Raw genomic sequence first — 56879 nt, forward strand, 5'->3', positions numbered from 1 at the left:
CAACCAAAGGGCCAAGAGCAAAGTCACTGGATCCCAGCTTTCGCTGGGATGACGGATCGGAAAGTCCAAAGGGGACCGGTTGCGCTTAGCGCCCCCACAGAGCAGCACGCATGGAGCAGGCCAAACCACCTCCCCAAAGAAAAACCCCCACCCCATGCCTTTCGGCACGGACCGACTTCAGGCACATTCGCCGGGCCCTCCCCCACAAGCGAAAATAGAAGCATGACGGCGCCTTACGCCTGCCTTGCAGGTGAACACAGGTGCCGGAGACTTGTCTGCCATGGGGGCGGGAGTGCAGCCCCTTACCGGTACGGAAACCTTCAGTGAATATCTTTGCCCCGCTGATCAAACGCCCTGTGGGCACCTCGTTGCTGGCGCTGGGCCTGTTGCTCGCCGGCCTGTTTGCCTATCGCCTGCTGGGCGTGGCCGCGTTGCCGTCGCTGGAATTCCCGGGCGTGTACATCGTGGCGCAGCTCCCGGGCGCCAGCGCGCAGACCATGGCGTCCACCGTGCTGGCCCCGCTGGAGCGCCACATCGGCCGCATCCCCGGCATCGATGACATGTACGGCAACGCCGCCGAGGGCACCGCGTCGATCCAGGTGCGCTTCACCTTCGACCGCACCGCCGACAAGGCGGCGCGCGACGTGCAGGCAGCCATCAATGCCGCGCAGGCGGACCTGCCGGTGATGCCGTCGCCGCCGCAGTACTTCAAGTTCGATACCTCGCAGATTCCGATTCTGCTGATCTCGCTGACCTCCACCGGCCTGCCGCAGGACAAGCTGTACGACCTCACCGACACCCTGTTGAAGCCCGCCGTGGCGCAGGTGCCGGGCGTGGCCCAGGTGCAGGTGTTCGGTGGCACGCCGCACGCGGTTCGCGTGGAACTGGACATCAATGCGCTGGCCGCCAAGGGCCTGACCGCCAACGACGTGCGCAACGCGCTGATCGCCGCCAACGTCACCTCGCCACAGGGCATCCTCACCGATGGCCAGACGCAGATGACGGTGACCGCCAACGACGGCCTGCGCGAGGCGCCCGACTTCGCCAACCTGCTGGTCTCCACCCACAACGGCGCCCCGGTGCGCCTGTCGGACGTGGCCAAGGTGGTCAGCGGGCAGCAGGACATTTACCAAGGCGCCTGGTTCAACGGCAAAACCACGGTGGCGATGCAGATCAGCAAGCGCCCCGAAGCCAACGCGGTGGAAACGGTGGAGGAGATCCGCCGCCGTCTGCCGGAATTCCGCGCCTGGATGCCCGCGGACGTGCAGATCACGCCGATCTTCGACCTGACGCAGACCACCAAGTCCGCGCTGCATGAGGTCGAAGTCGCGCTGCTGATCAGTATCGTGATGGTGGTGCTGGTGATGCTGGTGTTCCTGCGCCGGATGCGGCCCACCCTGATCGCCTCGCTCAGCGTGCCGCTGTCGCTGGCGGGCGCCTTCGTGGTGATGCTGGCGCTGGGCTACACGCTCAACACCCTGTCGCTGGTGGCGCTGGTGCTGTGCATCGGCTTCGTGGTGGACGACGCCATCGTGGTGATCGAGAACATCGTGCGCCACATGGAGAAGGGCGAATCACCGCTGCAGGCGGCGCTGATCGGCGTGCGCGAGATCGGCTTCACGGTGGTGTCGATCACCCTGTCGCTGGTGGCGGTGTTCGCTCCGCTGCTGTTCGGCAACAACATGCTGATCATGCTGTTGCGCGAGTTCTCGGTGACGCTGGCGGTGGCGGTGGTGATCTCGGCGATCGTCTCGCTCACCCTCACACCGGCGCTGTGCGGCAAGTTCCTCAAGCACGAGGAGCCAGGCGAACACGTGCCGGGACGGCTGGAAGCAGCCATGGAGCGCCTTGACCGCGGCTTCCATCGCATCTACGAGCGCGCGCTGGATTGGGCCATGCACCACCGCCGCCTGATGCGGTGGCAGCCTCTGCTCCTGCTCGCGGCAACCTTCGCGCTGGGCGCGGCGGTGGTGGCGACGGCCGGCGGCAACTTCATGCCGGAGGAAGACACCGGCATGCTCGAGGCCGACATGCGCGCCGACGCCAACATCTCGCCGGCCAAGATGGCGGAACTGGCCCAACAGGCCGCCGTCATCATGCAAAAGGATCGCGACGTGCAGGATGTGCTCACCACTCTCGGTGGCAACGACGGCAGCGGCGCGGTCGGCAACCAGGGCACCATGTTCGTCGACCTCAAGACCAAGGGTAGCGGCCCCAACGATCGCCACGACGGCGCAAAGGCGGTGATGGAGCGACTGTCCAAGCAGTTCGATCAGCTGCCGGGCATGCGCGTGTCTCTCGAGCCCGTGCAGTTCATCGGCGGCGGCGGCAGCGGCGACAAGGGCACGCAATACGAATTCCAGCTGATCGGCAGCAACGGCGAGGACCTGCAGCCGTGGACGCTGAAGATGGTGCAGCAGCTGCGCAAGACCAAGGGCATGCGCGACGTCGGCAGCAACTTCGACCTGGTCGGCAAGCAGCAGATGCTCAAGGTGGACCGCGAGCCCGCCAGCCGCCTGCTGGTGAGCATGGGCGACGTGGACACGGCATTGCTCAACTCCTTCGGCCAGCGCCAGGTGTCGGTGATCTACTCGGACATCAACCAGTACTGGGTGGTGCTGACCTCGAGCTCCGCGACCTCGCTGAGTCCCGAGTCGCTGCTCAACGTGCGCGTGCGCAATGCCAAGGGCGAGATGATCCCGTTGTCGGCGCTGGCGCATATCGAGCCGAACATGACCCCGATGCGCGTGCGCCACCACAACCAGCTGGCCGCATCCACCATCAGCTACAACCTGGACAAGGGCGTGACCCAGGACGTGGGCGTGAAGCTGGTGGAGAACGCCGCCATCGGCGTGGGCCTGCCGGAGGGCGTGCGGGTGGAGTGGACCGGCCAGAACCAGCGCCTGCAGCAGGCCAAGTCCAACGGCATGGTGCTGCTGATCGGCGCGATCGTGGCGATGTACATCGTGCTGGGCATCCTCTACGAGAGCCTGGGCCACCCGCTGACCATCCTTTCCACGCTGCCCGCCGCCGGCGCCGGCGCGTTCCTGGCCATGCTGGTGACGCAGACGCAGCTGACGCTGATGGCGATCATTGCGATCCTGATGCTGATCGGCATCGTGAAGAAGAACGCCATCCTGATGGTGGACTTCGCGCTCGTCGCGCAGCGTGAGCGAGGACTGTCACCGCCCGAGGCGATCCGTGAAGCCGCGCTGGTGCGCTTCCGCCCGATCACCATGACCACCCTGGTGGCGATGGGCGCAGCCCTGCCGCTGGCTATCGGCTTCGGCATCGGCTCGGAGATGCGCCAGCCGCTCGGCGTGGCCATCGTGGGTGGTCTGCTGGTGTCGCAGATGCTGACCCTGCTGAGCACGCCGGCGATCTACCTGTGGAATTTCGATCGCCTTGCTCGCCACGCCAAGGGCCTGATGCCGGGCCGGCTGCAGTGGACCTCGGGCCTGAGCATCTTCTTCGGCGTGGTGATGGTCGTCGTGTCTATCGTCTACGCGGTGAAGCCCGACGCGCTCGCCGAGAAGGGCATGAATGGCGTGGTTGCCGTGGCGCTGGCCGTGCTCGGCGCAGCCCTGGTCACATCGGCCGTGCTCACCCTGCGCAAGAAGCCGGTCGCACGCTACGTCATGGCGGGACTGGTCTTTGTCGCCTTCGGCCTGCCCGCGCTCGGTTTGCTGCTGGCCTCGCTTTCGCCGCAAGGCGGCAGCCCGGTCGCCGCGCTCTTGCCCGGGGCGATCGCCGCCTACGCGGGCTGGGCCGTGTTCAGCCGTCGCACACGGAATTATTTCGGGAGTAGCCAGCGGCCTGGTTTCGGTGTGGCGGCGCTGAAGGGAGCGTAAGCCGCGCGGCCATGGGGTCATGGCCCGAGTGCGCTGCTGCGATGGCATGGCGACCAGGCGCCTGCGTACAGGCGCCGCGATGGGCGCAGGCTAGTCCTTCGGACTCGTGCAGGCAGCGAATCGCTTGCCTTCCACCTGCACAACATCCTTGCCCTGCTGCTTCAGGCTGGCCGTGTAGTGTTCCGGTGAGTCGAAATCCACGCGGCCGGCGACGGACGCGTGGCCAGGGCAGGTGAGCGTCCACGCCAGCGCGGTGCTGGTGCGACGCTGGCCGCCGCGCTCGCACTGGACTTCGCCCGGTGGGGGCAGGTTGGCGAACTCGACCCACGGGTCCGGGCCTTCATCCACGCAATGCCATTGCACCTGCGCGGCGCCGGCATGGCCGTGGTCGATCTTGCGCGTGACGATCTTCCACAGGCCGGGCATAGCCTGAAAATCGTTGGGATCGGCGTGGCTGGGTTCGCCCACCAGTGCGGCCGCCAGCAGCACCAGCAGCGCGAGGATACGCGCCACGGTCTGGCCGCGCGTTGCTTCGGTGGATTGGCGGAATGCGTGCATCGGGACGGGGCTCCTGCCGTACAACGGAAAACCCCGCCTGCCTGCGCAGGCGGGGTCCGGACCGTATTGGATCAGTCCTGTGTTGCAGCCGATGCCATGTTGCCGTGACCGTTCTGGTCAAAATCGAACATGTTCATCAGATTGCCGATCGCCGGGGCGTTGAGCGGCACGTACGGGTTGTTCGCCCTGGACACGGGGTTGGGCAGGTTGTCGCGACTGCGGTTCGAGATGGTCTCGTGCAGGTTCCAGTTGGCTTCGACGAATTTGTCGAAGGACACGTGGTCGTAGTAGGTGTGCACCACGCGGCCGCCTTCGGAATACTTCGAGATCACCAGCAGTGGGATGCGCGTGCCGTCGCCGAAGAAGTCGATCGGCTGCACGTAGCCGGAGTCGTAGTAACCGCCGCCTTCATCGAAGGTCACCATGATCACGGTATCGGCCCACACCTTCGGGTTGGCCTTGGCCATGTCCACGATCTTCTTCACGTAGCCTTCGAACAGGTCCAGCTTGGACGAGGCCGGGTGGCCATCCAGGATGCCGTCGGGCTTGGCGATCGACACCGCGGGCAGCGTGTCGTTCTGGATGTCGTTGTACAGGTCGTTGATGTCCTGGTTGTTCGCGCGCAGGGTCGGGTTGGTCATGACCTGCGTGGAGTACAGGAACGGATCGCAGATGTTGCAGAAGGTGCCGGCTTCACCGTTCTCCTTGCCGCTGGCCCAGCCTTCGCCGTAGTACTTCCAGCTCACGTGATGGCGGTTGAGCAGCAGGGCGAGGTTGTTCTGGCGGGTCGGCGGGATGGTGAACTGGGTGGCGCCCAGCGGCGCAGGCGTGCCGTCGCCGAGGTAGCCCGGGTTGTAGTTGTTCACCAGGTAGTAGGCGCCCTTGCGGCAGTCGGTGCCGTGGAACGTGTGGTACGGCAGCGACTTCAGATAACCCTGCACGTCGGCGATGCCCGGCTGGGTGTCATCGGCGCAGGCGACGTAGGAACCGCCGCTGTAGCCGTCCTGCACGTACCAGTTGTTGGTGCCCTGCTGCGCGTCGGGGTTCTCGATCTGGTTGGACGGCGGCGTCGCCGGATCGCCGTTGGCGTCGGCGTAATAGATCAGGTCACCGTAGCCCAGCATGATGTGGTTGGCGCCCGTGCCACCCATCACCGACTGGTGGAAGTTGTCGCTCAGCGTGTACGTCTGCGCCAGCTCCTGGAAGTACGGCGCGTCACCCTTGGCCATGTTGAAAAACTGCATGGCGGTGGAGCCTTCATGGGTGCTCTGGTCGTTGAAGCCGCTGGCCTGCGCGTTGCCGTTGGTGCCGGCGCCGACGCTGGTTTCCACCCACGGGAACAGATCCGCGCGGCAGCCGCTGGGGTTCTTCGCGGTGGCGGCGCTGACGTTGCAGTCCAGCTGCTGCCACATCTGGAAGAAGCGGTGCACGGGACTGTTGGCGTAATCGTCGTAGCTGATCGAGCCGTGCATGTCGACCGGCGCATTGGCAAGCGCCGTCGGGAAGCGGGTGTCGAGCACGTCGTTGGGCAGGCCGGTGCCGCCGTTGGCCAGCTCGCTGTAATCGGCAGTTTCCAGACCCGGCTCCACCGCCTCTGCCTGGGCGGCCGAGGCGAACGGCGCCGCCGTCGGCGCGCCGCCGGTATTCATCGACGGCAACTGCGCATAGGCGCTGGTGTGCGCGGGCGCATGCGAGAACTTGCCGGTGTTGCTGGCCTGCCACTGCCGCGCGGCGGCGACATTCGGGCCGGGCGTGCCATCGGCATTGACGATGCCTTCGGACAGCAGGTTGTTGACGGTCTGGCCCTTCGGCGGCGTGTAGGTGGCGTAGACGTGATCGAAGGTGCGGTTTTCACCAATCAGCAGGATGACGTGCTTGATCGGCGTGGTGGTGTGGGCGCTCTGGTCATCGCCGTCGCCCGGCTTGTGCAACACGGTGATCCCTCCCGGAACACCGGCGCGGTTGCTGACGCCCGCCGCGGGAACCTTGCCGCGGAAGCCGGAATCAGGGTCGGGCGTGCTGTTCTGTGCACTGACCACGCCGGCAAGGCCGGCGGCCAACGTGCCGATGAGCAAGGGCAGAAACCGCTTGCGGACATACGTCATGGACATGACTCGATCTCCTGCAGTCACCCTCTACGGGCGGTGCGAGTGGTCCCCCTGATTGGCCAGCGCACGTGCGCAACGTCAGTGCCCCAGCCGGCGGCGAGTCTGGTCCGCGTGGATGACCATCCCTTGGCGCTTTTGCGACAACAGGGACGCCCAACATGACAGTGCGACGACGACGCAAACCCTTGCGCCGCGAGGACATCCCGAAAGGGCCGCGGTTGTGGAAGCGCATCGCGAATGCGACTGCCACGCGACGCACATCGGCAAGAAATTGCTCGATGTGGACTGTTCAGGTGCGTGGCGAAAAGCGTGCTTTGCGACACACGAAGCGCCGCGATCACGCACAGCGAGCGCCACTGGAGGCACTACCTCATGCGCGTGCGCGCAGCAGGAACGGCCGCATCATCTCGTTGTCTTCATGCTCGAGCAGATGGCAGTGCCACACATAGCGACCGGGCTCACCCTCGAAGCGCGTGATGATGCGCGTGACCATGCCCGGATCGGCGCGCACGGTGTCCTTCCAGCCCATTTCCTCCGGCGGCGGCGGTTGCGCGGGTCCGGTGTACTTGAGCGTGCGCGTGGCATTCCATGCGAACAGGTCGAAGGGCCGGCGCTCCAGCACCTGGAAGCGCACGAGGTGCAGGTGCACCGGATGCACGTCGCCGGTCAAGTTGACCAGGCTCCATATCTCCACGCTGTCCTGGCGAGGATCTTCGGTGATCGGGGCCGACCAGTGCTTGCCGCCGAGCATCATCATGGTCGGTCGACCGCCGGCATCGTCCATCTCGCCCAGCGTAAGCACGCGATCGCGCACCGCCGTCGCTGGCGGGGTGCGTTCAATCGTGTTGAGCGCCGTGGGCATCGCGGCGGTGTCGCGACGACCGCGATCACGCACGCGAAACTGCAGGATGGCGTCGCCTTGCTGGCGCAGCTCGATGTCCTTGCCGTCGAGGCCGGCGAAATCCACCACTACGTCCGCACGCTCGGCGGGATACAACGTCACCTGCTTGCGCGGCAGCGGCGCGGCGAGCAGGCCCTGATCGCTCGCCACCTGCACCAGCGGCTGGCCGTTGGAAAGCGTGAGATTGAAGAAGCGTGTGTTGGCGACATTCATCAGGCGCAGGCGATAACGCCGGGGCTCGACTTCCAGATACGGAAAGAGTTTGCCGTTGCACAGGATGGCATTGCCGTTGCACTCCGACACCCACGGCGCCTCGGGATCGTCGGACACCGGGTAATACAACTTTCCGTCCTTGCCGACCAGGCGATCGCACAGCGCCAAGGGCAGGTCGCAGTCACCGTCGGGCAGGCCCAGCGCCTGCTCGTGCGGGTCGCGCATCACGTACGCGCCGAACAGGCCTGCATAGAGATTGAGCCGGGTGATGCCCATCGCGTGGTCGTGGTACCACAGCGTCGCCGCATCCTGCCCATTGGGGTAGTGGTAGAGCGCGGAGTGTCCGGGCGTGAACCAGTCTTCGGGATAGCCGTCGCTGTCGGCCGGCACGCGCGCGCCGTGCACATGGGCGACGGTGCGCACGGCGGGCTTTTCCCGCTCGGCGCCATGGATGCTGTGGTCGATCGGCAGGAAGTGTTCCTGCGGCAATGCATTGATCCATTCGACCAGCAGCGGCTCGCCGCGCTGTGCCTGCAACGTCGGGCCGGGCGACATGCCCTGGTATCCCCATTGCGGCGTGGGCGGCAGGTCGCGATGCAGCGGCGTGCGGAACGCGCGCATCTCCATGCGGTAATAGGGCAGGCGGCGGCCCGGGTAGGCCGCATGCGTGCGTTCGCCGACGGGCTGCGCCAGCGGTGGAATGGGCAGTGGATCGACGAAGCGCGCCAGCGTCATCGGGTTGACCAGCGGCACGTTCGGCGCAGCTAGCTGGGGCATCGCCATGCGTTGCACGCCTGCGTCGTGGTGAATGGGCGCAGACCACGCCAGCAGCCCCATGTCGGCCGCTGCAGCCACTCCCACGACATCGATGAGTCCGCGCAGGAACTGGCGGCGCGACAGGTTCACTCGTGTCATCCGGAAACCCTAGGGAGACCGGATGACAGTCCTGTTGCACGGCGTCGCACAGCCGCCGCGCCGTTCAGTTAGCTCATTCGACCGACGCAGGCACGCCCTGGCCGGTGGTGGGCGCCTGCGGCGTTGCGGCTTTCTCTTCCTGCGGCTCGATGGGCGAGGACAGCATGTGCGCGCGGCGCCAGCCACCCCACTTGTAGTAGCCCATCGCCATCAGCATCGAGGCGAGCGAGCCGAGCGGGAAACTCCACCAGATCGAATCCGCGCCGATGTGCGGCGCCAGCAGCAGCGCGAACGGCGGACGGAACAGCCACATCGAGATGAACAGGATGACCAGCGGCGGCATCACCGCGCCGGTGGAGCGCACCACGCCGAACAGCACGAAGGTGACGCCGAAGAACATGAACGACCACACCGCGATGCTGTTGAGGTGCTGCGCCAGCGCCAGCGCCTCGCCGTCGTTGGGAAGGAACAGGTTGAGCGCGGCGTGGTTGAACAGGTAGATCAGACCGATCAGCGCGCCGCTGAGCAGGAAGTTGTACAGCACGCCCACCTTGGTGATGCGGCTGACGCGGTCCCACAACTTCGCGCCCACGTTCTGCGCCGCCATGGAAGACACCGCCGCGCCGATCGCCATCGCCGGCATCTGCACGTAGGTCCACAGCTGGGTGGCGGCGCCGTAGGCCGCGGTGGTCTTGGAACCGTAGCTGTTGACCATGTGGATCATGATCATCGCCGAGGTGGAGATGACGATCATCTGCAGGCCCATCGGCAGGCCCTTGAATACCAGCGCGCGCAGGATGGTGAAGTCCGGCTTGAGGAAGGCCAGCTCGCTGCGGGTGAGCCGCAGGAAGTGCTTGCGCGCATACAGCGTCGACAGCAAGGCCACCAGCGCCACGCTCTGGGCGATCAGCGTCGAGGTGGCCGAACCGGCGATGCCGAGCTTGGGGAACGGGCCGATGCCGAAAATCAGGAGGGGGTTGAGCACGATGTCCAGCACCACCGACATCGCCATGAACACGAACGGCGTGCGTGAGTCGCCCGCGCCGCGCAGCGTCATCATCAGGAAGTTGTAGAAGTACATCGACGGCACGGCGATGAAGATGATGCGCATGTACGCCACCGCGAACACCTGCGCGTCCGCCGGCGTGCCCAGCGCGCGCAGCAAGAGCGGCGTGCCGCAGTAGCCGGCGATCGCCACCAGCACCGACACAGACACGAAGAACGTCACGCCGGTGCCGACCACGCGCTTGGCTTCGAGCATGTTGCGCGCGCCCAGGCTCTGGCCGATCAGGATGGTGCAGGCCATGCTCAGGCCGAACACCGCGCCGAGCAGCAGGAACAGGATCAGGTTGGCGTTGCTCACCGCGGTGAGCGCGGCCTCGCCGAGGAACTTGCCGATCCACATGGCGTTGACCGAGCCATTGAGCGACTGCAGCACGGTGCTGCCGAGAATCGGCAGCGCGAAAACCAGCAGGGTGCGGGCAATGGGGCCTTCGGTGAGCAGGGGCTGCCTGGCGGCAATGGAAGACATCGACAAGGGTTCCGTGGGGTCGCTGTGGTGGGGCGCGGGTCAGTGGCTGGCGTGTCCATGCCAGGCCTGGTCGGCCAGACGTCGCACATGCTCGCGCAGATCGTCCGGCCATGCACTGGTCAGGGCGTCGAAGCGGTCGCGATCCTGGCGCCAGAACGCGCGCGAGGCCTCTTCGTAACCCGGAAGGTCGCCGGTCATGGCGAGCATGAATCGATCGAGCGCCTCGCCAGCCTGGCGCAGGCGATCGCGTCCGTGATGACTGCGGCGGGCTTCCTCGACCAGCCGACGCAGCGTCGCCGAGGCGCCACCCGGCTGCGCGGCCAGCCAGTCCCAGTGGCGCGGCAGCAACGTGACTTCGCGCGGCACGACGCCCAGCTTGGGACGGCCTGGACCTCGCGTTGCCGCCGGCTGGTCCGCCGGAGCGGCGACTAGTCGGGCGAGCATTTGCTCCGGTGTACCGCGGTAATCGATATCCACCGCCCGGCCGGTGTGGTCTTCGAACACCAATACGGGCCCCGGCGCGCCGGCATCGATCACCCGCTTGGCCTCGAGAGCCACGCTGGCGAGGCTGCCGCTGGCCAGCAGGCGCTGGCCGTCGAAGGCGGTGCAGGTGGGGGTGTCATGGGCAGACATGGTGTTTTATCCGGGTACTAATGCAGTGTGCGGATTTTGCCCGGGTGAAAAATCCGCGTCAATCCCTTTCAGCGATCCCGCTACCGGCCGGGCAAAGCAGCATGATCACCGCACGTTCGGGCAATTTTTCCCGATGTTCGTCGCCGACTTCGCGCTGGGCTGGCAGGGCGAGCGGTGGAGCCTGCAGGTCCGCCATGTCTCCAACGCGGGTCTCAAGGACCCGAACCTCGGCGAAACCATGCTGCTGCTCGGCCTGGCCTTCAATGTATAAGGTCGCCGCACGAGGCCCGGAAACGACAACGGCCCCGAAAGGGGCCGTTGTCGTTTGGACGTCTATCCGGTGATCGCGCGCCGGCTCAGTGGTCGGCGCTCGCTCCCGCCTTGGCCGTGAACGGCGGCCGCGCCATCCACACCACCACGATCAGGCACAGGAACACCCAGCCGAGCATGCGGAACACCTCGTTGAACGAGATCTGGTAGCCCTGCTGGATGATCAGCTGGTCGAGCAGTGCGTTGCCGGCCTGCCCGGTCACGCCGGCCTGCTGCAGCGTGGTCTGCGCCGTGCTGTCGTACGGGGAGAACTTTTCCGCGAGATGGGCGTGGTGCACGATCGCGCGGTGGTCCCACAGGAACGTGGTGAGCGAGGCGGAGAAGCTCGCGCCCAGCGTGCGCAGGAAGGTGGCCAGGCCGCCGCCGGAGGCGATCTCGTTGGGCCGCAGGTCCGACAGCAGGATGGTGGTCACCGGCATGAAGAACAGCGCCACGCCCAGGCCCTGGAACAGCTGCACGCCGGCGATATGCCAGAAGTCCACCTGCACGAAGAAGTTCGAGCGCATGAAGCAGGTCGCGCCCATCACCAGGAAGGCGCAGGAGGCCAGCAGGCGCATGTCGGTGCGCGAGGCGTACTTGCCCACGATGAAGGTGAGCATCACCGGCAGGATGCCCAGAGGCGCCGCCGCGAAACCAGCCCAGGTGGACGTGTAGCCCAGGTTGCGCTGCAGCCACTGCGGCACCAGCAGGCCGATGGCGAAGAACGCGGCGTACGCCAGCACCAGCGCGATGGTGCCCACGCGGAAGTTGTGGTGGCGCAGCAGGCGCAGGTTGACGATGGGTTCGTCGTCGGTCAGCTCCCAGATCAGGAAGATCGCCAGCGCAATCACCGAGACGATGGTGGTGATCACGATGAACGGCGAACTGAACCAGTCCTCGTCGTTGCCCTTGTCCAGCACGATCTGCAACGCGCCCACGCCGATGATCAGCGTGATCAGGCCCACGTAGTCGACCTTCGGTTTCGAGATCTGGTCCACGCGCAGCTTCATCTGGTTGCCCACGACCATGCTGGCGAAGATGCCGATCGGCACGTTGATGAAGAAGATCCACGGCCAGGAATAGTTGTCCGTGATCCAGCCGCCGAGGATGGGGCCGGCGATCGGCGCGACCACCGTCACCATCGCCAGCAGCGCAAGCGCCATGCCGCGTTTGGCGGGTGGATAGATCGAGATCAGCAGGGCCTGCGTGATCGGATACATCGGGCCGGCCACCGCGCCTTGCAGGGCGCGGAACAGGATCAGCATCGGCATGCTCTGCGCGGTGCCGCACAGGAACGACGCAACCGAGAACAGCAGCGTCGACCAGATGAACAGCCGCACCTCGCCGACGCGACGGGTGAGGAAGCCGGTGAGCGGCAGCGCGATCGCCGTGCTCACCGCGAAGGAGGTGATGACCCAGGTGCTCTGGTTGACGCTCACGCCCAGGTTGCCGGCGATCGTCGGCAGCGACACGTTGGCGATGGTCGTGTCGAGCACCTGCATGAAGGTCGCCAACGAGAGGCCGATGGTGGTCAGCGCCAGGTTGGGTGGACGAAATTCGCTGCTCATCGCGCGGGTTACCTGCGGAATGGGGTTCTGGCTGCTTCAGGAACTGGCGAAGCGCCTTCGGCTCTAGCCCGTCATTCCGGCGCAGGCCGGAATCCAGTAGCGATCAGGCATGAAGTTGCCCGCACGCGTCGCCACTGAAGTCACTGGATTCCGGCCTGCGCCGGAATGACGCCATGGATCAATGTCGCGGTGGCGTGGAGGCGACTCGGCCTCCACGCGTTCCGCGAAACGCTTACTGCTTGCTCTGGGCTTCGCCGGCCATGTTCGCGTGGATGATCTCCGCGATCAGGCCGTCAGCCTTGGCCAGCTGCTGCTTGTAGACATCGGTGTTGAAGGCCGGCTGCGAAGGCGCCTGCTTGGCCAGCAGCGGACCGCTCTGGTCGCGCAGGTTCACTTCCACCTTGGTCGACAGGCCGATGCGCAGCGGATGTTCCTCAAGCTGCTTGGGATCGGTGAAGAACACGCGCACCGGCACGCGCTGCACGATCTTGATCCAGTTGCCGGTGGCGTTCTGCGCCGGCAGCAGCGAGAACGCGCTGCCCGTGCCCACGCCCAGGCTCTCGACCTTGCCCTGGTAGGTGACCTTGCCGCCGTACACGTCGGCGTGGATCTCCACCGGCTGACCGATGCGCATGCTGTTGAGCTGCGTTTCCTTGAAGTTGGCGTCGACCCACACCTCATGCAGCGGCACCACCGCCATCAGCGGCGTGCCCGGGGCCACGCGCTGGCCCAACTGCACCGAGCGCTTGGCGATGTAGCCGTCCACCGGCGCCACGATCGAGGTGCGCACGTCGTCGAGGAAGGCGGCGCGCAGCTTCGCGGCGGCGGCCTGCACGTCCGGATGCGAGGTGACCACCGTGTCGTCCACCAGCACCTTGTTGGTCTGGAAGCTCTGCTGCGCGGCGAGCAGGGCGTTCTGCGCGGAGGTCAGCGCCTCCTGCACATGCGACAGCTCTTCCGCGGAGATCGCGCCGGACTTGGCGAGGTCACGGCGACGGTCGTAGTCGGCCTGGGCCTTCTCCACCGCCACCTTGCGCGCGGCCACGTCGGCCTGAGCGCCGCTCACGTTGCTGTACAGGCCGCGCACCTTGCGCACGGTGCTGGCGAGGTTGGCCTTGGCCTGGGCCAGCGCGACGTCGGCGTCGGCCGGATCGAGCTTCACCAGCACGTCGCCGGCATGCACCAGGTCGCCGTCGTCGGCGCCGATGGTGATCACCGAGCCCGGCACCTGCGGGGTGATCTGCACCACGTTGCCGCTGACGTAGGCGTCATCGGTCTCCTCGTACCAGCGGCCTTCGAGGAAGTACCACAGGCCCCAGCCGATGGCGCCGAGCACCACCACGGCGCCCAGCGCGCGCAGCAGGAAGCCGCGGCGGTTCTTCGGGGGTTGGACGGGCACGTTGTCGGCCGCGAGCGGGGTTTGGCTAGACATGGGGGATAGCCCTTAGAGCGAATGTTCGGGAGAAGATTGGACGGCCACGTCGGCCGCGCCCGCCTGCGGACGGAAGCCGCCGCCGAGGGCCTGGATGAGCTGCACCGACAGGTCCACCTGCTGCGCCTTGAGGGCAGCCATGCGTTCCTGCGCAGCGAGCAGCTGCTGGCGCACGATCAGCGCTTCCAGGTAGCTGCCCACGCCGGACTTGTAGCGCTGCTCGGCCAGCTGCCACGCCTGGGTGGCGGCATCGAGTGCGCGCTGCTGCGCGGCGACCTGCTCCTGCGCGGACTGCACAGCGTCGTAGCCGTCGGCCACTTCGTTGACCGCGCGCACCAGGGTCTGGTTGTACTGCGCCACGAGCTGGTCATACGCGGCGTCGGTGCCCGCGAGGTTCGAACGCAGACGACCACCGTCGAAGATCGGCAGGCTGATCGACGGGCCAAAGGTGTAGAAGCGCGCCGGCAGCTGGAACACGTTGGCGCCGCCGGCCGCGGCGAAGCCGGCCATCGCGCTGATGCTGATGTTGGGCAGGAATTCCGTCTTGGCGACCTTGATCTGCTTGCCGGCGGCCTCGACCTGCCAGCGCGCGGCGACCAGGTCGGCGCGATGGCCCAGCAGCTCGACCGGCAGGTCGGCCGGCGCCGCCAGCACGGCCGGCTCCAGCGTCTGCGGGCGCGCAATGTCCTTGCCACGGTCCGGACCCTTGCCCAGCAGGATGGACAGGGAAGAACGGGCCGCATCGATGTCGCGGTTGGCGGCCGCCAGACGCTGATCGGCGTTGGCCACCTCGGTGTCGCTCTGCTTGAGCTGCAGCTGGCTGTCGACACCGGCGGCGACACGCTGCTCGGTCAGCTGGCGCGCGGTGCTGGCACGCTCACGCTCGGCCTTGGACACGTCGAGCTGGTCATACGCATAGGCCAGCTGCACATAGGCGCGGGCCACGTTGGTCGACAGCTCGATGCGGGCCGCCTGTGCTTCCACTTCGGCGGCGCGCTGCTGGCCCAGTGCGGCTTCCCACGCGGCGCGCTTGCCGCCCCACAGGTCCAGGCCGTAGCTGAAGCTGGCGCGGGCGTCCTTGAACCAGGTGAAGTGACCACCACCGAGTTCCGGCGGCGCGGCGGTCAGCGGCAGGCGCTGGCCGATCATGTTGGCGCCGGCGTTGACGCTCGGTCCGCGCTCGGCGTCGGCCGCGCCGGCCTGGGCCTGCGCCTGACGGGCGCGGGCGTCAGCCAATTCGAGGCTCGGGTTGTCCTTCAACGCCTCGGCAATGAGCGCGCTGAGCTGGGGATCGCCCAAGCCGGTCCACCAGTCCTCGGTCGGCCACGCGGCCGGGGAGACCGTCACTTTGGACAGGCTGCGATCGCTCTTGAGCGTGAGGGCATCGATCAGCGAACCGGAGGGATGCAGGCCCCCGCTGCTGACGCAACCCGCCAAAGCGAGGCTGAGGCCGGTGGCTGCCGCAAGGATTTGCAGACGCATGGGCTTGGTTTCCAGAAAAGGTGAAACGTCAGTGCTTGGTGCGAAGTGCTTGCAGCACACGCTCCAGGTAGTCACGCAATTGCTCGCGCTCGGTGGCGTCGAGCGCCTTTTGCGCGGCTTGCAATACGCGGTCGTTGCATGGGGTCATCTGCTGCCAGGTCGTGCGGCCGGCATCGGTCAACTCGATGCGCAACGCGCGCCGGTCCTGTTCGTGCGGATGCCGACACAGCAGGCCGCGACCTTCCAGCTGATCCAGCTGGCGAGTCATGGCGCCGCCATCGAGCTCCACCGACCGCGCCAGCTCACTGGCCGACATCGGTCCCGCCACGGCAAGGCGCTTGAGGATGAGGAACTGGGTGAAACGCAGATCCACGCCCGAGGCCTGCAACTCGGCTTCCATCGCCCGCACCAGTTCGCTACGGACAAGCCCGATCAGGACGCCGATGCTGTCCTGTTGGGTCGCGAGAGAGGGCTTGGCGGGGCTCATACGACCGATATTCTATTGCCGCAAGGATATTTGTCAAGGCAAATATATTCAAAGACGCTTTTGTTGCGGCAAAATTTCAAACGAGCCCCGTCGACGTGGCCATTTCGTCCGCCGGCCAGGCTCGCAGCGCGGGGTCGCGCAGCTCGAACGGCTCGAACACGCCCAACGCCCGCACCGCCGGCAGCAACGCCAGAAACCTCGGCTCGATGGCCCGGCGCTCGCTCTCCGGCGTGGCCGGATCGAGGATCCGGTGGGCCCATGCCACGAAAGCCTCCAGCGGCGGGAGCCGGATATCGGCGCTGTGCGCCCTCGCAAAATTCGTCGCCATGCTCAGACTCTCCATGGCGGCTCCCAAGGCGCCACCGCTTCTGAAGCTAGGACGTATCTTGGCGTGCGGGCGTGACTGGGGCAGATCAAGGCCGAGTGGGAGATGGAAGGCAGGGATGGGGCGGCTGGGCGGTGGCGGCGATGGCGGCGCTGGGCGCTTCCTAAAGCCACCTCAACCCAGATAGGTAGGCTTGTCACAAGACTGGCCCCTCACCACCGTGAAGGTGGCAATGCCCCAACCCTCTCCCCGAAGGGGAGAGGGAGCCAAGAGCGGCGCAGCGTGGTGTTGCGTGGCAGGAACACTGCCTTAAGTCCTCAGTACGACGACGCCCCGCGGTGTAGCCGCTGTCCGTGAGGTAGCACGCGACGAATTCGGCTGGCAGTAGTCATTGGGGCTTGTATGCCAGGCAGCGCCGCGCGCCCTCTTCGCCATGGCGCGTCGCGGGGTAGCGGCGGTCCCTGAGGTAGCACGAAGCCGATCCGGCTGGCCTCGGTCGGCCAGGCTTGTATCCGGCATATCGCTGCGAGCCTTTGAGGCCATTTTCTTTGGGTTACTTTTCTTTTGGGCCAGCAAAAGAAAAGTGACTCGAGCGTCGGCAGACGATCGAAACGCCCGCCGCGTAGGCGGCACGCTGACGGCAACGCCAAACATAGAGCCAAGAGCCAAGTCACTGGATCCCAGCCTTCGCTGGGATGACGGGTGTGGGAGCGTGAGGCAAGAATGCTCTTGGGGGCCGCCTTATCGGCGTTGTCCGCGCTTTGCGCTCCGTCCGGCTCGATCAGCCCCCAGCTGTTGAAATGCGCCTCTCAGGGATGACGAGTAGAAAGATCTGAGGCGACGCAACTCCGGTCGCGCACAAGGTGCGCTCCGACACGGGCAGGCCGAGGCTCTGCCAATGCTCGCCTCTCACCCTCTCCCCAAAAGGAGAGGGCGAAAGCAGCCGTGTTACTGCCGCACCGGCTTCACATACGTATTGAACAACTCATCAATACGCCGGTACTCGTCATACCACGAGTCCGGATGCACGAAGCCGTGGCGCTCCATCGGATACAGCGACATCCAGAAGTTGTTCTTGTGCAGCTCGATGAAGCGCTGGTACAGGCGGATCGTGTCACTGGTCAGCACGTTGTCGTCGATCAGACCATGCTGCATCAGCAGCGGATCCTGCAGCTTGTCCGCGTAGTTGATCGGCGAGCTCACCTCATACGATTCCGGATCGAGCTGAGGATCATTGAGGATGTTGGAGGTGTACTCGTGGTTGTAGCTGGTCCAGTCGGTGACCGGACGCAGCGCCGCGCCAGCGGCGAATTCACCCGGCGCGCGCAACAGCGACATCAGCGTCATGAAGCCGCCGTAGCTGCCGCCGTACATGCCCACGCGACGTGCATCCACGCCGTGGTTCTTCACCAGCCACGCCTTGCCGTCGAGCAGGTCTTCCAGTTCCGGATGGCCCATCTGGCGATAAATCGCCGTGCGCCAGTCGCGGCCGTAGCCGTCGGAGGCGCGATAGTCCATGTCCAGCACCACGTAGCCCTGCTGCACCAGCAGGTTGTGGAACATCTGCTCGCGGAAGTAGTTGGAGTAGGACAGCGTGACGTTCTGCAGGTAGCCGGCGCCGTGCACGAAGATCACCGCCGGGCGCGAGGCCGCGGCGCTCGCGTCGGCCGGGCCGTAGTACTTGGCCCAGATGACGCCCGCCCCATGCGAGGACGGCACGCTCACGATCTGCGGCTGGATCCACTGATGCGCGGTGAACGCCGGCTTCATGGTGTTGGTGAGTTCGCGCGCCGCGCCGCCAGCCGCATCCTGCACGGCGAGCTGGGCGAGCTGGTAGGGCGCCGAATGGAGCACCGCCAGCTGGCGGCCACCGGGCGACAGGACGAACTCATCCATGCCCTGGTACTGGGTGAGGCGGGTCAGCTCGCCGCCGCCCGCGGGCACGCGGTACACGTCGTAGCTGTAGGGCGCGACCTGGTTGGTGCGCACGTAGAACCACTGGCCATCCTCGCTCAGCTGCGGATGGCTCACTTCGAACCTGCCGCTGGTGAGCGCGCGGGCCTTGCCGCCCAGGCTCTTGCTGTAGAGCTGGGAATAACCGGTTTCCTCGCTCAGGTACCAGAGCGTGCGGCCATCCTTGAGCCAGCCGAAATCGTTGAAGTTCCAGTTGATCCACGCCTTGTCGGTCAGGCGATGCTGGTTGACCAGGGCATGCCGGCCGAAGTCCACGCTGGCGATCCAGCGGTCCTTGTTGTCGATCGCGCGCAGCTGGATGGCCACGTTCTGGCCGTCCTCGCTCCACACGATGCCGCCGCCACCGCCGTCGTCGGCGCCGGAGATGATGCGCACGGGGCGCTGGTCCGGCGCCTTCAGCGCCCTGGCCTCGTCGTCCTTGCCGTCCTTCTGCAGCGCGGCGATGGCCTTGGCGCGCAGGTCCTTCAGCGGGTCATCCTTGATGCCCGGCAGGTCGTCGGTCTTCAGCGGGTAGAACTTGGCGGCGGTCAGGTCCACCAGCACCAGCGACTGCGGCGGCGGATCGTTGCGGCCCACGTAGACGCGGGTGTCCTGCTGCTCGGCGTAGCCGGACTCGGTGACGTAGTGGGTGAGCTCCGGACGCCGTCCTTCCTTGGCGCCCTTGGGCTTGGTCACCACCAGCATCCAGCGGCCGTCGGGCGAGAGCTCGGTGTCCAGCGGCTCGCCGCCCTCGCCCAGGTAGATCGGCTTGGGCGCGCGGCCGGCGTCGGCGGCGGCGAGGGTGTCGTCGTTGGCGCGCTGGGTGTCCTTGTCTGACTTGTTCTCGCGCAGCGCCTTGAACAGCTCCAGCTGCTGGCGACCCAGCGCATCGGGCTGCTTGGCCTGCGGGTCGTCGACGAAGCGCAGCACGGCGGCCGGCGCGCTGACGCCGCTGGCGATGTCGTAGACGAACCAGTTGTTGCCCTGGCGGTACTGCAGCGAGCGGTTGTCGCTGGAGAAGCGCGGGGCCGATTCGGGCTCGCTGCTGCGCGTGACCTGCACGCGGCGGCCGCTGGCCAGGTCGACCAGGAACACGTCGCCGTGGCGGATGAAGGCGGCGCGGCGATGGCTGCGGTCGTACACGGCCGGGCCGTCGGCCTGCGCCACGGCGGCCGGATCCAGCCTGGTGTTCTGCCCGCTGGCCAGGTCGACCCGGTAAAGGTCGCGCACCTTGCTGCCGTCACGCTTGAGCGAGTAGTACAGGCTCTGGCCGTCCACGCTCCAGTAGGGCGATTCCACCGCCGCGCCGATCCAGTCCGGATTGGCCATGATGGTTTCCAGGTCCAGCTGCCCGCCGGGGGAGGGTGGCGACAAGGCCGCCGCTGGCAGGGCGGCAAAAGCGGCAAGACCGGCGAACAGCATTCGGCGCATGGAGGGCTCCACGATCAAAACGTTGCAGGATAGCCAAGGCCCGGTGGTCCGCAACCGCCGTTGGTACCGGTTCAAAATGGTCGCCTAGGCAGTTAATCTCGGGGATCAGTCGCGGCAGCCCCTGTCGGCTGTTCCCCGCGCCATGCGTTCCGTGAGTTTGCCGGGCATGCCTTCAAGCCGTGCCTCCCCGATCGACACCCCAGCGAATTTCCCCATGCCCCTGCCGACCGTCGAGACCGAAACCGCCGCCTCCCCGACCCACAGCGTGATCTGGCTGCATGGCCTGGGCGCGGACGGCAACGACTTCGCGCCCATCGTCCCCGAGCTGGTGGACCCGGCCTGGCCGGCCCTGCGCTTCGTGTTCCCCCACGCGCCGGTACGGCCGGTGACGGTCAACGGCGGCATGCCGATGCGCGCCTGGTACGACATCGCCGGGGTGGACCTGGTCTCGCGCCAGGATGAAAGCGGCATGCGCGCCTCGATCGCGAGCGTGGATGCGCTGATCGCCCGCGAGAACGAACGCGGCGTGCCCACCTCGCACATCCTGCTCGCGGGATTCTCGCAGGGCGGCGCCATCGCACTGTCGGCCGGCCTTCGCCATGCCCACCGGCTGGCCGGCATCATCGCGCTGTCCACCTACCTGCCGATGCAGGAGTCCGTGGTCGCCGAAAGCAGCCCCGCCAACTCGGCCCTGCCGATCTTCTGGGGCCACGGCACCGCCGACCCGATCGTGCCGCTCACGCGCGGCGTGACCTCGCGGGACCTGCTGCAGTCGCTGGGCCATCCGGTGTCCTGGCATACCTATCCGATGCCGCACTCGGTGTGCGCCGAGGAGGTGGCCGACCTGCGCCAATGGATGACGCAGCACCTGCAGGCTTGATGCCGTACCGCGGCGTCCCTGCGCCGGGTCGCCATCGCTCCGGCACGCATGCGGCATACTCCGCCGCATGACGGAAGCCTCCACCGAACCCGCCTTCAACGGTCGCGCCGAGCGCCTGCTGCTGCCTGATTTCTGCAGCCTGCCGGTGATCTTCGCGTTGCTGGTGGTGGGCGCGATCGCCGTCACCGTGATGTGGCTGGCGCCCAACAACGGGCACGGCTGGCGCGGCTACAGCATGGGCATGCTGTTCGCCAACTGGCTGGCGCTGGTGATCGGGGTCAGCCTGTGCAAGCTGCGCCCCCTGCTGCAAAAGCTGCCGGGGCATGCGCCCTATGGCGGCGTGTGGCTGGTGATGATGGCGATCGTGGCCGTCGGCAGCGCGCTGGTGCACTGGATCGACAGCGCCATGCAGATGGAGCTGCTCGGCGACAGCGCCGAAATCTTCGTGCTCAACAACAGCGCCATCGCCGCGCTGCTCGGCGCAGCCATGCTGCGTTACTTCTACCTGCAGGCGCAGTGGCAGACGCGCCTGGCCGCCGTCGCCAAGGCGCAGGTCGCCGCGCTGCAGGCGCGCATCCGCCCGCATTTCCTGTTCAACAGCATGAACACGGTGGCGGCGCTGGTGCGGGTGGACCCCGCCGCCGCCGAGCGCACCGTGGAAGACCTCTCCGAACTGTTCCGCGCCGCGCTGGGCGAACACGGCACGCGCGATGGCACGCTGGGCGAGGAGCTGACGCTGGTGGACCGTTACCTGGCCATCGAGCAGCTGCGCCTGGGCGAGCGCCTGCACGTGCGCCGCGAGCTCGATGACCTGCCCGCCGACTTCCCGCTGCCGCGGCTGCTGCTGCAACCGCTCGTGGAGAATGCGGTGCGTCATGGGATCCAGCCCTCACGCGAAGGTGGTGAGGTGATCCTGCGCGGTCGCCACGAGAGGGGCGGCATCGTGGTCGAGATCGACAACCCCTGCGCGCACGCCCCCACGCCCGGCGGCCACGGCCATGGTCTGGACAACGTGCGCCAGCGCGTGGCCTACCGCTACGGGGCACGCGCGCGCGTCACCGCGGGAGCCGAGGGCGGCCGCTTCGTGGTTCGACTGCAGCTACCGGATGGCGAGCATGCGCGTACTGATCGTTGACGATGAACCCCTGGCGCGTGCGCGCCTGGCGGCCCTGCTCGGCGAATGCGCCGGGGTCGAAGTCGTCGGCAGCGTGAGCGACGCCGAGGCCGCACTGGACCAGCTCGGCGACCTGCAACCGGACCTGCTGCTGCTGGACATCAACATGCCCGGCATGAGCGGCACGGCGCTGGCGCAGCGGCTGTCAGGGCGCAAGCGCCCGCAGGTGGTGTTCTGCACCGCCTACGAGAGTCATGCGCTGCAGGCGTTCGAGCTCGGCGCCGTCGACTACCTGCTCAAGCCCGTACGCCTGGAGCGCCTCCACGAGGCGCTGCAGCGCGCCCGCCAGCGCCTGACCCAGGCGCCCCGCGAAGCGGTCAGCTACCTGCATGGCCGCCTGCGCGGCGAACAGGTGCGCGTGGCGCTGGACGACGTGGTGTACTTGCTGGCCGAGGAAAAGTACGTGGTGGTGCAGCACCGTGGCGGCCAGCTGCTGCTGGAAGAATCGCTGCGCCAGCTGGAGGAAGCCTATCCGGACCAGCTGATCCGGCTGCACCGCAACTGCCTGGCGCCGTCGCAACGCCTGATCGGGCTGAAGACCCTGAGCGACGGACGCGTGCTGGCGCGCCTGAGCGGCACCGAACTCACTCCCGAGGTAAGCCGGCGCAATCTGCCGACGCTGCGGCGCCTGCTGCGCATGGGATGAGGGCGCGCGCGTTGCGCGCCCGCTACGACCACCGAGCCTGATGCAAGCGCGTCCTGCGACAACGTGGGCCAGCGCCTCCCTGCCTGCGCAACCGGGCCAATTACGCGACAATGGAGCTCCCCGTCGACGCCACGCGCGACGCCCCACCGAGATCTACATGACGCCATCGACCCTGCGCATCGCCACCCGCAAGAGCGCGCTCGCCCTGTGGCAGGCCGAACACGTCGCCGCCGAGCTGCGCGCCATCCATCCGGGACTGACGGTGGAGCTGGTGCCGATGTCCACGCGGGGCGACGAGATCCTGGACAAGCCGCTCGCCACCATCGGCGGCAAGGGCCTCTTCCTCAAGGAGCTGGAAGTGGCGATGCTGGAAGGCCGCGCCGAGCTGGCCGTGCATTCGCTCAAGGACGTGCCGGCCGAACTGGAGCCGGGCTTCGCTCTGCCGGCGATCCTGCCGCGCGCCGACGCAGCCGATGCCTTCGTCAGCAACGATTACGCCGATCTTGCCGCCCTGCCGCTGGGCGCCCGCGTGGGCACCTCGTCCCTGCGCCGCCAGGCGCAGCTGCGCGCGGCGCGACCGGACCTCACCCTGCTCGATCTTCGCGGCAACGTGGGCACGCGCCTGTCCAAGCTCGACGCCGGGCATTACGACGCGATCCTGCTGGCCTGCGCGGGACTGGAGCGCCTGGGCCTGGCCAACCGCATCCGCAGCCGGCTCTCCGCACCGGACTGGCTGCCGGCGCCGGGCCAGGCGGCCATCGCCATCGAGGCGCGCAGCGACCAGCCTGCCGTGCTGGAACTGCTGGCGGCGTTGGACGATGCGCAAACGCGTCTGGCCGTCACCGCCGAGCGCGCCATGAACCATGCACTCGGTGGCAGCTGCACCGTGCCGGTCGGCGCGTGGTGCACGGTGACCGAGCGCGGCCTGCACCTGCGCGGCATGGTGGGTGACGTCAGCAGCGGCCGCCTGCTGCTCGCCGAGGCGGAAGCCGAAGGTGACCAGGCGGAAACGCTCGGCCGACGCGTCGCCGACGCCCTGTTCGCACAGGGCGCCGACGCGCTGCTCAAGCACTGAGAGCAGCCCGCTGCTCTCGACAGGAGCGCACAGGGTGCGCTCCTCCATGAGCTGCAGGGATCGTGCTTAGAAGTTGTAGACCAGGTTGGTGGTCACCAGGGAATCGGTGTTCTCGGTGCCCGGCTGCACATCGCTGTTGTAGCGCACCTGGTAGCCCAGCTTGAGCGCCATCTTGCGCGTCATGCTGACCGACAGGCCGATGTCGTTCTGGTAGTACTTGTTCTTCGAACCGGCTTCCACCAGCAAGGTGTTTTCCACGGCGGTGTTGCTGCTGAGGCGGTACTTGTAGTTGATCAGTCCGCGGCCGACCACTTCGCTCTGCGTGTCCTGCGGCTCCCGGGTGCTCACGCCGTTGACGTCCACCGTGGCGTCGGCCGGGCGATAGCGCTTGTAACCGGGACCGGCTTCGAAGGACAGCTCGGTGCTCTCGGTCTTCAGCGCGATGTAGCCGTAGCCGATGGAGACGATGCCCTGCCACAGGTTGGCGCCGAAGTCGTCGTGCTCATAGCGCGTGGCCGTCACGATGTAGCTGCGCGGATCGAGCTTGTAGCCCACCGAGGCGCCCGCGTCGTAGCGATTGGCGGTGGTGGCGAGGCGGTCGACCTGATTGCCGTTCTGGTCCACCACCTCGACCTCGCCCTTGGAGCGCAGGCCGTTGAGGAAGAAGTTGTTCCTCCACAGGTCGTTTTCCTGGCTCAGGCCGAGCTTGGCGTTCGCGTTTTCCGAACGGGAATTGCCGTACGACGAGGCGAAACCGAACTCGCCCGATCCCGACCAACCGCCGTTGTCGGCCGGGTTGGAGGCGGGTGTAGCCGTCGCGTCGTCGGCCTGGGCGCCGAAGCTCACCAGGGCCGCGAGCAGGGCGCCCGCCATCAGGGTCTTCTTCATGGAGATTTGTTCCTTTTTCGTTAAACAAAAGCAGTCCGCCACCTTAGCGGGGTGGGTTGAACTGCCTGTGAACAGGTCGGCCTTTTTTGAGCGCAAATGGCGTCAGGTGGCCGATTCAGCGGTCGTCGGGGAGCGCCGCCAAGGCCCCATCATACAAACTTAACTCGATGCCCATACCCGTGAGGCAACTCACCGCGGCCACGGCCGCCAACACCGGCCCGACATCGCGCACGCTGGCCAGCAACAAGGCCGCGCAAGGCAGGGCGTAAACCAGCAGCGCCGCGACGAAGCGGCGCGGCTGCAGTTCCAGCAGCGGACGCGGCCCGGGCAGGCGCAGCAGCACCGATTGCCAGCGCAGGTTCTCGATGAGGCCACGCAACAGGGTCACGGCCAGCAACGTGATGATCCAGTTCAACTGTTGGCCAGCGCTGACTGCATTGTCCTGGCCGGCCGCGCACATCCACAGCCAGAGGCCACCACCGAAGGCCGCCGAGACGACACGGCTCAACGGCAACTGTGTGGCCAGGCGTGTGTCGAGCGAAGGCACGCGCCGGATAGCATCGCCATGCGCGGTAAGGATCAGGCTGGCGAGGCTGCACAAGGCGAGGGCCGCGCCGGCCAGGCGCGTGACCCAGAAACTGTTGTCGCCACGCGCAAGTCCCGCCACCGCCAGCACGGGCAGGCAGGTGCTCAGCGCAACCAAGGCATCGCGGGTGGGTCGTGCGCTCTTGCCAATGCGCCAGCCGTGCCATGTCGGCATCCATGCCGCGTGCGCGCAGGCCGCCAGCAGTCCCGGCCCGACCAGCACGGCGCCCAGCGCCAGCGGCACCAGCGCATTGCCGCGACCGGACGGGTAAATGCCCACCGCCAATGCGAGGCCGAGCAGCAGCCACAGGCCAAAGCCGTGCGAAGACGCGACGTACAACATCGTGGCGCCCACGGGGCGCGGAGGTAGACGCGAAGGACCGCCCTGGCCTTCGGCCAAAGCATGCTCGGGAGTCGAATAGCGGCGCTTCATGAGTTTTCTGTCTTCGATGCGTGAAGGACGGATCACCAGTGCATGATCATCGCGTGATGGAACCCACTTCCGCCGTAGGTTGTACTTGCGGCAGTCGCCAACGGTGCGCATGCTACGCGGAGGCTGCCGTCGAAAGTCATTTCATGGATCGTTACGAGCGCATTCTCACCCTGCACCGACTGCTCAAGTCGGCGCATTATCCCGTGCCCCTGCCACGCCTGATGGACGAGCTGGAGTGTTCGCGCGCGACGCTGTATCGCGACGTGGCGTTCCTGCGCGATGCACTTGGCGCCCCGATCGAAAGTGCGGGCGGCGATCACGCTGCCTTCCGCTATGCGGCCGGCGAGGGCGAACGCTTCGAACTGCCGGGGCTGTGGCTCACCTCCGACGAACTCGCGGCGCTGCTGGCGCTCAACGAGTTGATCGGGCGCAGTGGTCCTGGCGTGCTTGCCGGCGCACTCGCGCCGTTCAAGGCGCGCATCGAGCACTTGTTGTCCGACCAGGGCAGTGGCAAGGCGTTGCCGATCGAACGCATACGCGTGATCGCCTGGGGCGAGCGCAAGCTCGACCAGCAGGTGTTCCGCGTGGTCGCCGGCGCCGTGCTCGAGCGCAAGCAGCTTCGCTTCCGCTACCGCGCACGCACCACCAACAGCGACAGCCTGCGCCGCGTGTCGCCGCAGCGACTGACGCACTATCGCGACAACTGGTACCTGGACGTGTGGGACCACGACCGCGAAGCGCTGCGCAGCTTCGCGGCGGATCGCATCGCCGAGCCGCAGGCGCTCGACGAAGCCGCGCGCGACGTGCCCGAACAGGAACTCAACGCCGCACTGGCGTCGAGCTACGGCATCTTTGCAGGCGCGCCGAAGGCGTGGGCGACGATCCGCTTCTCGCAACACGCGGCGCGCTGGGTTGCCGACGAGCACTGGCATTCGCAGCAGAAGGGCGAGTGGCTGACCGACGGACGCTACGAGTTGCAGGTGCCGTACTCCAATTCCAAGGAGCTGCTGATGGACGTGCTCAAGTTCGGTCCGGACGCAGAAGTCGTCGCGCCGCTGTCGCTGCGCGAGGAATTGAAGATCCAGCTGCAGCTGGCGCTCGGCGGCTATCAGCAACCGGTGAAGTAGCGACGTTCGCGCAACGCCGCTCGCCGCATCGTTGACGCATGCCGCATCCCGGCGAGCGACGCCGGGTCGATCATGCTTCGCGCCGCCCTCAGCGCTTGCCACGACGCCGTAGCCGGGCGAGGCTAAGGGCCCGACCCTTTGCAGCGCTGCGCGTTCCATGAGCCGTAACGACATCACCCAGACCTCCCTGCCGGCAACGAAAAGCGAAGCCATCCGCAAACCGACCGTGGCGCTCGCACTTGGTTCCGGTGGCGCGAAGGGGCTGGCGCATATCGGCGCGATCGAGGAGATCGAGGCGCAGGGCTACGAGATCGTCGCCATCGCCGGCACCTCGATGGGCGCGCTGATCGGCGGCGTCTACGCCATGGGCAAACTGGACGTGTATCGCGACTGGGTCTGCTCGCTGGCGCGGATCGACGTGCTCAAGCTAGTCGACTGGACGCTGTCCGGCGGCGGCCTGATCAAGGGCGAGCGCATCATCGACACGCTGCGCCAGTTGATTGGCGACGCGCAGATCGAAGAGTTGCCGCTGGCCTTCACCGCCGTGGCCACCGACCTCGACCGCGAGCGCGAGGTGTGGCTCGCCCGCGGCTCGCTGTTCGACGCGATCCGCGCCTCCATCGCCATCCCCACGGTGTTCCGCCCGCACGTGATGGCCGACCGGCGGCTGGTCGACGGCGGCCTGCTCAATCCGGTGCCGGTGACGCCGCTGATCCGCGAGCCCGCCGACTACCTGTTCGCGGTGAGCGTGGACGGTCCACCCGACAACACCACGCCCGAGGAAGCGCCGGCCGAGCCGTCGGCGACTTCGGAGGGCTACGCCGCGCGCATCAGTGATTTCGTGGCCAAGCTGATGCCGCTGGCCACCGACAAGCCGCGCGAACCTGGCATGCTGGAGCTGCTCACGCAGGCCATGGACCTCATGCAGGCGAACCTGTCACGACTGCGTCTGGCGGCTTACGAGCCGGATCTGCTGATCCGCCTGCCGCGCAATGTGGCCAGCGTCTATGAGTTCTATCGCGCCCGGGAATTGATCGAGCAGGGACGCATGCAGGCTCGCCGCACGCTTGAAGCCTGGCAGCCGGGCCGCCGCGTCAATGGGGACCGTGCACCTTGAGCCACGCGTCCAGGTAGCACTTCAGCGCCACCGCGTTGTTGTGATCCTCGTCGCGGGCGCCGTAGAGCAGGGTGACGCGCCGGTGCGCGGCCTTGCTGGCCAGCGGCTGCCAGTACTCGGCGACGTCATCGAGCTCGGATGCATAGCGATGGCGGAAGCCCTCCCAGCGCGCCGGGTCGTGGCCGAACCACTTGCGCAGCGACGACGAGGGCGCCAGCTCCTTCGGCCATTCGTTGAGCGCCGCGTCCTCCTTCGTCAGGCCGCGCGGCCACAGGCGATCGACCAGCACGCGATAGCCATCGCTCTTGGCGACGGGTTCGTAGACACGCTTGACGGCGATGCTCATGGGCGGGCGGTCTCCCAAAGCGAGGATCATCAGCATACGCCGATGAAAAACGCGTCGACACGAGCCGCCATCCCCTTACCGGCACATCGTCGTCGACGACGCGCATCGGTCGCGCACAGCGTGCGCTTCTACAGGAATCGGGGAGAGATCAGATCTCCTCGACCTGGGTCACCTTGCCACGACGCATCAGCCAGGCCACGCCGCGCAGATCCGCGATGCCGACCCACAGGCGGTCGAGCATGCCGTACTTGGAGGTGCCCGCCGTGCGCGGGCGATGGCCCACCGGCACGCTGGTGCTCTGGAAACCCGCGCGCTTGACCAGCGCCGGCAGATAGCGGTGCATGTGGTCGAAGTAGGGCAGGCGCAGGAACACCTCGCGATCGAACAGCTTCAGGCCACAGCCGGTATCGGGCGTGGAGTCCTGAAGCATGCGCGAGCGCACCGCATTGGCGATCTTGGAGGAGATGCGCTTGTTGAAGCTGTCGCGGCGCGTGGTACGCCAGCCGGCGAACAGGCGCACGCCCGGCTGCGCGCTGTCGCGCGAGGCGAGCAGCTTGGGAATGTCGGCCGGATCGTTCTGGCCATCGCCATCGAGCGTGGCGATCCACGGCGAGCGCGCAGCGCGCACACCATTCCACACCGCCGTGCTCTGCCCGCTGCGGGTCAGGTGACGCACGATGCGCAGCTCCGGATAACTCGGCTTCTCTGCAGCAAGCACCGCCACGCTGTCGTCGCTGGAGTCGTCGTCCACGTAGACGATCTCGAAATCGATCCGGCCACGCAGGGCGGCGGCGATCTCCGCCAGCAGCGGCGGAATGTTGTCGCGCTCGTTGAACACCGGCACGACGACGGACAGTTGTGGCATGGAGGAGGGCCTTATCTGAAGCAGGGGGCGCTTTCGCGCCAGGGCGCCATTCTAGTGGGTGGAGGGCTTGGCGTCAGGGGTGGGGTTTGTCGCGCCGGGCGTGCGCAGTGGGCGTGCACCCGGTGCGTGACGGCCCTTTGCCTCGGTCTTTCAACTCGTCATCCCAGCGAAGGCTGGGATCCAGTGACTTTGGCTTTTGGCTCCGTGATCGGCGTTCCCGCCAGCTTGCCGCCTGCGCGGCGGGCGTTTCGACCGCCTGCCGGCGCTCGAGTCACTTTTCTTTTGCTGGCCCAAAAGAAAAGTAACCCAAAGAAAATGGCCTGACAGGCTCGTAGCGATATGCGAGATACAAGCCCGGGCGACTGTGGCGAGCGGGATCGGTGACGTGTTACCTCACAGATAGCGGCTACCCCGCAACGCGCCGTAGCGAAGAGGGGGCGCAGCACTACATGGCATACAAGCCCTGGTGACTGCGGCCAGCCGAATTCGTCGCGTGCTACCTCACGGACCGCGGCTATCCCGCGGGGCGGCGTCGTACTGAGGACTTAAAGCGGAGTGTCTGACACGCCACGCTGCACCGCACTTTGCTCCCTCTCCCCTTGAGGGAGAGGGCTGGGGAGAGGGGTCGGCCTAGCCCCGGTCACCACTTCCAAGCCTCGACAGGCCTTCACCCACTAGCCCCTCAGCGAATCTTCCCCAGAATCCCATCCAGCTCATCATTGCTGTGATAGTGGATTACCAGCTTGCCCTTGCCGCCGCGGCCGTGGGCCACTTCGACGCGGGTGGCAAAACGCTCGGCAAGCTCACGCTCCAGCGCATCGACGTTGGGATCGCGGGCGGGTGCGCTCTTGGCCTTGCCCTTGGGCGCGGTCTGCGCGCGGCGGGCGGCCTCTTCCAGCTCGCGCACGCTCCAGCCGCGGCGAGAGGCCTCCAGCGCCAGGCCTTCGGCCATGCTTTCCGGCAGCGTGATCAGGCAGCGGGCGTGGCCCATTTCCAGCTTGCTCTCGTCGAGCAGGCGCTTGATCGACACTGGCAGCTCGGTGAGGCGCAGCAGGTTGGACACGGCGGCGCGTGAGCGACCGACCGCATCGGCGGCCTGCTGATGGGTGAGGTCGAAGTCATCGATCAGGCGCTTGAGCGCGTCGGCTTCTTCCAGCGGGGTGAGGTCCTGGCGCTGGATGTTCTCGATCAGCGCCATGGCCGGCACGGCCACTTCCGGCACGTCCTTCACCAGCACCGGCAGTTCGGACATCTGCGCGCGCTGCGCTGCGCGCCAGCGGCGCTCGCCAGCGATCAGCTCGAACATGTTGTTGCCGATGGCGCGAACCACCACCGGCTGGATCAGTCCCTGCGCGCGGATGGAGGCGGCCAGTTCGTCCAGCGCCTCGTCGTTCCAGTGGCGGCGCGGCTGGTACTTGCCCGGCTGGATCTGCTGGATCGGCAGCGTGCGCAGCTCGCCTTCCTGTTCCAGCACCGAGGGCTTGCCGGGTTCGTCGGCGGCGCCCAGCAGAACATCGAGCCCGCGTCCCAGGCCCCGTTTTTTCGCTGCGGACATGCTTACTCCTGATGAAGGTCGACGATGTCCTCAAGGGTCTCGTCGGCTAGCTCGGTGTGGGCGGTGTCGTCATGGCCCGCTGTAGGTGCGGCCTGTTGCCCGCGTTCGCGGCGGATCATCTCGCCGGCCAGGCCGATATAGGCGATGGCGCCACGCGAGCTGCGGTCGTACAGGTGGATCGGCTGCCCATGGCTGGGCGCCTCCGCCAGGCGCACGTTGCGCGGGATGATCGAGCGCAGCACCTTGTCACCGAAGTGCGTGGTGAGCTGGGCCGAGACTTCGTTGCCCAGGTTGTTGCGCACGTCGTACATGGTGCGCAGCAGGCCCTCGATCTCCAGCGTCGGATTGAGCCGCTGGCGCACCGCCTTCACCGTGTCGAGCAGGCTGGAGAGACCCTCGAGCGCGAAGTACTCGCATTGCACCGGGATCAGTAGGCCATGAGCCGCGGTCAACGCATTGAGCGTGAGCAGGTGCAGTGACGGCGGGCAGTCGATCAGGATGGTGTCGTAGCGGTCGGCGATCTTGGCCAGCTGCTCCTTGAGCCGGCTCTCGCGCGCGATCGCATCCATCAGCTTCAGCTCGGCGGCGGTGAGGTCACCGTTGCCCGGCAGCAGGTCGTAGTTGGCCTCGGTACGGACGATGGCCTGCTCGATCGGCGCCTCGTCCAGCAGCACCTCGCAGCCGTTGGGCTTGGCTTCGTGCTTGTCCACGCCCGACGCCATGGTCGCGTTGCCCTGCGGGTCGAAATCGACCAGCAGCACCTTGCGCTTGGCGGCCGCCAGCGCGGCAGCGAGATTGACGGCGGTAGTGGTCTTGCCGACGCCGCCCTTCTGGTTGGCGACAGCGATGATGCGAGCCATGGTGTCGTCGATACCGTGAACGTTGGAAAAGGGGGCTAGATTAGCAGCCCGCTTGGTCGCCTGCCCGCCCGATCACCACGAGGTGGCGCTCGCCGCCGACCTCGGGCACGGTCAGCGTATGGATCGCGCGCACCTCGAAGCCGGCCGGCACCCCGGGCAATTCCTCCTCCGGGTGTTTTCCCTTCATGGCCAGCCAGATGCCGCTGTTGGTCAAAAGATGACCACCCCAGTCCAACATGTCCTGCAGGCTCGCGAAGGCTCGGGCGGTGATGCAGTCGAACTGGCCTTCCACCTCTTCCACACGCGACTGCACGGCGCGCACATTCTCAAGCTTGAGTGAGCGGATGGCCTCGCGCAGAAAGCGGACCTTCTTGCCGTTCGAATCCACCAGCAACACCTGCCGCTGCGGCGCGGCGATGGCCAGCGGGATGCCGGGCAGGCCGGGGCCGGTGCCCAGGTCCGCCAGCGTTTCTCCCTGCACGAAAGGCAGGATGGCCAGCGAATCGACCAGGTGGCGGCTGACCATCTCGGCCGGGTCCCGGATGGCGGTGAGGTTGTAGGTGGCGTTCCAGCGCGCCAGCAGGGCCTGGTAATCGAGCAGGCGCTCCACCGCGCCATCCGGCAACTGCAGGCCCAGCGCGGCGATGCCGTGTTCCAGCCGGGTTTGCAGGTCGTGACGGGAGCTCATGGGCGATGCCTTGGGAAAGCGAGGGGCGCAAGTATCCGGGCCTGCCGCCCACGATGCCAGCACACAGGCAAAGAAAAACCCGCCGTAGCGGGTTTCAAGGGACTCCCCTGTGGCGGGCGCTCTTGGGGCAACCTTCGCCATGGCCTGACCGGCAGCACACCGGATCAGGCGAATTCCAGCTCCACACGCGTGACCATCATGCCGCGCTCGCGCAGCGCGCCGTTCATGCTCTGCTTGAGGCGCGAACCCAGGTCGCGGCGATCCACCTCATAGGCCTCCGGCTCCTGCCGCAGCGCCGCCAGCGCGCCGCCGCGGATCAACTGGTCGGCCTGCTCGATCACCGCATCGGCCCGCTCCGGCTCCAGCACCTGCCAGTACACCGTGCCGCGCACGTCATGCTGGTTCGGCAGCGGCTCCTGGAAACGCAGCACCTGACCGCTCAGGTTGATGCGATGGGCCACGTGGTCGATCAGCGGCAGGGTCATATGAAAGCCCGGCTGCAGCAGGCGATACGGCCGGCCACGTCGGTAAAGGCTATGCACCTGGTCGGCCGGCACACGCTTGATCGCGGTGGCGAACATCGCGATCAAGGCCAGGACAACGAGAATAATCAGGGCATTCATGGCAATAAATACAACTAGTTATATGCGATCTCTTCGCAAAAGACTGTAGGTTGATATTACAGCCGATTGCGCCCCTTTGGATTAATCTAGATTTAACGCCCGGATAAGGCCTTTTTACAAGCCAACCGAAGGGCTAGACCATTGATTTTGTGAACCCTTCGGCAGGCACGGTGGGGCATGCATTGACCGGGCCAGATGGGGGTCAGAGGCGGGGGCGGTTGGTTGGCCGGGGGTTGGAAGGGGGCCGTGAATGGGCCGGAGTTGGAACTGTCGGGCCGCGCCCGAAGAACTGGGTTTGCTCGGGGCAGCATCGCTGCTGGCGGGCAGGTCACTAGGGGAACTGACGCGAGATTGACCCCTCACCCCAACCCCCTCCCCGGCGGGGAGAGGGAGCAAAGAGCGGTGCAGCGCGGCGTGTCAGACACCCCGCTTTAAGTCCTCTGTACGACGACGCCCCGCGGGATAGCCTCTGTCCGTGAGGTAGCACGCGACGAATTCTGCTTGCCGCAGTCATCCGGGCTTGTATGCCAGGCAGCGCTGCGCCCCCTCTGCGCCATGGCGCGTTGCGAGGTAGCCGCAGTCCTTGAGGTAGCACGAAGCCGATCCGGCTGGCACCAGTTCACCAGGCTTGTATCCCGCATATCGCTGCGAGCCTGTCAGGCCATTTTCTTTGGGTTACTTTTCTTTTGGGCCAGCAAAAGAAAAGTGACTCGAGCGTCGGCAGACGATCGAAACGCCCGCCGCGTAGGCGGCACGCTGGCGGGAACGCCGATCACGGAGCCAAAAGCCAAAGTCACTGGATGACTCGCTGCGCTCGCCCCTTCGGGGCCGCCCTGCGGGCGTTCTGCGCGCTTCGCGCTCCGTCCAGCTTTCGCTGGGATGACAAGTAGGAAGATCTGAGGCTCGAATTTGGCGCCCGGTACGAAGCTAGCGGGGCAGCCACAACCAACCACCCCGCACTAACTCAAAACTTGCCCGCCCGGAAATCCGCAATCGCCTCATGAATCTGCTCAGGCGTATTCATCACAAACGGTCCATAACGAGCGACGCTCTCATTGAGCGGATGACCCGCCACCAGCAACACCCGAGCAGCGCCATCGAGTCCGGCGATGCGCAATTCACCGCTGCGTGAGAGCACACCAAGCTCGCTGCGCGCGAGCGGTTCGCCCGCCACCTGCGCTTGCGTGCCGTCGAAGACGTAGGCGAAGCCCGCATGACCTTCCGGTAGCGGAATGGTGATCGTGGCGCCCGGCTGCACGGCGATGTCCAGATAGATCGGCTGGGTGACGATCTCCGCCACCGGGCCGGTCACGCCGCCGAACTCGCCGGCGATCACTTTTACCTCGACGCCTTCCGCAGGACGAACCACCGGGATGCGATCCGGACCAATGTCCTGGTAGCGCGGCGCGATCATCTTGTCCTTCGACGGCAGGTTCACCCACAACTGGAAGCCCCACATCAGGCCGTCTTCCTGCTCGGGCATTTCCGAATGCAGGATGCCGCGGCCTGCGGTCATCCACTGCACGCTGCCCGGCACGAGGTCGCCGCTGTTGCCGTGGTTGTCGTGGTGCTTCATGTGGCCCGCGAGCATGTACGTCACCGTCTCGAAGCCGCGATGCGGATGTTCGGGAAAACCGGCGATGTAATCGCCCGCCTGGTCGGAGCGGAATTCGTCCAGCAGCAGGAACGGATCGAGCATGTCCAGGCCCGGCTGGCCGATCACGCGCTTGAGCCGCACGCCGGCGCCATCGGACGTATCGATGCCGCGGATGCGGCGGAGAATGTTGCGTTCGGTCATGGCGTGCCTCCAAGGATTTGGACTGCCCACCATGATGGCGCTACGCCACGCCGGACCCAAGATACGGGCGCGGAACGGATTGTTCGCGTAATGCGAGGAGTGAGTAGACAGGAGTGGGAGGTGAAGGTAGGGCCCCCTATTTCCTCACTACTCGCTCCTCAATTCTGCTCTCAATGCACCCAGTGTCCGCTGCGCTGGCGCGGTGGCGGCGTCTGCGGGTCGCTCACGGTTTCGGTCTTTACGGCGGCCTCGATCTCCGCCTCAGTGGCCGGATGCGCGGACCAGTACTGGTTCACCGCGCCGAGCACGGTCGGCACCTGGGCCAGGCACTCGTCGTACTCATCATCGCTGAGCTTCTCGAATTCGGCGTCGGCGTTGAGGATGCCCTCGTCCACCGCCAGCGCCATCACCGGGCCCAGCAACTCCATCAGCTGCGGGTCGTCCGCAAGGCGCTTCTCCCACAGGCCGGCGCGCAGGTCGATGCCACGGCTGAAGCCTTCGCACCAGCCAGCGGCGGAAAGCACGGGGCCCGCGTCGGTGTCCACTTCGCCGAGGATCGGCTCATAGGCATCGACATCGAGCTCGGCGTTGATCGAATCGTTGAGCTTGGCCAGCAGGGCCAGCACGCGGTTGCCTTCGGCCTCGTCGGCAAACGGCTCATGCAGCACCTCGGGCAGCCACTCTTCGGGCAACACCTGGATCGGGCCCACCGCCAGCGCGGAGAGCAGGCCATGCACGCCGTCGAGCAACAGGTCGCCATCGCCGACATGGGCACGCAGGTATTGGTCCAGTTCCTCGAGTTCGCGGTCGTCCAGCGAACTGGGCCAGTCGGTCTTGGGTGTATTCATCCAGCTGCCTGTTTTGCCTTAGATATCCAGATCCACCGTCACCGGAGTGTGATCGGAGGGTCGTTCCCATGTGCGTGGCGTGCGGTCGATGCCTGCTGCAGTGGCCTTGGGCTTCAACGCGTCGCCGAGCAGGATGAGGTCGATGCGCAAGCCCATGTTGCGCCGGAACGCCCCCTGACGATAGTCCCACCAGCTGAAGTGTTCGCCGCCGTTTTCGAACAGGCGGAAGCTGTCGTGCAAGCCCAGATCGGTGATGCGCTTGAGAGCTTCGCGCTCGGGCGGCGAACACAGGATGTCCTCGCCCCAGGTGGCAGGGTCATACACATCGCGATCGTCTGGCGCGATGTTGAAATCGCCCAGCACCACCAGGTTCGGGTGGCGCTCGATTTCGCCAGCGAGGAACTCACGCATCTTGGCCAGCCAGTCGAGCTTGTAGGCGTACTTTTCGTCGCCCACCGCCTTGCCGTTGACGACGTACAAGTCCACCACGCGCACACCGCCCACGGTGGCGGCGAGGATGCGCCGCTGCGGATCGTCCAGCCCCGGCACATCGGTGACAACATCGGCGAAGCCGTCGTGCACGTCGGCGCGCGCCAGCATCGCGACGCCGTTGTAGGTCTTCTGGCCGGAGAACACCGCGCGGTAGCCGGCGGCGGCCAGCTCATCCACCGGGAACTTCGCGTCCTCCAGCTTGGTTTCCTGCAACGCGACCACGTCGGGTTTCGCGGCGGCCAGCCACTCGGTGAGGTGCGGCAGGCGCACCTTCAGCGAGTTCACATTCCATGAGGCGATTTTCATGTGCGCATTGTAAGCCATGACCGCACCGCCGCCCCGTGGGGCGGCGGGCGGCAGGACTCAGGCCAGGCCGTGGCTGCGCAGCAGGGCTTCGGGCTCGGGCGAACGACCGCGGAAGGCGATGAAGCTTTCAAGTGCCGGACGGCTCGCGCCCACCGCAAGGATCTCGCGACGGAAGCGGTCACCGGTGGGGCGATCGATCACGCCGTGCTCCTCGAACTCGCCGAACGCATCGGCGCTCAGCAGCTCGGCCCACAGGTAGCTGTAGTAACCGGCCGCGTAACCACCGGCAAAGATGTGCGAGAACGCGTGCGGGAAGCGCTGCCATGCCGGCGGATGCAGCACCGCGACGTCGTGGCGCACTTCCTCCAGTACTTCCATGGTGCGCGCGCCACGCTCAGGCTCGTATTCCAGGTGCAGCAGGAAATCGAACATGGCGAATTCCAGCTGGCGCACGAGGAACAGGCCGGCATGGAAATGCCGCGCCGCCAGCATGCGCTGGAAGAGTTCATCCGGCAGGCGCTCGCCGGTCTCATAGTGGCGAGCGAACAGGTCCAGCGCCTCGCGGTTCCAGCCGAAGTTCTCCATGAACTGGCTGGGCAGCTCCACGGCATCCCATTCCACGCCATCGATGCCGCCGATGGACGGCAGCGCGATCTCGGTCAGCAGGTGATGCAGGCCATGCCCGAACTCGTGGAACAGGGTGAGCACGTCGTCATGCGTGAGCAGCGCGGGGCGGCCTTCGGTCGGCGGCGCGAAGTTGCAGGTGAGGAAGGCCACCGGCAATTGTTCGTTGTCCCCATCGCGGAAACGGGCGCGGCACACATCCATCCACGCGCCACCGCGCTTGCCGGTGCGCGCGTAAAGATCGACATAGGCGCCGGCGAACACGCGGCCATCGGCATCGCGCACGTCGTAATAGCGCACGTCCGGATGCCACACGTCGACGCCTTCGCGCTCGCTGAGCGAGATGCCGTACAGGCGCTGGGTGAGGCCGAACAAACCCTCGATCACCGCAGGCAGCGGGAAGTACGGCTTGAGCTGCTCTTCGTCGAGGTCGTACTGCTGCTGGCGCAGCTTCTCCGAGGCGTAGCCCACGTCCCACGATTCAAGGTTGTCGAGCTTGAGCTCATTGGTGGCGAACTCACGCAGACGCGCCAGCTCCTCGCGGGCCACCGGCCTGGCGCGCGAGGCCAGGTCACGCAGGAACTCAAGCACCTGCGCCGGCGAGCCGGCCATCTTGGTGGCCAGCGATTCCTCCGCCGCGTTGGCGAAGCCGAGCAGTTGGGCCGCCTCGTAGCGCAGCGCCATGATGCGTTCGATGCGCTCGCTGTTGTCGAACTTGCCAGCCTGCGGACCCTGGTCGGAGGCGCGCGTCTGGTAGGCCCAGTACACGCGTTCGCGCAGGCCACGGTTGTCTGCGTAGGTGAGCACGGCCTGCACGCTGGGCTGCTTGAGCGTCACCAGGTAGCCGTCGAGGTTCTGTTCCTTGGCGTACTGGCGAAGCACCGCACGGCTGGATTCGGGCACGCCGGCGAGATCGCGCTCATCGGTGATGTGTTCGTGCCAAGCGTCGGTGGCGTCGAGCACGGCGTTGGAAAATTCGGTCGACAGGCGGCTCAGCTCCACGCCGATCTCGCGATAGCGGGAACGCGCCGGCTCCTCCAGCGCGACGCCCGACAGGCGGAAGTCGCGTAGCGCATGCTCCACCAGCGCGCGCTCGGGGCGCGGCAGGCCGGCGAAGTCAGGCGCATCCGCCAGGGCCTGCACGGCCTGGTACAGCGCGCGGTTCTGGCCCACCTCGATGGCGTGGTCGGTGAGCTTTTCTTCCGACGGTCCGTAGACCTGCCGCAGCGCTTCGCTGTCGGCCACCGAGTGCAGGTGGCCGACCGGCGCCCATGCGCGCGCCAGGCGCTGCTCGAGGCGCTCCTGGGTGAGCATCACGCTGGCGAAATCGCGAGGCGCGCCAGGCGCGGTGACCGCTTCGAGGCCGGTGCGGTAGTCGGCCAGCAGGGTGTCGATGGCGGGGGTGACGTGCTCGGGCCGGATCTGTGAGAACGCCGGCAGAGCGTCTTCGGCCAGTAGCGGATTTTGGTGTTCCATGGTCTCTCCTGAACGCCCGGCTGCCGGAAGCGCGCCTGCGGGCAGCCGCCAGCGTGGCGACGGCCACAGACGAAATCAAGCCGGAAAACTTGATCGGGTTGGCGCGCTCTGACGAATTGTCATATCGCGCCCCTACCCTCGCGCCATGCCCATGCCTGATTTCTCCGCCCTGCTGCGTCGAAGCGACGTGTTCGGGCATCTGGAGGACGAGGCGCTCGCCGCGCTGGCCTCCGAACTCCAATGGTTTTCGCTACCCGGTGGCCGCACCCTGTTCCATCAGGGCGACCCGGCCGACGCCTTGTACCTGGTGGTCAGCGGCAGCCTGGGCGTGTTCGTCGGGCCCACCGAGTGGGTGCGACTGGTGGCGGCGGGTGACAGCGTGGGCGAGGTCGGCCTGATCACCGGCGAGGGTCGCCAGTACACGGCACGGGCGCTGCGCGACAGCGAACTGCTGCGGCTGGGCCGCACGGCGTTCGAGGCCGTGACGCGCCAGCACCCGCAAGCCATGCTTGGCGTGGCGAAAGTGGCCATTGCACGCATGCAGCAGCGCCTTGAGGGCGAGCAAGGACCTGATGCGCCACGCACCTTCGCCTTGCTTCCGGCGGCGCCCGAGGTGCCGGCGCGTTCGCTGGCCATGCAGCTGGCGATGGAGCTGGAGCACTGGGGCAATTGCATCGTGATCGACGCCGAGCACGGCGCCGGCCGCGGCAGCGACTGGTTCGCCGAACGCGAGGCGCAGGCGCGCTTCGTGATCTACCTGGACAGCACCGGCGATCCGTTGTGGCGGCAGCGCTGCGTGCGCCAGGCCGACGTGCTGCTGCTGCCCGCGATGGCCGCGCAGCCGGCGAGGCCGTGGCCGGAGGCCACGCCGATGCACCCTTCGCGCGCCGGCCATCGTCAGCGCCACCTGATCCTGCTGCACGCTGGACGCCAGCCCGAGCTGGGCGCCGCGCAGCGCTGGCGGGCCGAGTTCAGTGGCGAGCTGCACCATCACCACGTGGGCGGCCGCGCCGACATTGCACGTCTGGCGCGCCTGGTCAGCGGCAATGCGAGAGGGCTGGTGCTTGCGGGCGGCGGCGCCCGTGGCGTGGCGCACCTCGGCGCGTTGCGCGCGCTCAACGAGGCCGGCCACCAGTTCGATGCGGTGGGCGGCACCAGCATCGGCGCGATCATCGGCGCGGGCGTGGCGGCGGGCTGGGAGCTCGAAGCGATGGTGGAGTCGTTCCACCGCGATTTTGTCGAGGGCCGCCCCTTGTCCGATTGGACGCTGCCGATGGTGGCGCTCACCCGTGGTCGCCGCGCTGCCGCCATGTTGCGCCGCTCGTTCGGCGCGCTGGAGATCGAAGATCTCTTGCTGCCGTTCTTCTGCGTCTCCACCTGCCTGTCTGGCGAGGGCATGGTGGTGCACCGGCGCGGACCGCTATGGCTGTGGCTGCGCGCCTCCAGCGCGATCCCCGGCGTACTGCCGCCGGTGCTGCACCAGGGGCGCGTATACGTGGACGGCGCGCTGGTCGACAACCTGCCGACCGACGTGATGGCGGACGATGGCATCGCGCACATCACCGCCATCGATATCCGCGCCGAGATTTCGCTGCTCACCACCGCCGAGGAGTTCGCCACCCCACCGTGGTGGCAGCTGCTGCTGCGACGGCAGGACATCCAGCGCCCCGGCCTGGTGTCCACGCTGGTGCGTGCGGCGATGGTCAACAGCGAGGGGCCCAGCGAGCATCGGCGCGAGCGCGCCGACCTGCTGCTCACGCCACCGCTCGACCACATCGGCATGCTGGACTGGAAGGATTGGCAGCGCGCGATCGAAGCCGGCTACCTGCATACGCGGAAGCTGCTGGAAGAGGGTGCTTTGCCCTAAGAACGCACGCTGTACGCGACTGCGGCGCTGTCACTTGCGGTGGGTGTGAGAGGACGGCTTCGACGCGGCGCCTGCCTATTGCGCGCAGCGTGCGCTCCTACAGGGGTTCGCGCGAGCGGGTACCATAGGGCGATGGATCCTCTACGCAAATACAAGGGCATCTGGCCCACTCTGCACCAGCGGGTATACGTCGACCCGATGGCAAGCGTGATCGGCGATGTCGAACTGGCCGATGACGTGTCGATCTGGCCGGGCGCCGTGCTGCGCGGCGACGTCAACTTCATCCGCATCGGCGCCCGCACCAACGTGCAGGACGGCGCCATCGTGCATGTCACACACGATGGTCCCTATACGCCGGGCGGAAAGCCCACGCTCGTCGGTGAAGGCGTCACCGTGGGCCATGCCGCGGTGCTGCATGCCTGCACCATCGAGGACTACTGCCTGATCGGCATGCACGCGGTGGTGCTCGATGGCGCGGTGGTGAAGAAGCACGGCTTCGTCGGCGCGGGCAGCGTGATCCCGCCGGGCAAGATCGTGGGCGAGGCCGAGCTGTGGGTGGGCAATCCGGCCCAGCGCGTGCGCGTGCTCACCGACAAACAAATCGAGCAACTGCACTACTCGGCCGACCACTACGTGCGCCTCAAGGACGAGTACCTCGCCGCCCAATGAAGCCGCGCCGCGTGCTGTTCCTGTGCAGTCGTCATCGACTGCGTAGCCCAACGGCCACCGCCGTCTTTGCGGCCTGGCCGGAACTGGAGGTCGATTCGGCAGGCCTGGCGGACGATGCGGAGACGGTGCTCTCGCCAGAGCAGCTGGACTGGGCCGAGCTGATCGTGGTGATGGAAGCTTCGCAACGACGCAGGCTGCAGGTGCGCCATGGGGCGCGGCTGCGCGGCAAGCGCGTCGTATGCCTGGATATTCCGGATCGCTACGCCTTCATGCAGCCCGAACTCGTCGAGCTGCTGCTGCGCAAGGCCGGTCCGCTGTTGCGCTAGCGCGTCAGAGCATCGAGCCGCCATTCGCGGCCGATTGCTGGGCCTGGATGATCGCGGCGCGCGCCTCATCCTGGTGGATCTGGATCTGGCGCTGGGCGTCGAGCTTGCCGCCGAGCAGCGAGAGGATGTAGTTGGTGCTGTCGAATTCGCGCAGCAATGCAAGCTCGCGCTGCGCCTCGTCCAGACTGTTGTCGTTGATCGACCGCTCCACGTCCGCCGAGGCGGAGGGGAAGGAATCGTGCAACTGTTCCAGTGCGACCTTGTTCTGCGGATCGAGCTGCAGCACGCTGAGGTAGAACTCGTAGGCATTGCTGCCGGCCGGCGCCACCAGTCGCTTCTCGGTCACGGCCGTCTTGGCCAGGTCGAGCAGGATGGAGACGCCGCTGTCGTCCTTGCTCCCCGCGTCCTGGGCGGTCGTTGCCGCCGCATTGCCCGCGTTGCGGCCGTGCAGCCACCAATAGGCTCCACCGGCGAGCGCGGCCAGCACGACCAGGGAAACGGCGATGAGCGCGCGCTGGCGTGGCGCAGGGGTAGCAGAACGAGACATGGCACCGCTTGAGTCGGGGGAACCGCGCACTGGAACACCTGCCTCTCAGACTTCCCGGCGGAACTGTCACATTAACGTTACATCGTGTCAGTCATGTGACTGACGCCAGGCAGTCGGGGCGTATGGACGTCCATTTGGCGGCCGCCACTCAGGGAGTGGTTGCACAGGCGCCCTGGCGCCGGGGGTACGCGCCGGCGCCATCAGCCTCAGCGCCAACCGTGGCCGGCCGGACGACGGGCGCAGGCCCGATGCCCTCCTCGTTGCTCCGTGACAGCTTGCGCGCGCTGACGGCCCTGCTCAGAGCCGGAATTCGATGCGCTGGCGTAGCTGCGCCGCCACCGGCCTGCCGTCCTGGGCGCCAGGGATGAACTGCCAACGCGACACCGCGGCCAGCGCCGCGCGATCAAACACGAACTTCGGGTCGGCATCGGCGACGCTGGCGCCGGCCACTTTTCCATCCGGCTGCACAGTGAAGATCACATCCACCCAGCCCTGCCGGCGCGTTCGGCGCGCCTCGACCGGGTAGGCAGGCTCGACCCGATGCGTCAGCACGGGCAACGTCGTGCCGTTGGCGTCGACGATGGCCGCCGGCTTCGGACGCACGGCGGCGCGCGGCGCCGCTTCCACCGACGTCGATTCGACCTGCAGTTGGGCAATGGCCTGCTCGCCCGGCGTCAATGCCGGCGTGGCCCGAACGGCCGCGGGTGAAGGCGGCGCGGGGGCGACGGCCGCCGGCGCCGCAGGAGCGGGCGGCGGCGCCAGTGCAGGCGCGCGAGCCGTCGCGACAGTCTCCCGCTTGCCGGCCTGCTGGGCCTCTTGCTGCCGGGCCGCCGCATCGCGCGTCGCCTGCAGCTTGGACTGCAGCAAGGTCAGCGTGTAATTGCGTGCATCGACTCGTGCAAGCAGCTCGATCTCGCGCTGCGCCTCGGCGTCGTCACCGCTGTCGATGGTCTGCTCGGCGGCGTGGGCGGCGAACGGAAAGATCTCGCGCAGCGCGTCCTGTGCAGCACGGTTGCCCGGATCACGCTTGAGCACGGCCAGATATAGCTCGAAGGCATTGTTGCCCGCCGGCACCAGCAGGCGCTGATCGGCCATGGCCTGGTGAGCGTGTTGCAGCAGCTCGTCGACACCGGCATCCGCGCGGATCACCGGGCCGGCGGCCGCGACCACCGTCGGCGCCGCATCGTCGAGTGCGGCGCGCGACTTGAGCAGCCAGAAGATGATCGCGCCGCCGGTCAATACCAGCGCCAGCACGATCAGGAAGGTATAGCGGGCAACACCTTGGGCACGACGCGAAGCAGCGATGGACATGAACTAGCCAGACGCGAGGGGAAAAGGGCGGGCGCACTGGCGCTCCGTCGGGGCGCGCCAGCTTAGTGAGGCGATGTTGCGGAGAGGTTGCCTACCCTGGACTTTCGTGACGGCCATCACACGCGGCGGATCGTCGCCCCGCCGCGTGTGATGCGGTTGCTCAGTGGCCGGGCCGGAGGCTGCTGTCGGGCGAGCCATCCGGGTGGGCGAACCAGGACACACTGTTCTGATGTCCGGGACAGCCCTGTCCGGTGATGTAGCCGGTGAGCGCGCCGGCCTGGGTAGTGAGGCTGGTGCGATAGCAGCCACCGAGCGAATCGCGGAAGTCGAACGACTGTGCGCTCTGTTGGCCGCTGTGGCTGGCCAGGTTGCCGCTGGCGTCGAACACCAGCGTATCGGCGCTCTCGACGCGGTTGTGCACGTCGGCCGAGTACGCCCGCATGCCCGACAGGCGTTCCTCGCTGCGTTGGCGGTAAGCCTGGTGCACGGTGCTGGCGGCGCTGATGCTGCCGTCGCTCTGCAGCACCTGGTTGTAGTCGAGGGTGAATGGATACTCGAAGTGCTCGCTACGCTCTTCGGTGACCTGCTTGCCCACGCGGCTTTCGCTGGTCGTGTCCGACCAGGTGCGCTGCCAGGTCAACTGCTGATAGGTGGTGGCATTGATGGTGAAGCCCTGGCGGTCGTCGAAGCCCACGTCCTGGGTGACCGCATGGGTCACGCGACCATGCGAAGTGTCGACATAGCCTTCGATCGCGACATGGCGATCGAGCCGGGTGGTGATGTCACCGCTCACGTCGCCGTTGCTGGCCTGGACCAGCGTGCTGCCGATCACCGGCGTGGGCGCCTGGTTGGCGAGCGTGTTGCGCGTGATGGCGCCGGAAACCTGGCTGGCGTGCGCATCGCGATAGACCAGCAGCGTCGCCGTGGCGGAGAAGTAACCGTGGGCGCCCGCCACCTGCAGGGCCACCTCGTGCGGGTTGCCGTCACTGAGTTGGCCGGCGAACGGGCTGAGGTCGACGCGGTAGGGCATGAAATTGAGCGCCTGCACGCCAGGCGTGGGGCGCCACAGGTAGGGATCGATGCCGCCGGTATAAACCCACGGATACACCGGGGCGACGCCCGCCGGCTGACCGTCGATGCTGATCTCCGCCTCGCGGAAATTGCCGCCGCCGCATTCCTGCACCTCACTGGCGTAGGCGTCTGGCACGCAGGTGTACCAGAACTCATCGCCGCTCTGGCTCTGCGTGAACACGTCGAGATAAGCGCGCTCGACGTTACGCGGCAGGGTCACGGTGCGCGCCAGCTTGTCGGTGGGCGTGTTGAGCGTGGTGGTGCTGCCGACCGGGTCGCTGCCCAGCGCCAACACCATGTCCGGGCTCTGCGCGGCGCGCGCTTGCGCAGACGCCGGGTAGAACAGCAGCCGCGCGCTGCCATGGATTACGCCGGTGTAGGTGCTGTTGACCAGGTTTCCGATGATGGCCTGGCCCTGCCCGGCGTTGCGCAGCAGCGCGGCATAGTCGGTGAGGTCACGCTCCACGTGCCAGGCTGGCGACACGCTGGCGGAGGGTTCCTCCGTGGTGCCGAAGTAGAGGTTCACGCCGCCAAGCCACAGCGTGGCGGTGCGGTCGTACTGGCGGCCGGCGGTGACCGAGAAGTCCGCCTCGAGCACCACCTTCGACCAGCTTCCGCTGCAGCCGGTGGGTGGCGCGTAGCTGTAAGGTCGCGTGCCGAAATCGTCGAAGCTCACGTTGGTGAACAAGGTCACCACGCATGGCTGCCCGGGTGGTCGCGGCACACTCGGGTCGGCCACGACCACGTTGTTCGAACCGATCACCGGATCGGCGCCGGCCGGCGCAACCGCGGCGACGCCAAGCAAGCCAGACAGTACGGCCACCGCCATGCGATGGCGGACAAACCCCTCAGGCACCATGACGTTCACTCCCCGTAATGTGCCCCCCGTGCCGCGCAGGCTAGCACGGGCCATTTCACGACGGACGTCCATACGTCCGAGGGCGCCTTGATCGCCCCGAATTGTGATGCCGGATGTGAAGGGTTCGTCAGCCAGCGTCGACAGCGCGATCGCGCGCGACTCGATCGTTCACGCTCGCGTTGGCCTGCGTTCAGCGCGATGCACGCGGGATTGACGGGCGTCGTGTCTTAATTCCACCTGGACGGAGTGCGTGCCCCTTCGCTTGGACGCTTGCCATCGCGAGGCCGCCGCATGATTCGTTGCGCTGACTGGGCTTCCGGCCCACGTGGAGGGGCGCGCGAATACGTTGATTCACGAAAGCTCCTGCCTAGGGGGCAAGACCATGTCGCCAAGATTGCTTGTGGCGGCCACGGCTTTGCTGTGGGCCTCGGCTTCAGCGAACGCCGCGTTTGCCGCGGATCAGGATAACGGTGGGTCAGGGGCTATCGTGCCGATGACCCAGGCCGCCCGTTTATCGGCGTCAGGGGCGCCGCAATCCTGGTCCGGGAGCGCGTCCTATGCCCCCGGGTCGACCCTGCCCGTGAACCTGCTCAGCGATCCCCGCCTGATCGCAACGGGAGCCAGTGACGGGCAAAATCAGGCGTCATCCTCGAATCTGCAGTTGTCCGGCTGGAGCTCCGGCCGCTGGAGCTTCGCGACCATCATGGCGGTTCCCGACGTGGCGCCGGCCGCCATCTCCGGCACCGTGCCGACCGCCTGGGACCACCAGCGCTGGGATGGCGGCGACAACTTCGATGTGGCTGTCACACCGCTGGTGGCGAGCTATGGCATCAGCCCCTACAACCACGTTTCGCTGTCCTTTGGACTGAATGTGCCGACCAACACCGGCCGGTACCGCCGCATGCTCGCCCGCAGCAGCACTCTCTGGACGGTGATGCCGAAGTTGGCCTACACGCAGGAGCTATCGTCTTCCGACCGGGACTCGTCCACGGTAGTCGCGGTGGGCAGCTTCAGCAAGACGGCGGTGGAGGGTTTCCAGGGAACCGTGGGTCGCATCGAGGCGATGGTCATGCAGCGGAACCCGAGCGGCTGGAGCTACGGTGGAGTGGCTGCCGCCATCCAGCAGCCCGACACGGCCGAGACCTACATGGCCACCCGGATGTATGGCACCGATTCGAACTCGGGCATGTCCCTGGGCGTGGGCCCGCAGATCAGCTGGAGCAGCCACTGGCTGGGCAGCGGTGTCGATTTCCAGTACCGCTGGATCTACGAATTCAAGGCGCCGAACGGGCATACCGACCAGCCGATGCTGTTGTCGGCCACGGTCCACCTCTGAGCAGGCGCCTGGCCGGCCGCAGGTCGCCGGCCAGAGGCTGCGGTCAGCCGTACTGCTTGCGCAGCGCCAGGTAGACCGGGTTGGTGTCCGGTCGCTTGCCATGCCAAAGCTCGAAGGCATCAGCCGCGGTTTCCACCAGCATGCCCAGCCCATCCAGCGCATAGCGCGCCTGCGCGGTGCGCGCCCAGGCAAGGAAATCGGTGGCGGCCTTGCCGTAGGAGAGGTCGTAGCACAGGGCGCGGTTGCCGACGATGGCGAACGGCAGGTCCAGTGACTTGCCGAGCACGCCGGCCGACGTGGCGTTGACGATCAGATCGAACGCGCCCAGGTCGGCCAGGTCTTCCCAGTAGCGCGTATGGGCGCGGGCCGGATCACCGATCGCATCGGCCAGCGCATCGGCCGATTCCGGCGTGCGGTTGACGATGGTGAGCGTCTCCACGCCGGCGTCGAGCAGGGACCAGGCCACGCCGTGCGCCGCGCCACCGGCGCCCAGCAACAGGGCGGTGTGGCCGCGCAGGTCGACCTGGTGACGCTCGGTGATGTCGCGCACCATGCCGGCGCCGTCGGTGTTGTGGGCGGCCAGCCGGTTGCCCGGCAGCGCGGTGAGCACATTGGCGCTGCCCGCGCGGGCGGCCGCCTCGCTGCGTTCGTCGGCCAGCTCGAAAGCGGCGGCCTTGTGCGGCAGGGTCACGTTGGCGCCGCGGCCGCCCTCGGCAAAAAAGGTCCGTACGGCCGCCGTGAAATCCGCAGGCGCGGCGTCGATCGTGCGGTACTCCAGTTCGAGGCCGAACTGGCGGGCGAAGGCCTGGTGGATCTGCGGCGACAGCGAATGGCTGATGGGGTGGCCAAACACTGCGAACGTTCCTGCATTCATGCGCGCTCCTTGTGGACGTCGATGCCCGGGGCAGCGTTCCCCGGCCTATCCTGACCCACCATCTTACCCGGCTGCAGACCCGGGAGAGGGGGCCGCGGCAGTCCCGCCGGCGCGCTCCCGCAGGCCATCGCAGGTTTTGAGATCGAGGCCCGGCAGGCTGTGCGCCAACCCACCGACCGGATGACTGCGATGCGCCCGACCACCGACACCACCCGTCACGACCGCCTGCTCGGCGGCGCCTTGCTGTGGTTGCTTGCCGGCGCGCTGTTGCTGCTGACCACGTTGGTCCCGACGCACACCCCGCTACTGGGCTGGACGCCCGCGTTCTGGCTGCTGGGCGCGCCGCTGGCGTTGCTGCTGGCGCTGGAACCCGGACTGCCCCGCCAGTTGCTGGCGCTGGTGCGCCCGCGCCGCCGACGCGCCGCCCAGCTGATCTGGAACTGATCTCCCACCCGAATTCACCTGGCAGTGGATGCCGCGGCCGGAGCGCCGCGATGAAGGGCTCCTGGCGATGGCCTGGGATGGCTGGGCGCCTCGCCGGAGCGGCGCCACGGATGGCGCCGGCGTGACGGCAGTCCATGGACGGACTGCCGGAATCACCCCAATCGAAACGGGATTGCTACCGCTCGGCGGGTTTCAGTCGCTGATGCCCGAACGCTTGTTGTCCATGCGCCGCAGGAATTCGCGCATCACCTGCAGGTAAAGCTCCTCGCCGAGGAAGGCATCCTCGACACCGGCGTCGATGGACGGGTTGTCGTTCACCTCGATCACCACCGGCCGGTCGCCTACGCGCTTGAGGTCCACGCCATACAACCCGTCGCCCACGGCCTGGGTGGCCTTGAGCGCCAGCTTCACCACGTCGGCCGGCGCGTTCTTGATCGGGATGGTCTCGAACCCCCCGGATTTGACCGTGCCCTTGGCGCCATGGTTGTAGATCTGCCAGTGCCCGCGCGACATGAAGTACTTGCACGCATACAGCGCCTGGTTGTTGAGCACGCCGATGCGCCAGTCGAATTCGGTGTAGACGAACTCCTGCGCCAGCAGCAGCGAGCTGTGCTGGAACAGTTCGCTGGTGGCCTTGCCCAGCGCGGCCTCGTTCTCCACCTTCACCACGCCGCGCGAGAACGAGCCGTCGGGAATCTTCAGCACCAATGGATAACCCAGGCGCGCAGCGACTTCCTTCAGGCCCTTGCTGTCGTCACGGTAGAGGATCTCCGTGCGCGGCACGGCGAGCTTGCGCGACACCATCAGGTCGTTGAGGAAGATCTTGTTGGTGCAGCGAAGGATCGAGGTGGGATCGTCGATCACCACCATGCCTTCCTTCTCCGCGCGGTGCGCGAAGCGGTAGGTGTGGTTGTCGCTGGCGGTGGTCTCGCGGATGAACAGGCCGTCGTACTCGGCCAGCCGCTGGTAATCGTTCTTGCCGATCGGGTCGACCTCGATGCCCAGCTCCTTGCCGGCCGCGATGAAGGACTTGAGCGCCTTCTTGTTCGACGGCGGCATCGCCTCGGCCGGGTCGACCAGCATCGCGATGTCGTAGCGGTAGAGCTTGCGCGCCTTGGGCTTGCGCCACAGCTTTTTGCTGAAGCGGTCCAGTTCCTCGGCGAACGCATCCTCCTGATCGTCGACCAGGGTGTGCAGGCCCACCGGCTTGATCGCGCTGACCTGCCACACGCGGTCGCGCTCGAACTCGATGCGCAGCAGCGGGCACGGGAACATTTCAAACACCTGGCGCGCCAGGTCCTGCACCGCCGGGTAGGCGGTCTGGCCGAAGTAGACCAGGATGCCGAAGTCGGTGGTGTCGCGACCGCCTGCGGGCAGGAAGTGGGTGAGTTTTGTGCTCAGATCCTCGATGTCCAGGCCGTACAGCGAGCGACGACGCAGGTCGTTCACCGTACGCACCGACGGCATCACCCGATGGCCGCGCGCCTCCGCCAGCAACGAGACGTAGTAGCCCGTGCCCAGGTACTTGTAGCTGCGGCAGAGATTGATGACGTGCGTGCGCTCGTCGTCAATGCCCACCGGCTCGCGCAGGTAGTCCATGGCAGTGACCACGTCGACGGACGGGTAGTAGGAGCTCCAGTCGGAAGCTTTCTCCACAACGATGACGAGACGGGTCATGACACCTCGGTCAGTGGGAAGTGTCGTCGCGTGGGAAAGACGGGGCGGCACCGCGCAAGGGGCGCAGTTTGGCACATGCTGGCCAGCGCACAAGGCGTGGCGATGAAGCCCGCCTAAATGCGCCAGAAGTCATCGTTGTCCCCCGGGGGCACGGGGCTTAAAGTGCGCCGCTTGATCCATTCCGCGCCCGACGAGATCCACCGCTGATGACCCCCATGCCCGCGACCGCCGCCGTGCGCGTGCGCCGTGCCGAACTTTCCGATCTCGATGACCTCGTCGCGCTGGAGGAGAGCAGTTTCGCCACCGATCGCCTGAGCCGGGCGCAGTACCGCCGCCATCTGGACAGCGAGACGGCGCAGGTGCTGGTGGCCAGCGCCAACCACCGGCGCTTCCTGGGCACGGCCGTGGTGTTCTTTCGCAAGGGCACTCGCGTGGCGCGCCTGTACTCGATCGCCACGCGCGCCGAGGCTCGCGGCAAGGGCGTGGGCTCGGCCCTGCTGGAGGCCGCCGAACAAACCGCCCGACGCCGACGCTGCAAGGTGTTGCGGCTGGAAGTGCGCACAGACAATGAGGCGGCCATCAGCCTGTACGAGAGACTGGGCTACGAGCGCATTGGTCGATACAAGCGCTATTACGGCGACGGGGCGGATGCGTGGCGCTATGAGAAGGCGGTGGCGTAGCAGCGCTTACTCCCTCTCCCCTTCGGGGAGAGGGTTGGGGTGAGGGGTGGGTGCTCGCCGAGACCTCTCCAAAAAACGCGCTCTGCGCAATCACCTTCGCAAGAGCGCCCCCTCACCACCGTGAAGGTGGCAATGCCTCAGTCCTCTCCCCGCAGGGGAGAGGAAGAAAAAGGCTAGAAGGGCTGCGCGATCTTCTGCTCCGTCGCCTCGTCCGGCCGCGCCACCAGCGCCCCGGTACGCATCAGGCTCACCGTGTAGTGCCCCTGGTCGACCAGCGGCAGGTACACGCCGCTGCCGAACAGCGCGTCGACATCCGGCAGCCAGCGCGGAAACTGGCGGTGCAGGTCCAGCAGGTCGAAGCCGCCGGCTTCATTGAAGTCGACCACCGTGCGCAACGCATGCGCCTCGTCCGCCGGATCGTCGTAACGACCAGACAGCCGGTCGAGCCGGAACAGCGGCGGCAGGCCGGCCAGCATCGCCGGGGCCTTCCACTTCAGCACCACCGCCTCCACCCGCCAGGCATCGCCGGCCACTTGCACCTGGCGCGAGCTGCCGTCGGGCCAGTGCAGCACCAGCGACCAGCGCTGCGGGGAGAGGATGTGCGACTCGATCTCCACCACCGGCGCCTCTTCCGTCAGCAGGCGGTAGCCGCGCAAGGCGAACCCCAGGCCGGCCAGCAGCAAGGTGATCGCAAAGGCCAGCAGCACCAGCACCGCGCGACCACTCGCCGCCACCGGCTGGCCGCCATGCAGGTGTTGCCTCAGCGCCACCAGCTGCACCAGGGTGAAGAACAGCGAGATCACCGCCAGGATCAGCAGGATCGTCGTCGGCAGGCGCAGCAGCGCAGTCCAGTCCATACGTCGTACTTCGACTTCACGTACCGCGCGAGGCGGCGACGGCGGCATCATAACGGCAGCGCCGCCCCGCGGCGCTGGCAAACACTTGGCTCGCCACGTTTTTGCCGCTTCCCTATACTCCAGCGGTCTCTGCCGGAAACCTTATCCATGCGCCGATCCCTGCTGTTGCTTCCGCTATGCACCGTCGTGGCCCTGCTCGCCGGCTGCGGCAACAAGGGGCCGCTGTACATTCCCAAGCCGACGCCCGCGCCTGCCGCCGCGCCGGTGAAGCCGGGCGCCGCAGCACCGAGTCCGACGACGCCCAGCGCGGCGACGCCGGTGCACGGATACGTGACCGACCTGAAGGCCTTCGACGCCTTCATCGCCACCCATCCGACGCCCGAGCAGTTCCGCGCCGCCTATCCGGACGTGCAGCTGGTGACGCCGGGCATTCCCAGCACGCGTGAGCTGCGCAACAACAACAGCCGCTACTTCCCCGACCTGGATGCCGAGGGCCACATCATCGGCGGCAAGTTCATGTGATGAAGCTTCCATTCTCCAAGATGCACGGCATCGGCAACGACTTCGTCATGGTCGATTGCCGCCAGCAACCTTTCGCGCTGAGCGAGGCGCAGATCCGTGACATCGCCGACCGCCACACCGGCGTGGGCTTCGACCAGCTGATCAGCATCGAGCCAAAGCGCGACCCGTCCTGCGCGTTCTATTACGGCATCTGGAACGCGGACGGCTCGCCGTCGGGCCAGTGCGGCAACGGCGTGCGCTGCGTGGCGGCCTGGCTGCACCGCGCGGGCGAGCTGGCGATCGGCGAGACGGTGCGGCTCGAAAGCCCCTCCGGCCCGGTGACGGTGCACCTGCTGGGACCCAACGAAGTCACCGTCGACATGGGCGTGCCCGCCTTCCAGCCGCTCGATGTGCCATTCCGCGCCGATGTGGAAGCGGAGCGCTACGCCATCGAAGTGGGCGGCGAAATGCTCGAGATCGGCGTGGTGTCGATGGGCAACCCACATGCCGTGGTGGTGGTGCCCGACCTGCACGCGCCGGCGCTGTTCCACCAGGGGCCGCGCCTGACCATGCACGATCGCTTCCCGGAGAGCGCCAACGCCGGCTTCGTGCAGGTGGAGAGCCGCCAGCAGTTGCGCCTGCGCGTGCACGAACGCGGCAGCGGCTGGACGATGGGCTGCGGCACCGGCGCCTGCGCCGCGATGGCGGTGATGCGCCGCCGCGGCGAGGTGGACCAGCGCGTGAGCGTGGCCTTGCCGGGTGGCGAGCTGAGCATCGACTGGGCCGGACCGGGCCACACGCTGTGGATGACCGGCCCGGCCACCTTCGTGTTCGAGGGCGAATGGCTGGGTAGTCCATCGGCACGTTGAAAGCGGACACATGGGCATCGCACACTCGGCGCCGTGAGTACCGTTCCAACCCACAAGGTTCGAGGTAATAGCGCATGTCCGATTCCGCCCTCGCCGACACCCTGAGCGCCAGCGACGTGGCGGCCTACCTGCGCCGTCATCCCGAATTCCTCAGCGAGTTCCCGGACCTTGCCGCGCAGCTCACCCTGCCGCGTGACCAGGGCCCGGTGGCCTCGCTGGCGGTCTACCAGTTGCAGAGCCTGCGCGAGAAGAACGCCGAACTGGAGCGCCAGCTGGCCGCCCTGGTGGGGATCGCCGCCGAAAACGAACGGCTGATGCAGCGCGTGCACGACCTCAACGTGGCGGTGCTGCGCGCCTCCACCCCGGCGGTGGCCGCCCGCAGCGTGGTCGCGCGCCTGGCCGAGGATTTCCACACCGACCATGTGCGCCTGTTGCTGTTCGGCCCGATCGGCCTGCCGCCGGCCGACTGGCTGGTCCACGTGCCGGGCGGGCGCCATGCGGTGCCCGAATTCGCCGACTTCATGGCCCACCACGAGCCGGTGTCCGGTCGCCTCTCGGCCGAACGCCTGTACCGCCTGTTTGGCGATCACGCCCCGGAAATCCGCTCCAGCGCGATCATGCCGCTGGGCGAGTTCGGCATCCTGGCGATCGGCAGCGGCGACCCCGACCATTTCCAGCCCGGCATGGGCACGCTGTTCCTGAAGATGATCGCCGCCACGGTCACCGCCGCGCTGCGTCGTTCTCAGGAAGGCATGTAAGCGCCCTTCGATGTCCGCGCAGTCACAGGTCGAGGCCTGGCTCAGCCGCCTGGCGGCCGAGCGTCATGCCTCGGCGCACACAGTGGATGGCTATCGCCGCGACCTGGCCAAGCTGCTGCGCTGGATGGAGGGGCAGGGCGTGGAGTCCTTCGACGCACTGGAGCCCAACCGCATGCGAGGCTTCGTCGCCGCCCAGCATCGCGGCGGCCTGTCGCCCAAGAGCCTGCAGCGCCTGCTGTCGTCCTGTCGAAGCCTGTTCCGCCACCTGACCCGCGAAGGGCAGCTCGCCCACGATCCGCTGGCTGGCGTGCGCGGCCCCAAGGTGCACCGCAAGCTGCCCGAGGTGCTCGACGTGGACGAGGCCACCCAGCTGGTGGAAGCGCCCGCCGACGGCGCGCTCAGCGTGCGCGATCGGGCGATGCTGGAACTGTTCTATTCCTCCGGGCTGCGTCTGTCCGAGCTGACCGGACTGCGCTGGATCGACCTGGACCTGCAGTCCGGCGAAGTGCGCGTGCTCGGCAAGGGCAACAAGACGCGCATCGTGCCGGTGGGTCGCCACGCGGTGTCGGCGCTTCGAGCGCTGGGCGAAGCCGGTGGCGTCGTGCCCGAGCAGCCGGTGTTCAAGGGACGCGGCGGCGAGCCGATCAGTGCGCGCGCGGTGCAGCTGCGCATGAAGCAGCTGGCGCTCATGCAGGGCATGCCCAAGCGCGTGCATCCGCACCTGCTGCGGCACACCTTCGCCAGCCACATGCTCGAATCCTCCGGCGACCTGCGCGCGGTGCAGGAGCTGCTCGGCCATGCCGACATCGCCACCACCCAGATCTATACCCACCTCGACTTCCAGCATCTGGCGCGCGTGTATGACGCCGCGCACCCGCGGGCCAAGCGCAAGTGACGCCGGCGGCGAACCTGCTGCTGAAGTCGCTGATCGGCGCGCTGATGGTGCTGTTGATCGCCCTGCTGTCACGCACCCGCAACTACTACATCGCCGGTCTGCTGCCGCTGTTTCCCACCTTCGCCCTGATGGCGCACGTCATCGTTGGCACGGAACGCGGCACGGCGGAGCTGCGCGCCACCATCGTGTTCGGCATGTGGGCGGTCTTGCCGTACCTGGCCTACCTGGGCTCGCTGTACTGGCTGGTCGGCCGGCTGAGGCTGTTTCCGGCCCTGGGCGGCGCGTTGGCCGTATGGTGCCTGGCCGCCGCCGTGCTGGTGCTGGCCTGGAACCGCCGCTAGGGCGCATGCCCTCAAGCAGTGCACGCGGTGCGCGACCAGGCCATCGAGATCACCTTGAGCCTCACGCCACGACTGGCCACGGCGCCCGGACATGACGCCGCAGCGGCGCACATGGCCCATCCGGGCAGGGGCGGTTCCGGCTTGGGTTTGGCCGGTGCGGCCCCACCTCAGGCGAATTCACACTCTTCGGAGCCTCCATGGAATCCTTTCACGCCACCACCATCGTCTCGGTGCGCCGCCACGGCCGCGTCGTGATCGGCGGCGACGGCCAGGTCACGCTGGGCAATACGGTGATGAAGGCCAATGCGCGCAAGATCCGCCGCCTGGGCAAGGGCGACGTGCTGGCGGGCTTCGCCGGCGCCACGGCGGACGCCTTCACCTTGTTCGAGCTGTTCGAGCAGAAGCTGGACAAGCACGGTGGCAACCTCACCCGCGCTGCGGTGGAGATGGCAAAGGAATGGCGTACCGACCGCCGTCTGGGCCGCCTGGAGGCGATGCTGGCGGTGGCCGACAAGGAAGCCTCGCTGCTGATTTCCGGCAACGGCGACGTGCTGGAGCCCGAACACGGCCTGATCGCCATCGGCTCGGGCGGGCCTTACGCGCAATCCGCCGCGCTGGCGCTGATGGAGAACACCGAGCTGGACGCCCGCGCGATCGTCGAGCGCGCGCTGAAGATCGCCGGCGACATCTGCATCTACACCAACCACAACACCACGATCGAAGAGCTGTAAGCGCCCGGCGCGACAGTTTCTCCGCCGTCATCCCGGCGCAGGCCGGGATCCAGTGGCCTCGGGCCACATCGCAACTGGATTCCGGCCTGCGCCGGAATGACGGGCAAAAACCACACTTCCGGTGACCTCATGTCCGAACTCACTCCCCGCGAAATCGTCAACGAACTCGACCGCTTCATTATCGGCCAGCACGACGCCAAGCGCGCCGTGGCCATCGCGCTGCGCAACCGCTGGCGCCGCATGCAGCTGGAGCCGGGCCTGCGTGACGAGGTGACGCCCAAGAACATCCTGATGATCGGTCCCACCGGCGTAGGCAAGACCGAAATCGCGCGCCGCCTGGCCACGCTGGCCAATGCGCCATTCGTGAAGGTGGAAGCGACCAAGTTCACCGAGGTGGGCTATGTCGGCAAGGATGTCGAGTCCATCGTGCGCGACCTCGCCGACGTGGCCTACAAACTCACCCGCGAGCAGGCCATGAAGCGCGTGCGCTCGCTGGCCGAAGACCGCGCCGAGGACCGCATCCTCGACGCCCTGCTGCCACGCCGCCAGCAACAACCCACCGATTGGACGCACGATGCCGCGCCGGCCAACGACGCCCAGGCCGAGACCCGCCAGAAGCTGCGCAAGCAGCTGCGCGAGGGCGCGCTGGACGAGCGCGAGATCGAGCTGGACTTCGCCATGAACGTGGGCGTGGAGATCATGTCGCCGCCGGGCATGGAGGAGATGGGCCAGCAGCTGCGCCAGATGTTCCAGAACATCGGCGGCGCCAAGACCCAGCAGCGCAAGCTGGCGATCAAGGCGGCGCGTCCGCTGCTGATCGAGGAAGAGGCGGCCAAGTTGCTCAACGAAGAAGAGGTGCGCACCCAGGCCATGCAGGCGGCCGAGCAGAACGGCATCGTGTTCCTCGACGAGATCGACAAGGTCGCCCAGCGCTCCGAATGGGGCGGCGCGGGCGTGAGCCGCGAGGGCGTGCAGCGCGACCTGCTGCCGCTGGTGGAAGGCTCCACCGTGGCCACCAAGTACGGCCCGATCAAGACCGACCACATCCTGTTCATCGCCTCGGGCGCGTTCTCGCTGGCCAAGCCTTCGGACCTGATCCCGGAATTGCAGGGTCGCCTGCCGATCCGCGTCGAGTTGTCTGCGCTCTCGGTGGAGGACTTCAAGCGCATCCTGCGCGAACCGCACAACGCGCTGACCAAGCAGTACATCGCCCTGCTTGGCACCGAAGGCGTTTCCGTCCATTTCACCGAGTCGGGCATCGACCGTCTGGCCGAGGTCGCCTTCCAGGTGAACGAGCGCACCGAGAACATCGGGGCCCGCCGCCTGCACACGGTGATGGAGCGCCTGCTGGAGAAGATCTCCTACGAAGCTGCCGACAAGTCCGGCGAAAACTACGTGATCGACGCCGAATATGTCGACAAAAACCTCGGAACCCTGGTCAAGGACGAAGACCTCAGCCGTTACATCCTGTAAACAAGGGGTCAGCCCCCAGCTGTTAAAATTGTGCCCATGGGTAATGTGATTGAACTGAAGACCACCGGCCAGCGCGCCCAGCTGCGCGAGGCGCAGCAGCAGCAACTGCTGGTCCGGTTGTGGCGCGGCGAACTCGAACACGGCAGCTTCTGCGGCTACGTGGGCGGTGTGGGTCGTGAATTCTTCCTGCTGTGGGTCGTCGGCGACGGCATCACTTATGACGGCATGTACGTGATGCGCCATCGCGACGTCTCCGAACTGGAGGCGCCGGACAAGCACGCTCCCTTCATGGAGAAGGCGCTGGCGCTGAAGCACCTGTTGCCGCGACCGCCGCGTGGCTTCCCCCTGGATGACATTCGTAGCGTCATCCAGGCCGCCGCCACGCAGGCCCCGGTGATCGGCGTGCACGTGGACAGCGAGGACGAGTCCGAGGTCTGCTACATCGGCCGCCTGATCAACGTCGAAGAGGACGGCTTCAACATGCAGGAGATCTCGCCGGATGCCGAATGGCTTCGCGAGCCTTCTTTCTTCTCCTGGGACGAGGTCTCCACCGTCAGCATCGAAGATGGCTACGCCACTTCACTGCTTGCCGTGGCCGGCACGCCGCCACCGCTGGAACAGGGTGACTCGGGCGTGGGGCACGCGAACTGAGCGTTGCGTTCATGGGAATGGAAAAGGCCGCCTTTGGGC

Annotated in this window: 51 protein-coding genes; 22 read left to right on the forward strand and 29 right to left on the reverse strand. The window is 67.0% G+C overall.

Annotation, left to right across the window (positions count from 1 at the left end):
* Positions 1-323 precede the first annotated feature (323 nt).
* Positions 324-3851: an efflux RND transporter permease subunit gene (locus DVT68_RS11180; RefSeq protein ID WP_114825129.1), complete on the forward strand. Its 3528-nt coding sequence runs from the start codon at positions 324-326 to the stop codon at positions 3849-3851.
* A 90-nt stretch (positions 3852-3941) separates the two neighbouring features.
* On the opposite strand, the gene DVT68_RS11185 is transcribed toward DVT68_RS11180, so the two are convergent.
* The 5 genes from DVT68_RS11185 to DVT68_RS11205 all read right to left on the reverse strand — a co-directional run bounded on the left by DVT68_RS11185 (position 3942) and on the right by DVT68_RS11205 (position 10710).
* Positions 3942-4409: a DUF3617 domain-containing protein gene (locus DVT68_RS11185; RefSeq protein WP_114825130.1), complete on the reverse strand. Its 468-nt coding sequence runs from the start codon at positions 4407-4409 to the stop codon at positions 3942-3944.
* Between the two features lie 71 nt (positions 4410-4480).
* Positions 4481-6520, reverse strand: coding sequence for an alkaline phosphatase family protein (locus tag DVT68_RS11190; protein WP_233523436.1), 2040 nt, complete (start codon positions 6518-6520; stop codon positions 4481-4483).
* Between the two features lie 367 nt (positions 6521-6887).
* Entirely contained in the window at positions 6888-8546 is a 1659-nt protein-coding gene (locus tag DVT68_RS11195) for a multicopper oxidase family protein (RefSeq protein WP_233523437.1), read from the reverse strand.
* A 73-nt stretch (positions 8547-8619) separates the two neighbouring features.
* The gene (locus DVT68_RS11200; protein ID WP_114825131.1) at positions 8620-10077 is read right to left on the reverse strand and encodes an MATE family efflux transporter; all 1458 of its coding nucleotides are present in this window, start codon (positions 10075-10077) and stop codon (positions 8620-8622) included.
* Between the two features lie 39 nt (positions 10078-10116).
* Positions 10117-10710, reverse strand: a complete 594-nt coding sequence (locus DVT68_RS11205) for a DUF2239 family protein (RefSeq protein WP_114825132.1) — start codon at positions 10708-10710, stop codon at positions 10117-10119.
* Here DVT68_RS11205 and DVT68_RS11210 point away from each other — a divergent pair.
* A complete protein-coding gene (locus DVT68_RS11210; protein ID WP_114825133.1) occupies positions 10709-10981 on the forward strand; it encodes an acyloxyacyl hydrolase in 273 nt (90 codons plus the stop codon). The genes DVT68_RS11205 and DVT68_RS11210 overlap by 2 nt on opposite strands.
* Positions 10982-11066: 85 nt before the next feature.
* Here DVT68_RS11210 and DVT68_RS11215 read toward each other — a convergent pair whose 3' ends face one another.
* From DVT68_RS11215 to DVT68_RS11240, 6 genes are all read right to left on the reverse strand, one after another.
* Positions 11067-12587 (reverse strand): DHA2 family efflux MFS transporter permease subunit, encoded by a 1521-nt coding sequence (locus DVT68_RS11215; protein ID WP_114825134.1) that lies wholly within the window; start codon positions 12585-12587, stop codon positions 11067-11069.
* Between the two features lie 232 nt (positions 12588-12819).
* Positions 12820-14019 carry an HlyD/EmrA/EmrK family protein gene (locus DVT68_RS11220; RefSeq protein WP_114825135.1) on the reverse strand — a complete coding sequence of 400 codons (1200 nt, stop codon included), beginning with the start codon at positions 14017-14019 and terminating at the stop codon, positions 12820-12822.
* Positions 14020-14031: 12 nt separating this feature from the next.
* Entirely contained in the window at positions 14032-15501 is a 1470-nt protein-coding gene (locus DVT68_RS11225) for an efflux transporter outer membrane subunit (protein WP_114825136.1), read from the reverse strand.
* A gap of 28 nt (positions 15502-15529) precedes the next feature.
* Positions 15530-15901, reverse strand: a complete 372-nt coding sequence (locus DVT68_RS11230) for a MarR family winged helix-turn-helix transcriptional regulator (RefSeq protein ID WP_425477494.1) — start codon at positions 15899-15901, stop codon at positions 15530-15532.
* A 163-nt stretch (positions 15902-16064) separates the two neighbouring features.
* Entirely contained in the window at positions 16065-16316 is a 252-nt protein-coding gene (locus DVT68_RS11235) for a hypothetical protein (protein ID WP_114825353.1), read from the reverse strand.
* 945 nt (positions 16317-17261) lie between these two features.
* Positions 17262-19697 (reverse strand): S9 family peptidase, encoded by a 2436-nt coding sequence (locus DVT68_RS11240; protein ID WP_114825138.1) that lies wholly within the window; start codon positions 19695-19697, stop codon positions 17262-17264.
* A 214-nt stretch (positions 19698-19911) separates the two neighbouring features.
* Between DVT68_RS11240 and DVT68_RS11245 the strand changes: the two genes are divergently transcribed.
* The 4 genes from DVT68_RS11245 (at position 19912) to hemC (ending at position 23472) form a co-directional block, all read left to right on the forward strand.
* Positions 19912-20577, forward strand: a complete 666-nt coding sequence (locus DVT68_RS11245; protein WP_114825139.1) for an alpha/beta hydrolase — start codon at positions 19912-19914, stop codon at positions 20575-20577.
* A 67-nt stretch (positions 20578-20644) separates the two neighbouring features.
* Entirely contained in the window at positions 20645-21712 is a 1068-nt protein-coding gene (locus tag DVT68_RS11250; protein WP_114825140.1) for a sensor histidine kinase, read from the forward strand.
* Positions 21693-22397: a LytR/AlgR family response regulator transcription factor gene (locus tag DVT68_RS11255; RefSeq protein WP_114825141.1), complete on the forward strand. Its 705-nt coding sequence runs from the start codon at positions 21693-21695 to the stop codon at positions 22395-22397. The genes DVT68_RS11250 and DVT68_RS11255 overlap by 20 nt, the downstream gene beginning before the upstream one ends.
* A gap of 157 nt (positions 22398-22554) precedes the next feature.
* Positions 22555-23472 carry a hydroxymethylbilane synthase gene (hemC, locus tag DVT68_RS11260; RefSeq protein WP_114825142.1) on the forward strand — a complete coding sequence of 306 codons (918 nt, stop codon included), beginning with the start codon at positions 22555-22557 and terminating at the stop codon, positions 23470-23472.
* Positions 23473-23538: 66 nt separating this feature from the next.
* On the opposite strand, the gene DVT68_RS11265 is transcribed toward hemC, so the two are convergent.
* Both DVT68_RS11265 and DVT68_RS11270 read right to left on the reverse strand, forming a co-directional pair.
* Positions 23539-24360, reverse strand: a complete 822-nt coding sequence (locus tag DVT68_RS11265; protein WP_114825143.1) for a DUF481 domain-containing protein — start codon at positions 24358-24360, stop codon at positions 23539-23541.
* 115 nt (positions 24361-24475) lie between these two features.
* Complete coding sequence (locus DVT68_RS11270) at positions 24476-25378, reverse strand: hypothetical protein (protein WP_147281718.1); 903 nt, start codon at positions 25376-25378, stop codon at positions 24476-24478.
* A gap of 143 nt (positions 25379-25521) precedes the next feature.
* Between DVT68_RS11270 and DVT68_RS11275 the strand changes: the two genes are divergently transcribed.
* Complete coding sequence (locus DVT68_RS11275; RefSeq protein WP_114825145.1) at positions 25522-26505, forward strand: helix-turn-helix transcriptional regulator; 984 nt, start codon at positions 25522-25524, stop codon at positions 26503-26505.
* A 157-nt stretch (positions 26506-26662) separates the two neighbouring features.
* Positions 26663-27622, forward strand: coding sequence for a patatin-like phospholipase family protein (locus DVT68_RS11280; protein WP_114825146.1), 960 nt, complete (start codon positions 26663-26665; stop codon positions 27620-27622).
* Here the strand turns inward: DVT68_RS11280 and DVT68_RS11285 are convergent.
* The 10 genes from DVT68_RS11285 to DVT68_RS11330 form a co-directional block, all read right to left on the reverse strand.
* Positions 27600-27968, reverse strand: coding sequence for a DUF488 domain-containing protein (locus DVT68_RS11285; RefSeq protein ID WP_114825147.1), 369 nt, complete (start codon positions 27966-27968; stop codon positions 27600-27602). The two genes, DVT68_RS11280 and DVT68_RS11285, sit on opposite strands and share 23 nt — an antisense overlap.
* A gap of 148 nt (positions 27969-28116) precedes the next feature.
* Complete coding sequence (locus DVT68_RS11290; RefSeq protein ID WP_114825148.1) at positions 28117-28833, reverse strand: glycosyltransferase; 717 nt, start codon at positions 28831-28833, stop codon at positions 28117-28119.
* Positions 28834-29515: 682 nt separating this feature from the next.
* Positions 29516-30388: a ParB/RepB/Spo0J family partition protein gene (locus tag DVT68_RS11295; protein ID WP_199536026.1), complete on the reverse strand. Its 873-nt coding sequence runs from the start codon at positions 30386-30388 to the stop codon at positions 29516-29518.
* 2 nt (positions 30389-30390) lie between these two features.
* Positions 30391-31248, reverse strand: coding sequence for a ParA family protein (locus tag DVT68_RS11300; protein WP_114825149.1), 858 nt, complete (start codon positions 31246-31248; stop codon positions 30391-30393).
* Positions 31249-31288: 40 nt separating this feature from the next.
* On the reverse strand, positions 31289-31936 hold the full coding sequence (gene rsmG / locus DVT68_RS11305) for a 16S rRNA (guanine(527)-N(7))-methyltransferase RsmG (RefSeq protein WP_114825150.1): 648 nt from the start codon (positions 31934-31936) through the stop codon (positions 31289-31291).
* Between the two features lie 164 nt (positions 31937-32100).
* The gene (locus tag DVT68_RS11310; protein WP_114825151.1) at positions 32101-32559 is read right to left on the reverse strand and encodes an SPFH domain-containing protein; all 459 of its coding nucleotides are present in this window, start codon (positions 32557-32559) and stop codon (positions 32101-32103) included.
* A 964-nt stretch (positions 32560-33523) separates the two neighbouring features.
* Entirely contained in the window at positions 33524-34357 is an 834-nt protein-coding gene (locus DVT68_RS11315) for a pirin family protein (RefSeq protein ID WP_114825152.1), read from the reverse strand.
* A 170-nt stretch (positions 34358-34527) separates the two neighbouring features.
* A complete protein-coding gene (locus DVT68_RS11320; protein WP_114825153.1) occupies positions 34528-35205 on the reverse strand; it encodes a YecA/YgfB family protein in 678 nt (225 codons plus the stop codon).
* Between the two features lie 18 nt (positions 35206-35223).
* Entirely contained in the window at positions 35224-36003 is a 780-nt protein-coding gene (gene xth / locus DVT68_RS11325; protein WP_114825355.1) for an exodeoxyribonuclease III, read from the reverse strand.
* A 57-nt stretch (positions 36004-36060) separates the two neighbouring features.
* The gene (locus DVT68_RS11330) at positions 36061-38103 is read right to left on the reverse strand and encodes a M3 family metallopeptidase (RefSeq protein ID WP_114825154.1); all 2043 of its coding nucleotides are present in this window, start codon (positions 38101-38103) and stop codon (positions 36061-36063) included.
* 151 nt (positions 38104-38254) lie between these two features.
* Here DVT68_RS11330 and DVT68_RS11335 point away from each other — a divergent pair, with 151 nt between their 5' ends.
* The 3 genes from DVT68_RS11335 to DVT68_RS11345 all read left to right on the forward strand — a co-directional run bounded on the left by DVT68_RS11335 (position 38255) and on the right by DVT68_RS11345 (position 40965).
* Positions 38255-39970 carry a patatin-like phospholipase family protein gene (locus DVT68_RS11335; RefSeq protein WP_233523438.1) on the forward strand — a complete coding sequence of 572 codons (1716 nt, stop codon included), beginning with the start codon at positions 38255-38257 and terminating at the stop codon, positions 39968-39970.
* 132 nt (positions 39971-40102) lie between these two features.
* The gene (locus DVT68_RS11340; RefSeq protein WP_114825156.1) at positions 40103-40639 is read left to right on the forward strand and encodes a gamma carbonic anhydrase family protein; all 537 of its coding nucleotides are present in this window, start codon (positions 40103-40105) and stop codon (positions 40637-40639) included.
* On the forward strand, positions 40636-40965 hold the full coding sequence (locus DVT68_RS11345; protein WP_114825157.1) for a low molecular weight protein tyrosine phosphatase family protein: 330 nt from the start codon (positions 40636-40638) through the stop codon (positions 40963-40965). Before DVT68_RS11340 ends, DVT68_RS11345 begins: the two co-directional genes overlap by 4 nt.
* Before the next feature lie 4 nt (positions 40966-40969).
* Here DVT68_RS11345 and DVT68_RS11350 read toward each other — a convergent pair whose 3' ends face one another.
* The 3 genes from DVT68_RS11350 to DVT68_RS11360 all read right to left on the reverse strand — a co-directional run bounded on the left by DVT68_RS11350 (position 40970) and on the right by DVT68_RS11360 (position 44753).
* Positions 40970-41512 carry a hypothetical protein gene (locus DVT68_RS11350; protein ID WP_114825158.1) on the reverse strand — a complete coding sequence of 181 codons (543 nt, stop codon included), beginning with the start codon at positions 41510-41512 and terminating at the stop codon, positions 40970-40972.
* A 297-nt stretch (positions 41513-41809) separates the two neighbouring features.
* Complete coding sequence (locus DVT68_RS11355) at positions 41810-42823, reverse strand: energy transducer TonB (protein WP_114825159.1); 1014 nt, start codon at positions 42821-42823, stop codon at positions 41810-41812.
* Positions 42824-42983: 160 nt separating this feature from the next.
* The gene (locus tag DVT68_RS11360) at positions 42984-44753 is read right to left on the reverse strand and encodes a peptide-N4-asparagine amidase (protein WP_114825160.1); all 1770 of its coding nucleotides are present in this window, start codon (positions 44751-44753) and stop codon (positions 42984-42986) included.
* A 580-nt stretch (positions 44754-45333) separates the two neighbouring features.
* Between DVT68_RS11360 and DVT68_RS11365 the strand changes: the two genes are divergently transcribed.
* Positions 45334-46089 (forward strand): transporter, encoded by a 756-nt coding sequence (locus tag DVT68_RS11365; protein WP_114825161.1) that lies wholly within the window; start codon positions 45334-45336, stop codon positions 46087-46089.
* A gap of 43 nt (positions 46090-46132) precedes the next feature.
* Here DVT68_RS11365 and aroE read toward each other — a convergent pair whose 3' ends face one another.
* Entirely contained in the window at positions 46133-46963 is an 831-nt protein-coding gene (gene aroE / locus DVT68_RS11370; protein WP_114825162.1) for a shikimate dehydrogenase, read from the reverse strand.
* Positions 46964-47152: 189 nt separating this feature from the next.
* Here aroE and DVT68_RS11375 point away from each other — a divergent pair, with 189 nt between their 5' ends.
* Positions 47153-47407 (forward strand): hypothetical protein, encoded by a 255-nt coding sequence (locus DVT68_RS11375; protein WP_114825163.1) that lies wholly within the window; start codon positions 47153-47155, stop codon positions 47405-47407.
* Between the two features lie 192 nt (positions 47408-47599).
* Here the strand turns inward: DVT68_RS11375 and DVT68_RS11380 are convergent, their stop codons facing one another.
* Entirely contained in the window at positions 47600-49084 is a 1485-nt protein-coding gene (locus tag DVT68_RS11380) for a RimK family protein (RefSeq protein WP_114825164.1), read from the reverse strand.
* A gap of 206 nt (positions 49085-49290) precedes the next feature.
* Between DVT68_RS11380 and DVT68_RS11385 the strand changes: the two genes are divergently transcribed.
* A complete protein-coding gene (locus tag DVT68_RS11385) occupies positions 49291-49764 on the forward strand; it encodes a GNAT family N-acetyltransferase (protein WP_199536027.1) in 474 nt (157 codons plus the stop codon).
* A 173-nt stretch (positions 49765-49937) separates the two neighbouring features.
* Here DVT68_RS11385 and DVT68_RS11390 read toward each other — a convergent pair whose 3' ends face one another.
* On the reverse strand, positions 49938-50621 hold the full coding sequence (locus DVT68_RS11390) for a hypothetical protein (protein WP_114825165.1): 684 nt from the start codon (positions 50619-50621) through the stop codon (positions 49938-49940).
* A 147-nt stretch (positions 50622-50768) separates the two neighbouring features.
* On the opposite strand from DVT68_RS11390, the gene lptM reads away from it, so the two are divergent.
* The 8 genes from lptM to DVT68_RS11430 all read left to right on the forward strand — a co-directional run bounded on the left by lptM (position 50769) and on the right by DVT68_RS11430 (position 56840).
* A complete protein-coding gene (lptM, locus tag DVT68_RS20705) occupies positions 50769-51143 on the forward strand; it encodes an LPS translocon maturation chaperone LptM (protein WP_114825166.1) in 375 nt (124 codons plus the stop codon).
* The gene (gene dapF, locus DVT68_RS11400; protein WP_114825167.1) at positions 51143-51991 is read left to right on the forward strand and encodes a diaminopimelate epimerase; all 849 of its coding nucleotides are present in this window, start codon (positions 51143-51145) and stop codon (positions 51989-51991) included. The genes lptM and dapF overlap by 1 nt, the downstream gene beginning before the upstream one ends.
* A gap of 74 nt (positions 51992-52065) precedes the next feature.
* Positions 52066-52749 (forward strand): DUF484 family protein, encoded by a 684-nt coding sequence (locus tag DVT68_RS11405; protein WP_114825168.1) that lies wholly within the window; start codon positions 52066-52068, stop codon positions 52747-52749.
* A 10-nt stretch (positions 52750-52759) separates the two neighbouring features.
* Positions 52760-53644, forward strand: a complete 885-nt coding sequence (gene xerC / locus DVT68_RS11410) for a tyrosine recombinase XerC (RefSeq protein ID WP_114825169.1) — start codon at positions 52760-52762, stop codon at positions 53642-53644.
* Positions 53641-53985, forward strand: coding sequence for a GlpM family protein (locus DVT68_RS11415; RefSeq protein ID WP_114825170.1), 345 nt, complete (start codon positions 53641-53643; stop codon positions 53983-53985). Before xerC ends, DVT68_RS11415 begins: the two co-directional genes overlap by 4 nt.
* Positions 53986-54182: 197 nt before the next feature.
* Positions 54183-54716, forward strand: coding sequence for an ATP-dependent protease subunit HslV (hslV, locus tag DVT68_RS11420; RefSeq protein WP_114825171.1), 534 nt, complete (start codon positions 54183-54185; stop codon positions 54714-54716).
* 129 nt (positions 54717-54845) lie between these two features.
* Positions 54846-56189 (forward strand): ATP-dependent protease ATPase subunit HslU, encoded by a 1344-nt coding sequence (gene hslU / locus DVT68_RS11425; protein ID WP_114825357.1) that lies wholly within the window; start codon positions 54846-54848, stop codon positions 56187-56189.
* Positions 56190-56225: 36 nt separating this feature from the next.
* Positions 56226-56840: a hypothetical protein gene (locus DVT68_RS11430; protein ID WP_114825172.1), complete on the forward strand. Its 615-nt coding sequence runs from the start codon at positions 56226-56228 to the stop codon at positions 56838-56840.
* The last annotated feature ends 39 nt before the right edge of the window (positions 56841-56879 follow it).

It is taken from the genome of Dyella solisilvae, assembly GCF_003351225.1.
GTDB lineage: Bacteria > Pseudomonadota > Gammaproteobacteria > Xanthomonadales > Rhodanobacteraceae > Dyella > Dyella solisilvae.

Excerpts from the sequence above, each read along its gene's own strand:
- hslU (WP_114825357.1), top strand. The coding sequence starts at position 54,846 with ATGTCCGAACTCACTCCCCGCGAAATCGTCAACGAACTCGACCGCTTC.
- aroE (WP_114825162.1), bottom strand. The coding sequence starts at position 46,963 with ATGAATGCAGGAACGTTCGCAGTGTTTGGCCACCCCATCAGCCATTCG.
- DVT68_RS11430 (WP_114825172.1), top strand. The coding sequence starts at position 56,226 with ATGGGTAATGTGATTGAACTGAAGACCACCGGCCAGCGCGCCCAGCTG.
- DVT68_RS11320 (WP_114825153.1), bottom strand. The coding sequence starts at position 35,205 with ATGAATACACCCAAGACCGACTGGCCCAGTTCGCTGGACGACCGCGAA.
- DVT68_RS11255 (WP_114825141.1), top strand. The coding sequence starts at position 21,693 with ATGCGCGTACTGATCGTTGACGATGAACCCCTGGCGCGTGCGCGCCTG.
- DVT68_RS11190 (WP_233523436.1), bottom strand. The coding sequence starts at position 6,520 with ATGTCCATGACGTATGTCCGCAAGCGGTTTCTGCCCTTGCTCATCGGC.
- hemC (WP_114825142.1), top strand. The coding sequence starts at position 22,555 with ATGACGCCATCGACCCTGCGCATCGCCACCCGCAAGAGCGCGCTCGCC.
- DVT68_RS11280 (WP_114825146.1), top strand. The coding sequence starts at position 26,663 with ATGAGCCGTAACGACATCACCCAGACCTCCCTGCCGGCAACGAAAAGC.
- DVT68_RS11225 (WP_114825136.1), bottom strand. The coding sequence starts at position 15,501 with ATGCGTCTGCAAATCCTTGCGGCAGCCACCGGCCTCAGCCTCGCTTTG.
- DVT68_RS11340 (WP_114825156.1), top strand. The coding sequence starts at position 40,103 with ATGGATCCTCTACGCAAATACAAGGGCATCTGGCCCACTCTGCACCAG.
- hslV (WP_114825171.1), top strand. The coding sequence starts at position 54,183 with ATGGAATCCTTTCACGCCACCACCATCGTCTCGGTGCGCCGCCACGGC.
- DVT68_RS11275 (WP_114825145.1), top strand. The coding sequence starts at position 25,522 with ATGGATCGTTACGAGCGCATTCTCACCCTGCACCGACTGCTCAAGTCG.
- DVT68_RS11380 (WP_114825164.1), bottom strand. The coding sequence starts at position 49,084 with ATGACCCGTCTCGTCATCGTTGTGGAGAAAGCTTCCGACTGGAGCTCC.
- DVT68_RS11250 (WP_114825140.1), top strand. The coding sequence starts at position 20,645 with ATGACGGAAGCCTCCACCGAACCCGCCTTCAACGGTCGCGCCGAGCGC.
- DVT68_RS11220 (WP_114825135.1), bottom strand. The coding sequence starts at position 14,019 with ATGTCTAGCCAAACCCCGCTCGCGGCCGACAACGTGCCCGTCCAACCC.
- DVT68_RS11240 (WP_114825138.1), bottom strand. The coding sequence starts at position 19,697 with ATGCGCCGAATGCTGTTCGCCGGTCTTGCCGCTTTTGCCGCCCTGCCA.
- DVT68_RS11405 (WP_114825168.1), top strand. The coding sequence starts at position 52,066 with ATGTCCGATTCCGCCCTCGCCGACACCCTGAGCGCCAGCGACGTGGCG.
- DVT68_RS11195 (WP_233523437.1), bottom strand. The coding sequence starts at position 8,546 with ATGACACGAGTGAACCTGTCGCGCCGCCAGTTCCTGCGCGGACTCATC.
- DVT68_RS11350 (WP_114825158.1), bottom strand. The coding sequence starts at position 41,512 with ATGTCTCGTTCTGCTACCCCTGCGCCACGCCAGCGCGCGCTCATCGCC.
- DVT68_RS11200 (WP_114825131.1), bottom strand. The coding sequence starts at position 10,077 with ATGTCTTCCATTGCCGCCAGGCAGCCCCTGCTCACCGAAGGCCCCATT.
- DVT68_RS11230 (WP_425477494.1), bottom strand. The coding sequence starts at position 15,901 with ATGGAAGCCGAGTTGCAGGCCTCGGGCGTGGATCTGCGTTTCACCCAG.
- DVT68_RS11205 (WP_114825132.1), bottom strand. The coding sequence starts at position 10,710 with ATGTCTGCCCATGACACCCCCACCTGCACCGCCTTCGACGGCCAGCGC.
- DVT68_RS11360 (WP_114825160.1), bottom strand. The coding sequence starts at position 44,753 with ATGGTGCCTGAGGGGTTTGTCCGCCATCGCATGGCGGTGGCCGTACTG.
- DVT68_RS11315 (WP_114825152.1), bottom strand. The coding sequence starts at position 34,357 with ATGACCGAACGCAACATTCTCCGCCGCATCCGCGGCATCGATACGTCC.
- DVT68_RS11390 (WP_114825165.1), bottom strand. The coding sequence starts at position 50,621 with ATGGACTGGACTGCGCTGCTGCGCCTGCCGACGACGATCCTGCTGATC.
- DVT68_RS11285 (WP_114825147.1), bottom strand. The coding sequence starts at position 27,968 with ATGAGCATCGCCGTCAAGCGTGTCTACGAACCCGTCGCCAAGAGCGAT.
- DVT68_RS11385 (WP_199536027.1), top strand. The coding sequence starts at position 49,291 with ATGACCCCCATGCCCGCGACCGCCGCCGTGCGCGTGCGCCGTGCCGAA.
- xerC (WP_114825169.1), top strand. The coding sequence starts at position 52,760 with ATGTCCGCGCAGTCACAGGTCGAGGCCTGGCTCAGCCGCCTGGCGGCC.
- DVT68_RS11215 (WP_114825134.1), bottom strand. The coding sequence starts at position 12,587 with ATGAGCAGCGAATTTCGTCCACCCAACCTGGCGCTGACCACCATCGGC.
- DVT68_RS11245 (WP_114825139.1), top strand. The coding sequence starts at position 19,912 with ATGCCCCTGCCGACCGTCGAGACCGAAACCGCCGCCTCCCCGACCCAC.
- dapF (WP_114825167.1), top strand. The coding sequence starts at position 51,143 with ATGAAGCTTCCATTCTCCAAGATGCACGGCATCGGCAACGACTTCGTC.
- DVT68_RS11355 (WP_114825159.1), bottom strand. The coding sequence starts at position 42,823 with ATGTCCATCGCTGCTTCGCGTCGTGCCCAAGGTGTTGCCCGCTATACC.
- DVT68_RS11345 (WP_114825157.1), top strand. The coding sequence starts at position 40,636 with ATGAAGCCGCGCCGCGTGCTGTTCCTGTGCAGTCGTCATCGACTGCGT.
- DVT68_RS11300 (WP_114825149.1), bottom strand. The coding sequence starts at position 31,248 with ATGGCTCGCATCATCGCTGTCGCCAACCAGAAGGGCGGCGTCGGCAAG.
- lptM (WP_114825166.1), top strand. The coding sequence starts at position 50,769 with ATGCGCCGATCCCTGCTGTTGCTTCCGCTATGCACCGTCGTGGCCCTG.
- xth (WP_114825355.1), bottom strand. The coding sequence starts at position 36,003 with ATGAAAATCGCCTCATGGAATGTGAACTCGCTGAAGGTGCGCCTGCCG.
- DVT68_RS11270 (WP_147281718.1), bottom strand. The coding sequence starts at position 25,378 with ATGAAGCGCCGCTATTCGACTCCCGAGCATGCTTTGGCCGAAGGCCAG.
- DVT68_RS11295 (WP_199536026.1), bottom strand. The coding sequence starts at position 30,388 with ATGTCCGCAGCGAAAAAACGGGGCCTGGGACGCGGGCTCGATGTTCTG.
- DVT68_RS11235 (WP_114825353.1), bottom strand. The coding sequence starts at position 16,316 with ATGGCGACGAATTTTGCGAGGGCGCACAGCGCCGATATCCGGCTCCCG.
- DVT68_RS11310 (WP_114825151.1), bottom strand. The coding sequence starts at position 32,559 with ATGAATGCCCTGATTATTCTCGTTGTCCTGGCCTTGATCGCGATGTTC.
- DVT68_RS11375 (WP_114825163.1), top strand. The coding sequence starts at position 47,153 with ATGCGCCCGACCACCGACACCACCCGTCACGACCGCCTGCTCGGCGGC.
- DVT68_RS11330 (WP_114825154.1), bottom strand. The coding sequence starts at position 38,103 with ATGGAACACCAAAATCCGCTACTGGCCGAAGACGCTCTGCCGGCGTTC.
- DVT68_RS11290 (WP_114825148.1), bottom strand. The coding sequence starts at position 28,833 with ATGCCACAACTGTCCGTCGTCGTGCCGGTGTTCAACGAGCGCGACAAC.
- DVT68_RS11210 (WP_114825133.1), top strand. The coding sequence starts at position 10,709 with ATGGTGTTTTATCCGGGTACTAATGCAGTGTGCGGATTTTGCCCGGGT.
- DVT68_RS11265 (WP_114825143.1), bottom strand. The coding sequence starts at position 24,360 with ATGAAGAAGACCCTGATGGCGGGCGCCCTGCTCGCGGCCCTGGTGAGC.
- rsmG (WP_114825150.1), bottom strand. The coding sequence starts at position 31,936 with ATGAGCTCCCGTCACGACCTGCAAACCCGGCTGGAACACGGCATCGCC.
- DVT68_RS11185 (WP_114825130.1), bottom strand. The coding sequence starts at position 4,409 with ATGCACGCATTCCGCCAATCCACCGAAGCAACGCGCGGCCAGACCGTG.
- DVT68_RS11335 (WP_233523438.1), top strand. The coding sequence starts at position 38,255 with ATGCCTGATTTCTCCGCCCTGCTGCGTCGAAGCGACGTGTTCGGGCAT.